This window comes from Nonomuraea sp. NPDC049504 (genome assembly GCF_040676845.1).
In the GTDB taxonomy this organism is placed as follows: Bacteria; Actinomycetota; Actinomycetes; order Streptosporangiales; family Streptosporangiaceae; genus Nonomuraea; species Nonomuraea salmonea.
Map to the genome: position 1 here is coordinate 601,581 of NZ_JBFAPT010000002.1, position 55,754 is coordinate 657,334.

Annotated in this window: 55 protein-coding genes and 1 riboswitch (1 of these 56 only partly in view); of the genes, 22 read left to right on the forward strand and 33 right to left on the reverse strand. The window is 70.4% G+C overall.

All coding sequences use genetic code 11. The features are described 5' to 3' along the window. Positions 1 to 749: hypothetical protein (locus AB0K28_RS05955; RefSeq protein WP_364365624.1), on the forward strand; the 749-nt coding region annotated here is incomplete at its 5' end. Positions 750 to 1,195: 446 nt separating this feature from the next. Here the strand turns inward: AB0K28_RS05955 and AB0K28_RS05960 are convergent. The 8 genes from AB0K28_RS05960 to AB0K28_RS05995 form a co-directional block, all read right to left on the reverse strand. Next, positions 1,196 to 1,588 (reverse strand): TraR/DksA C4-type zinc finger protein, encoded by a 393-nt coding sequence (locus AB0K28_RS05960; RefSeq protein ID WP_364365627.1) that lies wholly within the window; start codon positions 1,586 to 1,588, stop codon positions 1,196 to 1,198. A 77-nt stretch (positions 1,589 to 1,665) separates the two neighbouring features. Next, entirely contained in the window at positions 1,666 to 2,778 is a 1,113-nt protein-coding gene (locus tag AB0K28_RS05965; protein WP_364365630.1) for a winged helix DNA-binding domain-containing protein, read from the reverse strand. A 66-nt stretch (positions 2,779 to 2,844) separates the two neighbouring features. After that, positions 2,845 to 3,003, reverse strand: coding sequence for a hypothetical protein (locus AB0K28_RS05970; RefSeq protein ID WP_364365633.1), 159 nt, complete (start codon positions 3,001 to 3,003; stop codon positions 2,845 to 2,847). Between the two features lie 165 nt (positions 3,004 to 3,168). Further along, on the reverse strand, positions 3,169 to 4,146 hold the full coding sequence (locus AB0K28_RS05975; protein ID WP_364365636.1) for a DNA-processing protein DprA: 978 nt from the start codon (positions 4,144 to 4,146) through the stop codon (positions 3,169 to 3,171). A gap of 23 nt (positions 4,147 to 4,169) precedes the next feature. Beyond that, positions 4,170 to 4,331 (reverse strand): hypothetical protein, encoded by a 162-nt coding sequence (locus tag AB0K28_RS05980; RefSeq protein WP_364365639.1) that lies wholly within the window; start codon positions 4,329 to 4,331, stop codon positions 4,170 to 4,172. Between the two features lie 164 nt (positions 4,332 to 4,495). Further along, positions 4,496 to 4,729: a hypothetical protein gene (locus AB0K28_RS05985; protein ID WP_364365642.1), complete on the reverse strand. Its 234-nt coding sequence runs from the start codon at positions 4,727 to 4,729 to the stop codon at positions 4,496 to 4,498. A 176-nt stretch (positions 4,730 to 4,905) separates the two neighbouring features. Beyond that, the gene (locus AB0K28_RS05990; RefSeq protein ID WP_364365644.1) at positions 4,906 to 6,084 is read right to left on the reverse strand and encodes a helix-turn-helix transcriptional regulator; all 1,179 of its coding nucleotides are present in this window, start codon (positions 6,082 to 6,084) and stop codon (positions 4,906 to 4,908) included. Next, positions 6,071 to 6,721 carry an HAD family hydrolase gene (locus AB0K28_RS05995; protein ID WP_364365647.1) on the reverse strand — a complete coding sequence of 217 codons (651 nt, stop codon included), beginning with the start codon at positions 6,719 to 6,721 and terminating at the stop codon, positions 6,071 to 6,073. Before AB0K28_RS05995 ends, AB0K28_RS05990 begins: the two co-directional genes overlap by 14 nt. A gap of 109 nt (positions 6,722 to 6,830) precedes the next feature. Between AB0K28_RS05995 and AB0K28_RS06000 the strand changes: the two genes are divergently transcribed. Further along, positions 6,831 to 7,142 carry a hypothetical protein gene (locus AB0K28_RS06000; RefSeq protein ID WP_364365650.1) on the forward strand — a complete coding sequence of 104 codons (312 nt, stop codon included), beginning with the start codon at positions 6,831 to 6,833 and terminating at the stop codon, positions 7,140 to 7,142. Between the two features lie 174 nt (positions 7,143 to 7,316). Here AB0K28_RS06000 and AB0K28_RS06005 read toward each other — a convergent pair whose 3' ends face one another. Beyond that, positions 7,317 to 8,351 carry a helix-turn-helix domain-containing protein gene (locus AB0K28_RS06005; protein ID WP_364365653.1) on the reverse strand — a complete coding sequence of 345 codons (1,035 nt, stop codon included), beginning with the start codon at positions 8,349 to 8,351 and terminating at the stop codon, positions 7,317 to 7,319. Positions 8,352 to 8,421: 70 nt separating this feature from the next. Between AB0K28_RS06005 and AB0K28_RS06010 the strand changes: the two genes are divergently transcribed. Next, entirely contained in the window at positions 8,422 to 9,378 is a 957-nt protein-coding gene (locus AB0K28_RS06010; RefSeq protein WP_364365656.1) for an NADP-dependent oxidoreductase, read from the forward strand. Here the strand turns inward: AB0K28_RS06010 and AB0K28_RS06015 are convergent. Together AB0K28_RS06015 and AB0K28_RS06020 are read right to left on the reverse strand one after the other, a co-directional pair. Further along, positions 9,368 to 10,861 (reverse strand): serine/threonine-protein kinase, encoded by a 1,494-nt coding sequence (locus AB0K28_RS06015; protein ID WP_364365659.1) that lies wholly within the window; start codon positions 10,859 to 10,861, stop codon positions 9,368 to 9,370. The genes AB0K28_RS06010 and AB0K28_RS06015 overlap by 11 nt on opposite strands. After that, positions 10,851 to 12,140: a DUF4407 domain-containing protein gene (locus AB0K28_RS06020; protein WP_345397073.1), complete on the reverse strand. Its 1,290-nt coding sequence runs from the start codon at positions 12,138 to 12,140 to the stop codon at positions 10,851 to 10,853. The genes AB0K28_RS06015 and AB0K28_RS06020 overlap by 11 nt, the downstream gene beginning before the upstream one ends. A 177-nt stretch (positions 12,141 to 12,317) precedes the next feature. Here AB0K28_RS06020 and AB0K28_RS06025 point away from each other — a divergent pair, with 177 nt between their 5' ends. Genes AB0K28_RS06025 through AB0K28_RS06035 form a run of 3 tightly spaced genes read left to right on the forward strand, consistent with a single transcriptional unit; the run spans position 12,318 to position 16,722 of the window. Continuing rightward, positions 12,318 to 13,667: a hypothetical protein gene (locus AB0K28_RS06025; protein ID WP_364365662.1), complete on the forward strand. Its 1,350-nt coding sequence runs from the start codon at positions 12,318 to 12,320 to the stop codon at positions 13,665 to 13,667. 14 nt (positions 13,668 to 13,681) lie between these two features. Continuing rightward, entirely contained in the window at positions 13,682 to 14,638 is a 957-nt protein-coding gene (locus AB0K28_RS06030) for a hypothetical protein (protein WP_364365665.1), read from the forward strand. Further along, complete coding sequence (locus AB0K28_RS06035; protein WP_364365668.1) at positions 14,638 to 16,722, forward strand: hypothetical protein; 2,085 nt, start codon at positions 14,638 to 14,640, stop codon at positions 16,720 to 16,722. Before AB0K28_RS06030 ends, AB0K28_RS06035 begins: the two co-directional genes overlap by 1 nt. Before the next feature lie 4 nt (positions 16,723 to 16,726). On the opposite strand, the gene AB0K28_RS06040 is transcribed toward AB0K28_RS06035, so the two are convergent. Genes AB0K28_RS06040 through AB0K28_RS06060 form a run of 5 tightly spaced genes read right to left on the reverse strand, consistent with a single transcriptional unit; the run spans position 16,727 to position 22,092 of the window. Continuing rightward, positions 16,727 to 17,497 carry an ABC transporter ATP-binding protein gene (locus AB0K28_RS06040; RefSeq protein WP_364365671.1) on the reverse strand — a complete coding sequence of 257 codons (771 nt, stop codon included), beginning with the start codon at positions 17,495 to 17,497 and terminating at the stop codon, positions 16,727 to 16,729. Beyond that, positions 17,494 to 18,270: an ABC transporter permease gene (locus tag AB0K28_RS06045; RefSeq protein ID WP_364365674.1), complete on the reverse strand. Its 777-nt coding sequence runs from the start codon at positions 18,268 to 18,270 to the stop codon at positions 17,494 to 17,496. The genes AB0K28_RS06040 and AB0K28_RS06045 overlap by 4 nt, the downstream gene beginning before the upstream one ends. Positions 18,271 to 18,324: 54 nt before the next feature. Beyond that, a complete protein-coding gene (locus AB0K28_RS06050; RefSeq protein WP_345397091.1) occupies positions 18,325 to 19,512 on the reverse strand; it encodes an ROK family protein in 1,188 nt (395 codons plus the stop codon). A 27-nt stretch (positions 19,513 to 19,539) separates the two neighbouring features. Next, positions 19,540 to 20,538 carry an aliphatic sulfonate ABC transporter substrate-binding protein gene (locus tag AB0K28_RS06055; RefSeq protein WP_364365678.1) on the reverse strand — a complete coding sequence of 333 codons (999 nt, stop codon included), beginning with the start codon at positions 20,536 to 20,538 and terminating at the stop codon, positions 19,540 to 19,542. A 42-nt stretch (positions 20,539 to 20,580) separates the two neighbouring features. Continuing rightward, on the reverse strand, positions 20,581 to 22,092 hold the full coding sequence (locus tag AB0K28_RS06060) for a sulfatase-like hydrolase/transferase (RefSeq protein WP_364365681.1): 1,512 nt from the start codon (positions 22,090 to 22,092) through the stop codon (positions 20,581 to 20,583). A gap of 156 nt (positions 22,093 to 22,248) precedes the next feature. On the opposite strand from AB0K28_RS06060, the gene AB0K28_RS06065 reads away from it, so the two are divergent. From AB0K28_RS06065 to AB0K28_RS06080, 4 genes are all read left to right on the forward strand, one after another. Next, complete coding sequence (locus tag AB0K28_RS06065) at positions 22,249 to 24,597, forward strand: family 20 glycosylhydrolase (protein ID WP_364365684.1); 2,349 nt, start codon at positions 22,249 to 22,251, stop codon at positions 24,595 to 24,597. A gap of 199 nt (positions 24,598 to 24,796) precedes the next feature. Then, complete coding sequence (locus tag AB0K28_RS06070; protein WP_345397103.1) at positions 24,797 to 24,949, forward strand: hypothetical protein; 153 nt, start codon at positions 24,797 to 24,799, stop codon at positions 24,947 to 24,949. A 1-nt stretch (position 24,950) separates the two neighbouring features. Beyond that, positions 24,951 to 26,597 (forward strand): DNA recombination protein RmuC, encoded by a 1,647-nt coding sequence (rmuC, locus tag AB0K28_RS06075; RefSeq protein ID WP_364365687.1) that lies wholly within the window; start codon positions 24,951 to 24,953, stop codon positions 26,595 to 26,597. A gap of 176 nt (positions 26,598 to 26,773) precedes the next feature. Then, the gene (locus AB0K28_RS06080) at positions 26,774 to 27,031 is read left to right on the forward strand and encodes a hypothetical protein (RefSeq protein WP_345397109.1); all 258 of its coding nucleotides are present in this window, start codon (positions 26,774 to 26,776) and stop codon (positions 27,029 to 27,031) included. Between the two features lie 175 nt (positions 27,032 to 27,206). Here AB0K28_RS06080 and AB0K28_RS06085 read toward each other — a convergent pair whose 3' ends face one another. Beyond that, positions 27,207 to 27,575, reverse strand: coding sequence for a hypothetical protein (locus AB0K28_RS06085; protein ID WP_364365690.1), 369 nt, complete (start codon positions 27,573 to 27,575; stop codon positions 27,207 to 27,209). Between the two features lie 60 nt (positions 27,576 to 27,635). Between AB0K28_RS06085 and AB0K28_RS06090 the strand changes: the two genes are divergently transcribed. Beyond that, positions 27,636 to 28,364, forward strand: a complete 729-nt coding sequence (locus AB0K28_RS06090; RefSeq protein ID WP_345397115.1) for an aminoglycoside phosphotransferase family protein — start codon at positions 27,636 to 27,638, stop codon at positions 28,362 to 28,364. Between the two features lie 90 nt (positions 28,365 to 28,454). On the opposite strand, the gene AB0K28_RS06095 is transcribed toward AB0K28_RS06090, so the two are convergent. Next, a complete protein-coding gene (locus AB0K28_RS06095; RefSeq protein ID WP_364365693.1) occupies positions 28,455 to 29,087 on the reverse strand; it encodes a TetR/AcrR family transcriptional regulator in 633 nt (210 codons plus the stop codon). Positions 29,088 to 29,182: 95 nt separating this feature from the next. Here AB0K28_RS06095 and AB0K28_RS06100 point away from each other — a divergent pair, with 95 nt between their 5' ends. From AB0K28_RS06100 to AB0K28_RS06110, 3 genes are read left to right on the forward strand one after another with little or no spacing between them, the layout of a single operon-like run. After that, entirely contained in the window at positions 29,183 to 30,577 is a 1,395-nt protein-coding gene (locus AB0K28_RS06100; RefSeq protein WP_364365696.1) for an MFS transporter, read from the forward strand. Continuing rightward, a complete protein-coding gene (locus AB0K28_RS06105) occupies positions 30,574 to 31,818 on the forward strand; it encodes an FAD-dependent monooxygenase (RefSeq protein ID WP_364365699.1) in 1,245 nt (414 codons plus the stop codon). Before AB0K28_RS06100 ends, AB0K28_RS06105 begins: the two co-directional genes overlap by 4 nt. Positions 31,819 to 31,822: 4 nt before the next feature. Then, positions 31,823 to 32,488 (forward strand): AIM24 family protein, encoded by a 666-nt coding sequence (locus AB0K28_RS06110; protein ID WP_345409575.1) that lies wholly within the window; start codon positions 31,823 to 31,825, stop codon positions 32,486 to 32,488. Here the strand turns inward: AB0K28_RS06110 and AB0K28_RS06115 are convergent. The 3 genes from AB0K28_RS06115 to AB0K28_RS06125 all read right to left on the reverse strand — a co-directional run bounded on the left by AB0K28_RS06115 (position 32,485) and on the right by AB0K28_RS06125 (position 34,836). Then, positions 32,485 to 33,528: a cellulose binding domain-containing protein gene (locus AB0K28_RS06115; RefSeq protein ID WP_364365702.1), complete on the reverse strand. Its 1,044-nt coding sequence runs from the start codon at positions 33,526 to 33,528 to the stop codon at positions 32,485 to 32,487. The genes AB0K28_RS06110 and AB0K28_RS06115 overlap by 4 nt on opposite strands. Before the next feature lie 108 nt (positions 33,529 to 33,636). Beyond that, a complete protein-coding gene (locus AB0K28_RS06120) occupies positions 33,637 to 34,476 on the reverse strand; it encodes a universal stress protein (RefSeq protein WP_345397126.1) in 840 nt (279 codons plus the stop codon). Positions 34,477 to 34,485: 9 nt separating this feature from the next. Beyond that, the gene (locus AB0K28_RS06125; protein ID WP_345397128.1) at positions 34,486 to 34,836 is read right to left on the reverse strand and encodes a hypothetical protein; all 351 of its coding nucleotides are present in this window, start codon (positions 34,834 to 34,836) and stop codon (positions 34,486 to 34,488) included. Between the two features lie 90 nt (positions 34,837 to 34,926). Continuing rightward, positions 34,927 to 35,039, forward strand: a riboswitch (TPP riboswitch). Here AB0K28_RS06125 and thiC point away from each other — a divergent pair. Then, a complete protein-coding gene (thiC, locus tag AB0K28_RS06130; protein WP_364365706.1) occupies positions 35,032 to 36,576 on the forward strand; it encodes a phosphomethylpyrimidine synthase ThiC in 1,545 nt (514 codons plus the stop codon). Its footprint overlaps the riboswitch before it by 8 nt. A gap of 24 nt (positions 36,577 to 36,600) precedes the next feature. Here the strand turns inward: thiC and AB0K28_RS06135 are convergent, their stop codons facing one another. From AB0K28_RS06135 to AB0K28_RS06160, 6 genes are all read right to left on the reverse strand, one after another. After that, the gene (locus AB0K28_RS06135; RefSeq protein ID WP_364365709.1) at positions 36,601 to 37,452 is read right to left on the reverse strand and encodes an SDR family oxidoreductase; all 852 of its coding nucleotides are present in this window, start codon (positions 37,450 to 37,452) and stop codon (positions 36,601 to 36,603) included. A 40-nt stretch (positions 37,453 to 37,492) separates the two neighbouring features. Continuing rightward, positions 37,493 to 38,452 carry a glycine betaine ABC transporter substrate-binding protein gene (locus AB0K28_RS06140; protein ID WP_345397134.1) on the reverse strand — a complete coding sequence of 320 codons (960 nt, stop codon included), beginning with the start codon at positions 38,450 to 38,452 and terminating at the stop codon, positions 37,493 to 37,495. After that, on the reverse strand, positions 38,449 to 39,225 hold the full coding sequence (locus tag AB0K28_RS06145) for an ABC transporter permease (protein WP_345397137.1): 777 nt from the start codon (positions 39,223 to 39,225) through the stop codon (positions 38,449 to 38,451). Before AB0K28_RS06145 ends, AB0K28_RS06140 begins: the two co-directional genes overlap by 4 nt. Then, a complete protein-coding gene (locus AB0K28_RS06150) occupies positions 39,222 to 40,409 on the reverse strand; it encodes a betaine/proline/choline family ABC transporter ATP-binding protein (RefSeq protein WP_345397140.1) in 1,188 nt (395 codons plus the stop codon). Before AB0K28_RS06150 ends, AB0K28_RS06145 begins: the two co-directional genes overlap by 4 nt. Further along, positions 40,402 to 41,067, reverse strand: a complete 666-nt coding sequence (locus AB0K28_RS06155) for an ABC transporter permease (RefSeq protein ID WP_364365714.1) — start codon at positions 41,065 to 41,067, stop codon at positions 40,402 to 40,404. The genes AB0K28_RS06150 and AB0K28_RS06155 overlap by 8 nt, the downstream gene beginning before the upstream one ends. 256 nt (positions 41,068 to 41,323) lie before the next feature. Beyond that, positions 41,324 to 41,473: a hypothetical protein gene (locus AB0K28_RS06160; protein ID WP_345397146.1), complete on the reverse strand. Its 150-nt coding sequence runs from the start codon at positions 41,471 to 41,473 to the stop codon at positions 41,324 to 41,326. A 241-nt stretch (positions 41,474 to 41,714) separates the two neighbouring features. On the opposite strand from AB0K28_RS06160, the gene AB0K28_RS06165 reads away from it, so the two are divergent. From AB0K28_RS06165 to AB0K28_RS06190, 6 genes are all read left to right on the forward strand, one after another. After that, positions 41,715 to 43,124 carry a HAMP domain-containing sensor histidine kinase gene (locus AB0K28_RS06165; protein WP_364365717.1) on the forward strand — a complete coding sequence of 470 codons (1,410 nt, stop codon included), beginning with the start codon at positions 41,715 to 41,717 and terminating at the stop codon, positions 43,122 to 43,124. Beyond that, on the forward strand, positions 43,121 to 43,783 hold the full coding sequence (locus AB0K28_RS06170; protein ID WP_364365720.1) for a response regulator transcription factor: 663 nt from the start codon (positions 43,121 to 43,123) through the stop codon (positions 43,781 to 43,783). Before AB0K28_RS06165 ends, AB0K28_RS06170 begins: the two co-directional genes overlap by 4 nt. A 148-nt stretch (positions 43,784 to 43,931) precedes the next feature. Further along, positions 43,932 to 44,477, forward strand: coding sequence for a DUF4956 domain-containing protein (locus AB0K28_RS06175; RefSeq protein ID WP_345409576.1), 546 nt, complete (start codon positions 43,932 to 43,934; stop codon positions 44,475 to 44,477). Next, positions 44,477 to 45,448 (forward strand): polyphosphate polymerase domain-containing protein, encoded by a 972-nt coding sequence (locus AB0K28_RS06180; RefSeq protein WP_364365723.1) that lies wholly within the window; start codon positions 44,477 to 44,479, stop codon positions 45,446 to 45,448. Before AB0K28_RS06175 ends, AB0K28_RS06180 begins: the two co-directional genes overlap by 1 nt. A gap of 376 nt (positions 45,449 to 45,824) precedes the next feature. Then, entirely contained in the window at positions 45,825 to 46,760 is a 936-nt protein-coding gene (locus AB0K28_RS06185) for an alpha/beta fold hydrolase (protein WP_364365726.1), read from the forward strand. A gap of 470 nt (positions 46,761 to 47,230) precedes the next feature. Further along, positions 47,231 to 47,860, forward strand: coding sequence for a DUF6879 family protein (locus tag AB0K28_RS06190; RefSeq protein WP_345397155.1), 630 nt, complete (start codon positions 47,231 to 47,233; stop codon positions 47,858 to 47,860). Between the two features lie 10 nt (positions 47,861 to 47,870). On the opposite strand, the gene AB0K28_RS06195 is transcribed toward AB0K28_RS06190, so the two are convergent. From AB0K28_RS06195 to AB0K28_RS06215, 5 genes are all read right to left on the reverse strand, one after another. After that, a complete protein-coding gene (locus AB0K28_RS06195; RefSeq protein WP_364365730.1) occupies positions 47,871 to 49,094 on the reverse strand; it encodes an acyl-CoA dehydrogenase family protein in 1,224 nt (407 codons plus the stop codon). A gap of 33 nt (positions 49,095 to 49,127) precedes the next feature. Then, positions 49,128 to 50,000 (reverse strand): oligopeptide/dipeptide ABC transporter ATP-binding protein, encoded by an 873-nt coding sequence (locus tag AB0K28_RS06200; protein WP_364365733.1) that lies wholly within the window; start codon positions 49,998 to 50,000, stop codon positions 49,128 to 49,130. Positions 50,001 to 50,170: 170 nt separating this feature from the next. Next, on the reverse strand, positions 50,171 to 52,210 hold the full coding sequence (locus AB0K28_RS06205) for a dipeptide/oligopeptide/nickel ABC transporter permease/ATP-binding protein (protein WP_364365736.1): 2,040 nt from the start codon (positions 52,208 to 52,210) through the stop codon (positions 50,171 to 50,173). After that, positions 52,203 to 53,141 (reverse strand): ABC transporter permease, encoded by a 939-nt coding sequence (locus AB0K28_RS06210; protein WP_345397164.1) that lies wholly within the window; start codon positions 53,139 to 53,141, stop codon positions 52,203 to 52,205. The genes AB0K28_RS06205 and AB0K28_RS06210 overlap by 8 nt, the downstream gene beginning before the upstream one ends. Further along, positions 53,138 to 54,763, reverse strand: a complete 1,626-nt coding sequence (locus tag AB0K28_RS06215; RefSeq protein ID WP_364365740.1) for an ABC transporter substrate-binding protein — start codon at positions 54,761 to 54,763, stop codon at positions 53,138 to 53,140. Before AB0K28_RS06215 ends, AB0K28_RS06210 begins: the two co-directional genes overlap by 4 nt. A gap of 107 nt (positions 54,764 to 54,870) precedes the next feature. Between AB0K28_RS06215 and AB0K28_RS06220 the strand changes: the two genes are divergently transcribed. Next, entirely contained in the window at positions 54,871 to 55,569 is a 699-nt protein-coding gene (locus AB0K28_RS06220) for a TetR family transcriptional regulator (protein ID WP_345397170.1), read from the forward strand. A gap of 173 nt (positions 55,570 to 55,742) precedes the next feature. Here AB0K28_RS06220 and AB0K28_RS06225 read toward each other — a convergent pair whose 3' ends face one another. After that, positions 55,743 to 55,754, reverse strand: partial view of a DUF6807 family protein gene (locus tag AB0K28_RS06225; RefSeq protein WP_364365744.1) — the end only. It continues 1,917 nt past the right edge of the window; the window shows 12 of its 1,929 coding nt (coding positions 1,918-1,929); its start codon lies beyond the right edge, outside the window — the gene reads right to left on this strand; its stop codon occupies positions 55,743 to 55,745.

Below are 55,754 nucleotides of genomic sequence, written 5' to 3' on the forward strand. Positions count from 1 at the left end.
CCAACCCACACCAGCAAGCTCAGGCATTAGTTAGTTTGGCTGGCGTCTTGGCCAGGGTCGGGCAACTTGGCCGCGCCAAGCAGGTGGCACAAAAGGCCGAAACCCTCATCCGCACCTTCACCGACCCAGGTCACCAAGACGAGGCATTGAGCAGTCTAGGCATCTTTTTGGCTGAGGCTGGTCACTTCGACCAAGCTGAAACTCTCATCGGGACGATCACCAACCCACACCAGCAAGCTCAGGCATTAGTTAGTTTGGCTGGCGTCTTGGCCAGGGTCGGGCAACTTGGCCGCGCCAAGCAGGTGGCACAAAAGGCCGAAACCCTCATCCGCACCTTCACCGACCCAGGTCACCAAGACGAGGCATTGAGCAGTCTAGGCATCTTTCTTGCCGAGGCTGGTCTCTTCGATCAGACTGAAGCCCTCATCCGCACCATTACCAACCCACATCACCAAGCCAAGACGTTACACAATTTGATCAGTCTCCTAACCGAGACTGGGCACTTCGACCGAGCTGAAGCCCTCACCCACACCATCACCAACCCGCACTACTTAACTGCAGCGATTGCTGCGATCGTAGCTAACATGAGTGCGCAGCACTCTCATCGGTTGCTTGCATGGGCGCTGACCAAAACCAGGTCGAATGCCTTATTGGCAGAAATTGCGAGGATCGATCCGTCAGCAATACTACGAATAGCTGAGGTAGTAGGCTTTTTTCGTCCTATCATCGCAAGTCGTAGGGTAGCTTAGCCAGGGAAGGACACCGCGTCCCTCCGAAGCCCAACAGAATTACGTCGGCTAGTACATGTAGCTCGAAATCAAAATTATGCATAAGGGAAACACGCACTGCCGCGCATGTGCCCATGAGCGAGATATGCTTCGCCCTCGTGGGTGGCGCCACAGGAGCGGAGCGCTTCCTCCGATGAGAGATTGCCACTACCAAGCTCGTGGCCCAATCCTGCATCGGAAGCAAGGACTCGAGGAGCAACGGCGATCAAGGTAAGTGTCGAGTACAACACTTCCGGAGGCGATTTCCACGCTCACCGTCCGGCAGAGGCCCTCGATGCGCCCCACGCTACCCTTAACGTCCCTGGCCTGTCCGCGTACTGCGGCACCTGGTCTGCGGCCGGAGGTACGACCGGGGCCGAGCCGTACCGGATCACTCACTGCCGAGCACGGCGCCGACACCCGTAACCTTATCGGGAGCGTCGGCGGGAGGCGCAGTTCACGCAGGTCGTGATGGCCGGGAGGACCTTCAAGCGCTCGATGGGGATGCGTTGCCCGCACTTCGTGCAGGTTCCGTACGTGCCGGCGCGTAGGCGCTCGGAAGCGAGGTCAAGCTCGGTGAGGTGGGTCAGGGCCTGGTCGAGGAGGGCCTGGACATGGGCTCGTTCGAAGGCCGTGGACGTGCCCTCGGGGTCGTGCTCGTCGTCGGAGGCCGTCAGCGCCGACGAGGTGACGATCTCGTCCCGGTCGCGGCCCAGCAGGGCAATGCGGTCCGCGGTTCTGCGGCGGTCGGCGTCGAGTAGTTCGCGTATGGTCGCCTGCTCGGAGGGGGAAAGCGCGGCGTCCCGATGGTGCTCGGTCATGACGGCTCCTCACCTTCGCCACCAGATTAGTCGCCGCCCTCCCCAGCCGCTGGCCGCAGAGCTCGGCCGCTCCCGGGTCACGGCCAGCGCACGTCCGGGGTGCGTTCCAGGAATTGCGCGTACTGCTCGAACGCCCGCTCGACCTCCGCCCGGTCGCTTCCGTGGAGTGGTGTGAGTGGTTGCACGGTGATCCGTACCTGACTCTTCGTGAGGGTGCGTTTCCAGATGGCCACGACCCGGCCGGCACGTACCACGGTGGACTGGAAGATCCCGTTGTTGCCGGGGATGATGGCCGCTTTGTGCTCGTCGGCGACCATGAGTGAGCGGTCCTTGTAGCCCAGCAGGTATTCGTCGAACCCGGGCAGCACGAGCAGCTCGTCGTCGCCGGCCGGGGGAGGGGCGGTGTCGAGGAGCGCGGCGTCGAGGTACGTCTCCACCCCGCCGACGGTCACCCGGGCCAGCGCGTCGCCGGCCACGGCGATGCCGCGTTTGGCGTCGGCCGCGGTCAGGCCGGTCCAGCCCGCGAAGTCTTGCCTTGTGGTCGGTCCGCGGCCGCGGAAGTAGCGCAGGGCGATGGTGCCCAGCGCCTCGTCGCGCTCCGGCCGGTGCGGGTCGGGAACCCATTCGTCGAGCAGCACGAAGCTCTGCTCGTTGCCGATGTTGGGGGCGATGCACAGCAGGCCGCGCTGGCTGGCGTACCACAGCAGGTGGTAGCCGCGCTGGCCACCGGTGTCGATGCCCTTGTCGGCCAGCACGGCCAGGCACTCCGACCTGCTCAGCCGCCCGCCGCCGGCCAGGGCCGCGCCCAGCACCTCCATGGCCTTAACGGCGGTCTCCTCCGAGAGACCGAGTTGTTCGCGTCGCCTCGCCGCGCCGTTCAGCACTCGGACGCCCATCAGTTCGACCATCCAGCGGGCGTCGCGGGGCGGGACGAAATGGATGGTGCCGCGCATCGGCCACGTGCGCAGCGCCTCACGCCGCTCCAGAGCGGCGGTGACGTCGGCGACGGTGTGTCCGGGCAGCCGGACGCCGAACGACCACAGGCCGCTGGCCAGGTCTTGCGCCTGCATCGCCCCGAGCCAGGTCACCACCTCGGCCACGCTCGTCGCCCGCCGGGCATCGCCGGGCAACGCTCGGAGCAGCAGGCTGGACATCCGCAGGCCGAGCACCTGCTGGGGGGAGAGTTCCACCGGTCAACCGTATCCTTCGCCGCCGACAATTCGCCGAGGTGATCAACCGACCTGGGGAAGCCACTCCTAAAGTCCGGCAAGATGCCCGACTTCCGATTCGACGCGCTGCCTGTCGTCGGTGGTGAGCTCCAGACCGCGCAGGTCGGTGAGCCAGAGATCGGTGGGCTCGCCGAGAACGGTGGCCAGGTCGATGAGGTGACACAGGGCGATGGCCCGCTCGACCACCGAGGCGTTCGCGTGGTGCCTGCGTACCGCGGACTTGAGCGCGCGGACGGCCTGCGCACTCGTGGCAGATACGGACGTACCCCGCCTGCAAAGAGGGACATTCGCCGCAACTGCCGAACCCGGCGGAGGGTGGGCCGTCGCCGTAGGCCAGCCGCCCTGGCTCGATCACCACAGCGCCCCGGGCGACGGCTCCTCCAGTGTCAGATCTGCGAAGTTGAGGGTCAGTTGAGCGCGGGACTCGCTGACCGCTTGGATGCGATCCGGGCTGGACAGGCTCTTCACGACATCGTCAATGTCCTCCACCATGAGCGCCCCGCGCGTCTTGACGTACTCCCGTGCCCACGGTTGAGCCTCGGTGAGACTGCATAGCAGGAACACCCTCTTGCCATGCTCCAGCGCCAGCCGTGCCTGCATCTTCGCCCCGGATGTGCTCGCGGCTTCGATCACCACCGTGCCTTGCGCGATGCCCGACATGGTGACATTGCGGCGGGGAAAGGTAGAGGTCGCGCCGTTGGCTTCCGGCCAGAACTGGGAGACCACGGCCCCGTTCTCGGCGATCCGGTCGGCCAGGGCACGGTTCTCGGCCGGGTAGCAGCGCAGGATGCCAGTCCCCACGACCGCGATCGTCCTGCCGCCGGTATTGAGCGCCGCAGTATGTGCCGCGGTGTCAACACCTCGGGCGAGGCCGGACACGACGGTGACCTGACGTTCGGTGAGCAAGGTGGACATTCGGCGTGCTCGGCGTAGTCCATCATCGCTCGCCTGGCGGGTGCCGACGACGGCCACACTGCGCAGGTCCTCTTCGCGCAGTTCGCCCCGGACGAACAGGAACGGTGGAAGGTTGAAGATCAGCCGGAGGGTGGCGGGGTACTCCTTGTCCAGGACCGTGACGAGTCGAGCCCCGCTGTCGGCCGCTAGATCGGCCTGCGTGACGGCAGAGTCGACGTAACGATGGAGCTCCTGGATGCTGTTGGCGATTAGGGCTCTGGCCTTGGTCGCCTCAGGGGAGGACTCGATGATGTCGCCCGACCATAGGCGCGCCAAGCCGTTGGGACGTTGAGCCTCTCGTGCGATGAAGTACCAGCTAACGCCTTTGACCATGCATATCGCGAGCAGTCGTGACTGCTCGTCAGTGATGCGCATCCTGCTCTCCCAACAATGGCGGTTCATCGGGCCTGGCCGGCGAGCAGGCGGTGCCACCACTCGTGCGCCTCCGCACGGCGCCACCACTCAGCCGTCCAGGACGCGGGCGGCACGCCCTGGCGGGGAAGGGTTCGGCGGTGGATCTGGTAGACGCCGGCGCAGGAGACCAGCTCGTAGGCGGTCATCTGGCAGGAGCAGGTGTACGCGACGACTCGGCCGGGTCCGAGACCCTGCCCGATCCACCGCAGCGCCGTACACCCGGAGCGCGGTACGGCCGGATGTGGCGAAATCTCCGGGCAGTCCTCGTCCGTGAGGACATCAAACGGAGCGAGATCGACGGCGGACGCGGTCACCGCGTTGTCCGTACGATCCGGCGCTTCCGCTCGGCGATGCCTTCCTGCGCCGCGATGGCTTGGCACAACCCCACCAGGTCGTCGGCGTCGACCGTGCGGTGCGCGCCCGCGTCCTCGACGGCCCGGGGGAACGGTCGCTCGCGGGTCGCCCAGAACCGCCCGGCGTCGCTGCGCATGATCCGCCACCCGGCGAACACCGGACCAGCGGCTACAGCCCTGTCGTGTGTCATGGGTCAGGACCACCATCCTGATCAGGGACTCGTCGGTGATGTAGGGCATCGCTGGCGGGTCCGCTTTGTGCAGGCAGTGGTCTCGAGGCTCCTACCTGCATCACCGGCTTGGACAACCCCAATGCTGATGCGCAGGGTGATGGACAAGTGACACAGTGTGTGTCGCGCAGAGACGGTCAGGACAAGCCGAGCCATTCGGCGAAACCGCACAGTTCGTCACTGCTGGCGCGGTGGAGGCGCAGGAGCGTCTCGCCGTCCTCGCGTACCCAAGGGTGCTCACGCGTGTGCTGCGGTGCGATCCGGCGCGCGCTCCTCAACGCGTCGAAGGCGGCGTCTCTCATGCCGGCCCACAATCGGGCACGCGCCAGTTCGATGAAGAAGCCACTCCGGCGTTCGGCGGGCATGCTGGACGGTGGTGCCCAGGTGTCCCCGAGGTCCAGAGCAGGTCGCAGGTGGCTGTCGCCGAGGCTGACGGCGAGCGAGACCTCGTGAATGCGCACCGAGTCCGGCCCAAAGGCTGTCCCGTAATAGATGCTCTCGGGAACCATGCCGCCGAGCCGCCAGGCCTCGTCGCGATGGCTCAAGGCGTCTTCCACCTGACCGGCCCGCGCTGCGACGACGGCAGCGCGCATGTGCAGCGACCCCAGCACGCCCATGTACTGGAGGCTCGTGTCCTTGCATGTGCGAAGGCGGTCGATCTCGACTTCAAGGGCTCGTAGCCCCGCCTCATAGGTGTGCGTGGCGAAGAAGACTTCAGTCCGAACGTATGCCACCGACGCCGCCAGCAGCGGGTCCTCCACGAGCACAGTGGTCTGGCGCATCAGATCGATCAGCCGGGCCGACAGGTCCAGATAGCCGTACTTGTAGGCGACCGCGTCGGCCGCGCGGTACGAGGTGACCAGCAGCGGTGCGAGGCCAGACGCCGTCCGAAGTCCTCGGGTGAGTTCCGCGATCAAATCAGGAAGCGCGTAAGAGAGCCGGACGTACTGGGATTCCAAGCGACACCGGACCGCTTCGCGTACGGCCACTTGTAGCTCAGGCAGGGGACGCACTGGACCCTCGTCGGGAAAATCACAAGTCGTGATCACCTGACGCAGGAGGGGGATCGTGCCATGGACGCGACTGTCAGTGCGGCCGGTGCCGTGCAGAAGCCGGGAGGGGTCGACACCAAGGGCCGCGGCGATGGCATCGAGAACGTTGTCGCCCGGGTTCCGGCTTCCCTGTTCCAGCTTTCGGATCATGCTGAGCGAGATGTTCGCTGCCCGTGCGAGATCGCCCTGGGTCATGCGGCGCGCGCTGCGAATCGCCGCGATGCGCTCCCCCGCGCTTGAGCTGCTTCTCCTAGCCGAGGGCATCAGGGTTCCGTCCGGTGGTGTCCAGGAGAGCTGGCAGGTCTGCGAGACCGTTGATTCGCAGGTCGGCGGGCACGGCCGGGTCGTCGCCCCAGAGAAACCCCCACGGCCCTCGTCGAAGGAGGCAGGTGATGAGGCCCGCGGCCTTGGCTGAAATGACATCGTTCACCGGATGATCGCCGACGTAGAGCGTTTCCTCGGGGGCCGCGCCAGCGAGCTTGACGACGCGATCGAAGAAGGCGGCATCCGGCTTGGCCACGCCCCATTCCGCAGAGGTGGCGATGGCGTCAACGGGGAGGCGTAGTCCGCGCAGCAGATCGCCGACCTTCGCGCTCTGGTTCCCGGCGACGCAGACACGTAGGCCCATGTCCCGTAGGGCCTGAAGTCCATCCCGCACGTCCGGGTACAGGTCTGTGTCGTCCAGATATTCACCCCGGCCGGCGTTTTCGCGGTCGCAGTACGCCGCCTGGAGATCGATGCCGGGGCGGATCAGACGGAGGGCTTCGGCGTTGTCCATCCCCAGCGCGGTCACCGCGCCGACGAGCGCGGACATCGTGTGGCGGGGCACCCCGAGCCAATCTGCCCATGACCCCCAATATCGATCGTCACGGACCAGCGTCTCGCCGATGTCGAACACCACAGCCCTGACCACACTGGCAGCGTAAACCAATTGACTGACGTCACGATGACAGCGTGCGAAAGTGACCAGAGCGGTTGCGTGGTCATCGACGATAGGAGGGACGACGGCGATGGACAGGGCCAGGCGCACGTTGTACGCGGCCGGAGAACTCGACTACGCGGTACCGCCAGGGGAGACCCTGTGGGAGCTTCTCGAAGAAAAGGATATGACCCGATATGAGCTGGCCGCGCACATCGGCGTGCCGCTCGATCACATTGATCAGCTCATTCTCGGGCTGTTGCCTCTTACGTCGGAGGTCGCAGTAGCTCTGGAGCGAATCACCGGGACTCCTGCGAAGCTCTGGAACCGGCTTGAGGCGGACTATCAGTCGACCCGGGTCCGTCTCCAATCCGCCGGCACTCGGGTGGAGAACTCCGGATGACTCACTGAACGATGCCGCGGGACGGCAGGCTCAGGAAGGGTCTCGCCAATCGCCTGGCGGCAGAATCTTCGCTTGAATTCCTGCGTGTTCATTCAGCAGGCGACCTTTCCACCAAAATCGGCCGAGGATCGAAGAACCGCTGTCCATAAGGCCGTGGAGGGAAGGGCTTGGGGGTCAGGCGGTCGGGTTCGAGGCGCGGAAGGTGCGGCGGTAGGTCGAGGGGGCGACGCCTGTTTCTGCGGCCAGGTGGCGGCGCAGGGACGTGGCGGTGGCGAAGCCGACCTCGTGGGCGATTCGTTCCACGGGCAGGTCGGTGGATTCCAGCAGGTGGCGGGCTCGTCTCAGGCGTTGCTGGGTGAGCCAGCGGCCGGGGCTCATGCCGGTCTCCTGCTGGAAGCGGCGGGCGAAGGTGCGGGGGCTCATGGCGGCGTGGGTGGCCAGCTCCTCCAGGGACAGGGGCAGGTTCAGGCGTTGCAGGGCCCAGTCGCGGGTTGGGCCTGTGCCGGTTTCGCCCCCGGGTGGGAGCGGGCGTTCGATGTATTGGGCCTGACCGCCGTCCCGGTACGGGGGTACGACGCAGCGGCGGGCTACCTGGTTGGCGACGTCGCTGCCGTGGTCCTTGCGTACCAGGTGGAGGCAGATGTCGACGCCGCTCGCCGCTCCCGCCGAGGTCAGGACGTCGCCGTGGTCGACGAAGAGCACGCCGGCGTCCAGCTCCACCCGGGGGAACAGGGCCTGGAAGATGTCGGTGAGTGCCCAGTGGGTGGTGGCGCGGCGTCCGTCCAGGAGGCCGGCGGCGGCCAGCAGGAAGGCGCCGGTGCAGATGGAGACCAGGCGGGTGCCGGGGCGCACGCGGGACAGGGCGGCCAGGGCCGGCGGGTCGGGGGCGGCGGCGGAGGCCGGCGTGATGCCGTACGGAGGGATGATCACGGTGTCCGCCTCGGCCAGCACTTCGGGGCCGTGGCCGGGGGTGACGGTCAGGTCCGCGTCGGTGCGTACCGGGCCTCCGTCCACGCTTGCGGACAGCACCTCGTAGCGGCCGTCGGCGGAGCCCAGGACCCGGTGCGGGATGCCCAGTTCGAACGGGTAGACGCCGTCGAGGGCGAGGACGACGACCTTGTGGGCGCCGGGCCGTGGGGGCGGGTCGAGTTCGGCCGCCCGATCGGCAAGGCCCAGGGGAACGTGGCCGGCGGCAAGGTCGAGGGGCATGGCAGGAATGTATCGGAGGATGACGTTCTTGCCATCGCCCCGGCCCCGACCGCGGGGCCAGGATCGGGGCATGACTTCGACGGACACCCCTACGATGCTCGCCCTGCACCAGACGACCCTCGGCGGCCCCGACGTGCTGCGACTGACCGAGCTGCCGCGCCCCGAGCCCGGACTCGGGGAGATCCTCGTCGCCGTGCACGCGGCCGGGCTCAACCCCACCAACGTCAAGCACCGCGCCACGAGCATCTTCCTGCCACCCCCGCCGCTGACCCTGGGCTGGGACGTCTCCGGCACCGTGACGGCGACCGGCCCCGGCGTCACCCTCTTCGAGCCGGGTGACGAGGTGTTCGGCATGCTGCCCTACCCGTACGGAGCAGGCTCCCACGCCGAGTACGTGGCCGGCCCCGCCCGCGCCTTCGTCCCCAAGCCCGCCGGGATCGACCACGTCCAGGCGGCCGCTCTGCCGCTGGCCGCGCTCACCGCCTGGCAGGCCCTGGTAGAGACGGCGAAGCTGGAGAAGGGGCAGCGGGTGCTGATCCACGCCGCGGCCGGCGGTGTCGGGCACCTCGCCGTACAGATCGCCAAGGAACGCGGAGCCCACGTCACCGGTACGGCGAGCGCCCCCAAGCATGCCTTCCTGCGCGAGCTCGGCGCGGACGCCTGCATCGACCACCGCTCCGAGGACTTCGCTGAAACCGGCGAGCGCTACGACGTCGTCCTCGACACCCTCGGCGGGGAGACGGCCACCCGCTCCGTGAGCGTGCTCCGCCCCGGCGGCGTCCTCGTCTCCCTGGTGCCGGGCGCCGAGGACACCAGGGCGGCGGCCGAGAAGGCGCAGGTTCGCGCTGTCACGCTGATCGTCGAGCACGACCAGGCCGGGATGCGCGCCATCGCCGACCTGGCCGACCGGGGCAGGCTCCGCGCCCACATCTCTGCCACCTTCCCCCTCGCGGAGGGCGCGCGGGCCCACGCTCTGGGGGAGACGGGCCGCACCACGGGCAAGCTGGTGATCACCGTCAGTTCGTGAGTCTGCTCCGGACGGCGGCGCGGGTGGTGTCGGGGAGGCGGGAGAGCAGGTGGTCGCGGGTGGAGCGGGGGCAGTGCCTGAGGGCGTCCGCGATGGTGGCGGGCAGGAGCCGGTTCAGGGCGCGTACGGCCGGATCCTCCGGCATGGCGGCGACCACGAGGCCCGTCTGGCGGGGGTCGGCGGCGGCCATCGCGCCGATGGCGGCGGCGGAGTTCCTGTCGTGCATGCCGCCGAGCATACGCCCGCGGTGGCGGGGGTCCATGGCCAGCACCACGTCCGCGACCAGGGCGGGGTCGCGTACCTGATCCAAGAGCCGGCACGCGCGGCGGGGGAGCAGCATCTGCAGGATCTTGGCGCCCTTGGCGGCCTGCCGGCACATCTCCTCCACGGCGTCGGCCGTGAGGTCCTGCCACTGTTCGCCGAGCATCGCCGCGGCCTCGGCGGCGGGGAGCGCGAGCAGGTGTTCCCCCTGGTGCGCCATCGGCGGCCGGGCCTTCCGCACGACGGGACCCTCTCGATCGCGCCTGATAGCTCCGCCTTCGGGCGGTTTCCGAGGGCGAGGCGGTTTCTGCGGGTGAGGCGCTTGCTGAAGGCGGGGCGGTTTCTGAGGCTGAGGCGGTTGCTGAAGGCGGAGCGGTTCCTGAGGCTGAGGCGGTTCCTGAGAGCGGGGCGGTTTCCCCGGGCGGGGCGGTTGGAGGAGGCGGTTGAGGTCGTGGGCCAGTTCGGCGGCCTTCATCCGGGTGCCCGGCTTCTTGTCCAGCAGGCGGCTGATCGTCGGGCCGAGCCTGCCGGGCTCGCGCAGGGGGTCGGGCTCGGCGGTGAGTATCGCGAACTTGACCGCCTCGGCGTTGCTCCTGCGGAACGGCGGCCGGCCCTGCAGCGCCGTGTAGAGCGTGGCGCCGAGCGACCACAGATCGGCCGCCTCTCCGGCAGGGTCGCCGTGCAGCCGCTCGGGCGCCATGAAGTCGAGCGTTCCGACGAGCTGCCCGAGCCTGGTGAGCGAGGAGCTGCCCTCGATGGCGGCGATGCCGAAGTCCACCAGCACCACCTCGCCGGGGGCGGTGATGAGGATGTTGTCCGGCTTCACATCGCGGTGGTAGACCCCGACGGCGTGCGCCGCCGTCAGCGCGTCGAGCACCCGGGCCCCGATCCTGGCCGTTTCGAGCTCCGGCAGCGGCGCCCGGCCGATCAGCGTGCCGAGCGGGTCGCCGCGTACGTGGTCCATCACGATCCACGGCCCGTCCTGGGTGTCCAGGATGTCGTGCACCCTGACGATGCCGGGATGGATGACCCTGGCCAGTGCCTGCGCCTCCCGCCTGGCGCGCGCCGCCAGTTCGGGCGCCGGCCCCATGTCGGGGCGGATCTGTTTGAGCGCCACCGTACGGTCGAGCGCGCTGTCCCTGGCCCGCCAGACCCGTCCCATGCCGCCCCTGCCCAGGGGCGCCTCGATGACGAATCGGCCGGCGACGCGGTCACCAATCATCGTTCAGCCGCCCGGCGTGCTCGTAGCGCCCGCCGCCGGATCGGGTGTCGCGCAGGGTGCGCAGCGCGTCGTCCTCGAAACTGCGCGTCCCGTGGCTCTCCGTGGGGTACGAGCCGGAGTCGTCGCGTTCGGTCGGCTCGTAGGAGGAGGTGGCGGAGGAGTAACGCCGGGTCTCGGCAGGCTCGTCGCGGATGTCGTCCAGCGCGTCGCGCAGCCGCTTCGCGTCCAGCTTCTCTTCGATCTTGTCGTACGACCCGGGCCGCTGCATCAGCTTGACCAGCACCGGCAGGCACTCGATGACCAGGATGAACAGGAAGAGCAGCAGCCGCGCCATGGTGAGCGAGGCGTTGTCCTGGGAGACCCGGCCGAGCGCCTCCAGCCGGAGCAGCAGGCCGTCGGAGTCGAGGTTCTCATCGACGAACTGGCCGCGGAGCTCGGCCTGCTGGGCGTTCAGGCGATCCAGCTCGGCCCGCACCTTCGGCAGCTCCTCCTCCGCCGCCTGCAACCGCCTGGCCCGCCCGGTGGCCTGGGTGGTGCCGAGCTGCTCGCGGCGCTGCTCGATCTGCCGCTCGATGTCGCCGACCCGGGTGGCGGCGCGCCGGTAGGCTCGTTCGGCCGCCCGCGCCAGCGGCCCCGGGCCCTTCTTCGCGCATTTCGGCGGGCCCACGTAAAGCTGGCACTGCCATTCGTCGTAGAAGGTGTCGCGCTGTTTCACCGCTTCTTTGCGGGATTTCTCCAGCTCCTGGATCCGCTGGTCGGAGGCGGGGTCGAGGGCCGTCTCCCCGCGGGAAGCGATGACGGCTTCGAGCTCCGTCACCGTCGTCTCCAGGGTGGCGACGCGCCTGCCCGTCTCGCCGGTCTGCTGGGCGCGGGTGAAGGCGTCGAGGCGCTCCTGCTTGATGTCGAGGATGGTGGCGTCGATCTCCGGCTTGAAGATCTGCAGCACGAGCGGCGTGGAGATGACCGCGCCGAGGAGGAGCGCCAGGAGGACGCGGGGCAGCGCGAGCCAGAACCGCCGCCGGCCCCTGACCGGCAGCGAGGTGGCGAGCCAGCGGTCGAGGCCCAGGATGATCACGCCCCAGACCAGGCCGATGGCGATGGCGAGCGGCAGGAAGACCTTGAGCGCCGAGGACAGCGCGAACGTCATGGCCAGCGCGGCCAAGCAGGCGGTCGTGAGGATGGCCCCGCCGAGGCCGATGAACCTGGCGCGTTCGCCGTCGTATCTCTCCAGCACGTCCTGGCGGGCGCCGGACAGGATGATCAACCATCTACCGATCACACGCCGCTCCCTCGTGTCCCGCCGCTACCCTCTCGGCAGAGTACTTATTAGCATCAACAATCGGCAACGACGGGGTAACCAACCGCGTCTGACACTTTGACCGGGCACGGCCACATCCGAATAACCAGGAACGGGCGCAATATTGACAATTTCCCTCAAACTTCACATTTCCGCCCTATGAGCGCGTCCATTCACGACCTCATCGCGTCGTTCGCGGAGAAGCTCACCGTCGTGGAGATCGACATCGCCGGCATCAGGTTCTTCGAGGTCCGCGCGGACGAGGTCGGCACCCCGTACGTCGTCCGCAGGGCCGCCGCCAAGTGGTCCACCCTCACCGCCACCGGGGACGAGGTGGCGGACGCGGTGGGCGACGTCGCCCGCGAGCTGATCTCCCCGGAGGGCCGGGACGCGGTCGTCGTGCTGCCCGCCGCCGACGGCCCCGAGCAGGAGGCGAGCCTGCGCGCGATCACCGCGTGGTGCCCCGCCGCCCAGGTCATGCGGCCGCTCGGGGTCAAGGCGGCCGACCTGCTGCGCGACCTGGCCGCCCAGGCTCCGCTGCGGCAGTCGTACGACCTGGTCGTGGTCAGGGAACGGGCCGCGGACGGGCGGCTGGAGCTGGCCGGGCAGCCGCTCTTCGCCGCGGGCACGCTGCCGGGACAGGACGCCCACGTCGCCGTGACCTGCACCGGCCCCGGCGGCATGCTCCTGGCGGTCTCGGCATGGTCGGGCCCGCTCGAACCCTCGGGCCTGGTCTCGGTCGACCACGCGCCGCTGCCCCCTGGCCGGCACACCCTCAGGGCGGTGCTGGAGGCCCCGGGCCGGGTCGGCTTCCCCGGCGTCGCGGACCTGCGGCCGCACACCGGTTCCTGGGCGGAGGTGGTCGCCGGGCTGCCCGCGCGGCTGCGTCCCCCTTCCTCCCGCCCCGCCCACCTGATCTGCGCGATCGAGACCACCGGCGCCCAAGACGAGCTGGAGGCCCGCTGCCACTGGCCCGCCTACCTCATCGACCTGCTGGCCGACAGCCCCACCCAGTTCTCGGTCATCAGCTACGGCACCCACGTCTTCGGCGAGCGCCACCCCACCCACGTCCCGCCCCGCGTGGCCCTCTGGGCCGGCTCGGCGGCCCAGGCCAGGCTGGCGCTCGACTCGCTGCGTCCCACTCCGCCGACGTACCCGAACGCCGCCCAGGTGGAGGACGTCCTGGCCGAGCTGCGCGGCCTGCTGCCGCAGGACCGCGCCCGTACCGCGCTGCTCACGATCGGCGCGCGCCCGCCGCACCCCCGCAGGGTCGGCAGGGACCGCGTGCCGCCCTGCCCGCACCGGCACGACTGGCAGGCGCTGCTGCAGGAGCTGGAGCGGCGCCACGGCACCAGGTTCGCGGCGATCTGCGACGCCGCCTCGCCGGCCTGGGAGCGGCTCGGCTCGGCGGCGCTGTACCAGGTGGACGCGGTGGACGTCGAGGAGCTCGCCGCCCGCCTCGACCTGACGTCCGCCGGGGGCTCGCTCACCCTTCCCTTCGTCAGCTGAAATGAGGACCCCGCGTGACCGATGCAGAACCCGCGCCCGACATTGCGATGTGGGGCGCCTCGGGTAGCGGCAAGACCGCCTTCCTCGCGGCCCTGAGCATCGCGCTGAACAGGGCCGGGACGAGCTGGAGGCTGGTCGGCGAGAACCAGGCGTCGGGCGCCGAGCTGATCAGGCTCCGCAACAGGCTGCTGGACGATCGCATGTTCCCCGACTCGACCGAGTCCCTGACGTACTACAACTGGCTGCTGATCGGCGCGGCCGAGAGCCGACGGCAGTGGTGGCGGCCGTGGCGCACCCTGCCGGGCAGGGCGCCGCGGATCAGGCTCGACTTCCTGGATCCGCGCGGCGGCCTGTACGCCGAAGAGCAGGCGAGCGTCGACAAGGAGGCCCTGGTGGCCAGCCTGGTCAGGAGCCGCGGGCTGATCTACATGTTCGACCCCGACAGGGAGAGCCGGGTCGGCGACGCCTTCAAGCACCTCGACCAGGCCCTGAACGAGGTCGCCGGGCAGATGCTGGTGGGCGACGAGTTCGCCGACGGCAAGCTACCCCACTACATAGCGGTCTGCATCACGAAATATGACGATCCGCGGGTGCTGATGCTGGCCGACCGGTGGAAGCTCGCCGAGCCCGACGTCAACGACGATCTGCGCATCCCGCGCGTGGACGAGGACCGGGCCAGGGAGTTCTTCCACCGGCTCTGCCGGCACGGGCGCAGCCACAACGCGGAGATGATCGTCGATCTGATCGAGACCTACTTCCACAAGGACCGCGTGCGGTTCTTCGTGACCTCGTCGGTGGGGATGTACATCGACGAGCGCCGCCGCCGGTTCGACCCCGACGACTTCCTCAACGTCATCGACGATCCCCACAAGGGCCTCATGATCCGCGGCGCCGTCCGCCCCATCAACGTCATGGAGCCGGTGATCTGGCTCGGCGACATGTTGAGCTCACGTTCGATGAGGAGCGGGTGATGGCGGTACGGCCGACCGCCCACTGGGCGGTCCTCGGCAAGACGCCACAGAGCCTGGACGACTACGACGTCATCGGGTCCAGTACGGGAGCGCTGAGCAGGGCCGAGTTCTCCGACTGGCTCAAGTCGTTCGCCTCGGGCACCGTGGAGCCCAAGGCGCTGCCGCGGGTGGCGGCCAGCCCCTTCGACCGGGGCGGCGAGTCCTGGCTCGGCCTGTCGCTGCAGACGAAGCCGGAGTCCCAGGACGGCTTCCACCGGCCGTACACGATGACCTGGCACGTCTGCCTGCGCTGGGAACAGGTCGCGAAGATCCCGCTCTCCTACCGCGCGCTGTACGAGGCGCTGCAGCGCAAGGACTTCTCCGGCGAGAGCCCGTTCCGGCTCAGCCTGCACGACTACGACCCGCCCAGGCTCGCCGCCGCGGCCAACGCCACCGCGCGCCGGGCGGCGGCGCTCCTGCTCACCGGCCGGCCCGTCTGCGTGGTCCGCGCCGAGCTCCCGCTGGAGCAGCGGCTCGACTTCCTCGACTGCGTCGCGGCGCTCCTCCCGTACGGCATGCGCAGCCGGCTCGCCGTCTCCACCTGGACCAACAGCGCCTCCAGGCATCGCATCAGGCTCTCCTTCGCCGAGGTCGCGCCCGCCCACGGCGCCTGGGAGCTGCCATGGGAGCGAGATGTCGCGCACGATCTCCCCGCCGAGGCCCGCCACTACGTGCAGGAGCTCGCACAGTACGACGCCGACGGTCTCACCGGTCTGATCAGCCGCCTGGCCGGTCTCGACCGCCCGCTCGACCTCGACAACGTGGCCGACCGCGCCGAGGCCCTCATGCGCGTACGCGAGCACGCCGCGATCAGGCTGGCCTCCTCCGTGCGGCAGCTGCTCCCCGAGTCGCTGGCCGGTCTCGCCCGCGCCGACGAGGCGCGGCTGCACGAGCTCAACGGCCGGCTGTCGCAGGCTCTCGACCGCGTCACCGACGCCGACCGCCGGGCTTACCGCGTCATCGTCCAGCGGAACCTGACCCCGCTGCCCGACGGGCTGGCCGGCTCTCCCGCCGCGGAGACCTTCTTCCGCATCCTCCTGAGCCTCCTGTACGGCCCTGTCCTCCGCCCTCAGGACATCGACGACCTCCGCGGCGACTTCAGCCCGCTCGGAGCCCTTCCCGGCCCGCTCGCCAAGGCGCTCAAGGCGGTGTCCGCCGGCTGCGAGCCCCTGGCCAAACTGCGGATCGCCTTCCTCACAGGCGACGGCGGGATGGTTCGGCGGATCCTGTCGGGCCTGCCCGTCGAGGAGCTGCTGAACCTGATCGAGCGCTCCCGCGAGCGCCACGTACTGGACGGTGTCCTGCGTGAGCTGGAGGGCCGCGGCGGCGGGAAGGACGTCGCCGAGCAGCTCCACCGCCGCCGCTACCTGGTCAGGCCGATCTCCGACTGTTTCCAGGACGACAGCCTGGAGCGTCACCGCCGCATCCTGCGGCTCAGCCGGGGCCGCCTGCTCCTGCCCGGTGACGTCAAGGAGATCCTCGAAGCCCTGGACGGGGCTCCGCCGCAGGCGTTCCTGCTCGCGATCATGGCGGAGAGCGGCTGGGGCACGAGTGCGGCCCTGCTGTCCGGGCTGGCCGCGCACGCGCTGCGCGAGCTGCGGCTGGACGGCCCGATCAAACGGGACATCGAGGACGGCCTCACCAGGATGACCGCCCCCGCGCTCGTCCGCGCGCTGCGCAGCCCGCGCAGGCTCTTCGGCGGCCGGCTCCCGGAGACGGCGTCCTCCTCGATCGGCACGATCCAGTCGGTCCGGGAGGGGCTCCGCCGGCGCTTCCCCACCCCGCTCACCGAGCACGAGGTCAATGCGGCGCTCAACGGGCTCGGCCGCCCCCTCCGGCTGGAGGGACTGCTCGCGATCATGGCGGAGAGCGGCCCGGGAACGGCTCGGGAGCTGCTCTACTGGCTCGCCCAGCGTGCGGCCGACCAGCTCGGCACGGGCCTCACCGACAAGGCGGCCGCCGACATCGGCCAGGGCCTGGAGCGGATGACCGGCCCCCGCCGCGCCCTGCCCTTCGTCCGGCGCTCCCCTGGAGGCCAGGCCTGAGACGTCACGCAGCGGCCGGCTGGTGGTAGACCGCGTGCCAGACCTCGTTGCGGATGCGGCCGAACTCCGGGGACAGGCGCACCTCCTCCGTACGCGGGTACGGCAGGTCGACGTCCACGACCCGGTGGATGCGGCCGGGGCGGGCGGCCATCACCACGACGCGATTCGCCAGGTAGACGGCCTCGTCCACGTCATGCGTGATGAACATGACCGTGCGCCGTTCCCGGCTCCACGTGTCCAGGAGCTGGTCCTGCAGCTGCACGCGGGTGAGCGCGTCCAGTGCGCCGAACGGTTCGTCCATGAGCAGGACCTGCGGGCCGACCGCGTACGCGCGGGCGATCGCGCAGCGCTGTTTCATCCCGCCGGACAGCGTCTTGGGGAGGGCGTCGGCGAATTCGGTCAATCCGACCAGGTCGATCGCGTGCTGGGCGCGCCGGCGGCGCTCCTCCGGGGGGATCGGCTGGAGCTTCAGCCCGAACTCGACGTTCTTGCGCACGGTCAGCCACGGGAACAGCGCGTACTGCTGGAAGATCACGCCGCGGTCGGGGCCAGGGCCGGTCACCGGGGCGCCGTCCAGCAGGATCTGGCCCGTGCCCGGCTCCAGCAGGCCCGCGGCCATGCTCATCAGCGTGCTCTTGCCGCAGCCTGACGGGCCCACGACGGTGACGAACTCGCGGTCGGCGATGTCGAGGTCCACGCGATCGAGGGCGAGGAAGTCCCCGCTGGCGAGGGCGAACGTCTTCGAGACGTTCCTGAACGAGATCTTGGGAGTCATCGGCGCTCCTGCCATCCGGTGAGCCGGCGCTCGGCCAGCAGGAGGAGCCGGTCCATGACCAGGCCGAGCACTCCGATGCTGATCAGGCCGACGAAGATCGTGGGAAGGTCGTAGTAGAGCTGGGCCTGCTGCATGCGGTAGCCCAGCCCCTCCTGGGCGGCGATCAGCTCGGCCGCCACCAGGGTGCCCCAGGCGGCGCCGAGGCCGATGCGCATGCCGACGATGATGAACGGCGTCGAGGCGGGCACCACCACCTTGACGAAGATCGTCCGGTCGGACGCGCCCAGCACACGGGCGGCGTTGATGAGGGTCTTGTCCACGTCCAGCACGCCCTGGAAGGTGGAGACGACGCTGGACAGGAACGCGGCCAGGAAGATCACGAACACCTTGGGCGTCTCGCCGATGCCCATCAGCAGGATGGCCAGCGGGATGATCGCCAGGGGCGGGATCGTCCTGAAGAACTGGACGTACGGCTCGATCAGGGCGCGGGCGGTCGCGTACCAGCCCATGAGGAAGCCGATCGGGATCGCCAGGACCGTGCCCAGCGCGAACCCGATGAAGACGCGGCGCAGGCTGGCCAGGACGTCGCTGGTGAGGGTGCCGTCGGTGACGAGTTCGGCGCCGCGGCCGATCACCTCGACCGGGCCGGGCAGGCTCTGGACGCCGAGGCGGGACAGCGCGGTCCAGATGCCGAGCCCGGCGATCACGGCCGTCACGTTGAGCACGGCGGTGCGGCTGGGGCGTTGTCTGGGGGATGCGGGGGGCTTGGTCATGGTCGTCGCGGTCATGGGCGCGGGCCGTTCATGGTGGGGCGGGCCTCTCGGCGGCTAGGGGACGGCGGGGCGGAGGTGGGCGGGGATCGAGGGCTCCTCGTGCAGGAGGAGGGCGATCGCGCCCATCGCGGACGCGTTCACCCCGAGGTCGGCGGGCACCACGGCGATCTCGCGGGGCGAGCGCGGCAGCGCCTGCCGGGCGATGGCGTCGCGGATCGGGTCGAGGACGAGGCTGCCCAGCCCGGCCAGCTCGCCTCCGATCACGACCAGCGCGGGGTCGAGCTGGGTGACGGTGCCCGCCAGCACGCGCCCGAGGTCGGCGGCGGCCGAGGCCACGACGTCGCACACGACGGGTACGCGGTCCTGCGCCGCGGCGACCAGCGCGTCCAGGGCGGGCAGGGAGAGGCCGCGCGCGGCGCACGCCTCCAGCAGGCCCCGCCCGCCGGCGCGCCCTTCCAGGCAGCCGCGCGAGCCGCAGTGGCAGGGCGGTCCTTCCGGGTCGAGCGAGACGTGGCCGACCTCGCCGCCGGCGCCGTGCGCGCCGCGCAGCAGCCGTCCGCCGGTGATGAAGCCGCCGCCGATGCCGATCGACCAGCGTACGTACACCATGTCGCGCACCGACCTGCCGACGCCCCAGGTCGCCTCGGCGAGCGCCGCGAGGCGAGCGTTGTTGTCGACCGCGAGCCGTACGCCGAACTCGTCCTCCAGCCTGCGGGCGAGCGGCTCGTAGCGCGCGGGAACGGCCGCCACCTGCGGCGGCGGGTCGTCGACCACGCCGACGAGGCCGAGCCCGATCGCCTCCAGGGCGCCCAGGCTCAGGCCGCGCTCGGCGGCGCCTTCGCGGACCAGGCGGACCGCGGTCTCCGCCTCCTCCTCGGGGCCGGCGTCGCCGGGCAGGTCGGCGGAGGCGGTGGCGACCACCTGGTGCGCCGCGTTGGCCACGGCGAGGCGTACGCGGTTGCGTCCCAGGTCCAGGCCCAGCAGCAGACCCGCGTCGGGGTTGAGCGAGACCAGGGCCGCCGGCCTGCCGCGCCCGCGCGGCTCGGCCGCCGAGCCCTCGGTCTCGATCAGCACGCTCCGCTCCAGGAGGCCGGAGACGATCGCGAACATGGTCGTACGGGACAGGCCGGTGCGCTCGGTGAGCTGAGCGCGGCTCAGTGCGCCCGCGGCGCGCAACGTGGACAGGACGGCGTCCTCGTGCACGCGGCGCAGCCGCTGCAGGGCGTCAGTCGGACTCGACATGGCTACATGATGGTGGGACGAAGATGGTCATCCGGCCGCCGCCTGGTACAGATCGGCCGTCAGATAGGTGGCGGGGTCGGGGGACGAGGGCAGCTTGCCCATGGTGACGAACAGGTCGGCCAGGCCCTTGTACCAGCCGGCCACCGAGCCGTCCGCGACGAGCTGCTTCAGCTCGCTCGTCGGCACCACCTTCGTGACGGCGGAGGCGCCCTTGAACTGCTCGGCGGGCACCTTCAGGAACGTCGCCGTCAGCGTCTCGGCCTCGCCGAGGTGCGCGGCGACCCAGTCGTTGCCCTCCTGCAGCACCTTGAGCACCTTGGTGACCGTCTCGGGGTCCTCCGCGACCAGCTCGTTGCGGGCCACGAACGAGCTGGGGAAGCTCAGCTTGGGGTAGTAGTCCTCGCTCTTGGTCAGCTCGACCGTGTCGGGGACGTTCTTCTTGATGGTGTCGATCAGCGGGTACCAGATGGCCGCCGCGTCGATCTGCTTGCCGCTGAAGGCCGTGACGACCGTGCTCGGGTCCATGTTGACCTTCTGCACGTCCTTGCCGGACAGGCCGGCCTCCTTCAGCGCCAGCTCCAGGATCATGTCGCCGGACGTCCCCTCGGGCACCCCCACCTTCTTGCCCTTGAGGTCGGTGATGGAGGAGATGCCGGTGCCGGGATGGGTGATCACGCGGTCGGCCTGGCCCAGCATGTTGGGCGCGATGATCTTGGCCTTGCCGCTCGCGGGCAGCCATGTGGCGCCTGAGCCGATGTAACCGAAGTCGATGTCGCCCGCGCCCAGCGCCTGGATCTGCACCGGGCCGTTGGTGAACACCTTCAGCTCGGGCTCCAGCCCGTGCTTGGCCCACAGGTCCTGCTGGTCGGCGGCGGCGAGCACGGCCGCGCCGGCGAAGTCGGCGATGTAGCCGAAGCGCACCTTCGTCGCCCCGGCGCCGTCGCCGTCGGAGGTGCCGCACCCGGCGGCGAGCGGGAGGACGGCCAGCGCCACGAGGGCGGTGGCCAGGATGCGAGGACGCCTCATCGGCGGATCCTTTCTCGTTCTGAAGGGGGTGACGGGTGGCCTTCAGGTCACGTCGTCCGCGACGCCGTCCACGTCGGGAGCGCGTCCTTCGCCGATGTCGGCCATGTAGCTCATCCAGGTGTACGCGGGGTCGCCGCGGCGCAGCAGCTCGCGGTAGAGCCGTACGGTCAGGTCCCTGCGCACCTCCGCGTAGGCGGGCACGGCGTAGAGGTTGCGCAGCTCGTGCGGGTCGCCGTCCAGGTCGTACAGCTCGTGGACGCCTTCCGGGTTGAACACCAGCTTGTGGCGGCGGTCCCTGATCATGCGCTGGGAGTAGGGGAAGTGGTGGCCGTGGAACTCGGTGACCACCTCGTCGCGGCCCTCGTCGCGGCCCTCGTCGCGGCCCTCGGAGGGGGCGCCGGAGAGCAGCGGCAGCAGGCTCGTGCCGTCGCACGGCTCCTGGGGCGGCAGGCCCGCCAGCTCCAGGATCGTGGGGTTGAGGTCGATGAGGGTGGCGAAGGCGTCCACGGTACGCGGTGGTGCGCCCGGCACCCGGACGATGCCGGGGATGCGGTAGATGTCCTCGTACATCGCCGGGCCCTTGTCGTTGAGCCGGTGGGCGCCGGTGAACTCGCCGTGGTCGGCCGTGAAGATCACCGCCGTGTCGTCCCACAGGTCAAGCTCGCGCAGCGCGGACAGCAGCCGCCCGATCTGTACGTCGATCATGGTCACGTAGCCCCAGTAGGCGGCGATCAGCCGGCGCCAGGCGTCCGCGTCGAAGTGGTCGGCCGACCAGTACTCCGAGTAGCGGCGCTGCACCTCCGGTTTGCCGTCGAAGGTCTCGGCCATGGACTCCGGCAGCGGGACCTGCTCCGGGTCGTACAAGCCGTAGTACTCATCGGGGATCAGGTACGGCAGGTGGGGGCCGTACCAGTGGCAGGACAGCATGAACGGGCGGCCGTCGTCGTGGAAGTCGCGGGCGTACCGGTCCAGCAGCTCCAGTGTCCGGTCGGCGAGGAAGGTCTCGATCGTGGCCTCCGGCGGCTGCCTGAGGCGGCCGGCGATGAGGTGGCCGCGGCCGGTGCCGTTGGGGGCCTTGCCGAAGACGGGGCGCTCCACCGCGAAGGGCGGATGGCCCTGCTCCTTGAGCCACTGCTGGTAGGAAGGGTGGTGGAAGGGGTTCAGGGCGCCGGGGAGGTGCTCGCCGTCGATGCCGTAGTGCTCGGGGCCACGTTCCCTGCCGATGTGCCATTTGCCGACATGTCCCATGTTGTAGCCCGCCGCCTGAAGTGGCGCGGACAGCACGGGGTGGTGCTCGGCGACCTCGTCGCGGCCGCCGCCGTTGCGCTCGGGGTTGACGAGCAGGCCGTGCCTGAACGGGTGGAGGCCGGTGAACAGCGAGGCCCGCGCCGGCGTGCAGATGGCCGTCGGTGTGTAGAACCGGTCGAAGCGCGCGCCCTCCGCCGCCAGGCCGTCCAGCGCTGGGGTGCGTATCACCGGGTTGCCGTAGCAGCCGAGGGTGTCCACCCGATGCTGGTCGGTCATCAGGAACAGGACGTTGCGTGGACTGGTCACTCATACTCCGATCGCCATTAAGTCCAGAGCCTTTACGTTAAATGGCTCTTCGCTGCCTCGGCAAGGGGTGTGGGCGGGGTTTTTAGTCCCATCTATTGACCTAAATCGGCCGCCTCGATCACACTGAGCGCCTGACGCCCCTAGAGAAGGAGTTCGATGCGCCGCCCCCTCACGGCCTTCGTGGCTGCCGCGCTCACCACCGTGTTCCTGGCCCCGGCCCCCGCCGCCGGCGCCGCCGACCCGCCCGTCAACCTCGCCCTGACCGGCACGGCCACCGCCTCCAGCGTCGAACTGGACCGCGCCGACTTCGTGGCCGCTCACGTGAACGACGGCGACACCGCCACCCGCTGGTCCTCCACGTACGAGGACGGCAACTGGGTGCAGGTCCAGCTCGCCCGGCCGTCCAAGGTCGACCACGTGACCCTCCGCTGGCCGAACGCCTGCGCCCGCGACTTCGTCCTGCAGACCTCGGTCGACGGCGCCGCCTGGACCGACGTCGCCTCACTGCAACGCGGCACGTGCCCGCGTACCGACGTCATCGCCCTGAGCTCCGACGAGCCCGTCGGGTACGTGCGCATGCAGGGCCGCAAGCGCTGGGCCGCGTACGGCTACTCCATCGCGGAGTTCGAGATCTGGGACGGGCCGCCCGCCGCGCCCGAGCCGACGCTGGGGCTGATCCCGCGGCCGGTGTCCGTCACGGAGACCGGCGCGGCGCCGTTCACCCTGCACAAGAACACCCGCATCCTGGCCGAGGGCGACGGCGCCCAGGCGCCGGCCGGCCGGCTCGCCGGGCTCCTGCGCCGCTCCACCGGCCTGCCGCTGAAGACCGCCGCCCACGGCCGCGGCCCCGCGCCCATCGTCATCGAGGTCGGTCCTGGCAAGGGTCCTCAGGGCCACGAGGAGGAGGGCTACACGCTGTCGGTGACGGCCGCCGAGATCCGCCTCAAGGCCGCCACCTCGAACGGAGCGCTGAACGGTGTCCAGACGCTCCGCCAGCTCTTCCCCCAGTGGGTCGAGTCGGACGGCGTCGTCGATGCCGCGTGGACGGTACCGGCCGTGCAGATCACCGACTACCCCCGCTTCGCGCATCGCGGCATGATGCTCGACGTCGCCCGCAGCTTCTACCCGGTGGACGAGGTCAAGCGGTACATCGCCGCCGCCGCCCAGTTCAAGATCAACCGGCTGCACCTCCACCTGACCGATGACCAGGGCTGGCGCATCGTCATCGACGACCCCGCCACGAACCCGTCCGGCATCGACTACGGCCTGCTCACCCGGGTCGGCGGCGGCACCGCGATGACCGAGCGGGGCACCGAGCCCGGCGTCACCGGCTACTACACCAAGGCCGACTACGCGGAGATCGTCCGCTATGCCGGGGAGAACGGCATGACCGTGATCCCCGAGATCGACATGCCCGGCCACGTCAACTCGGCGCTGCACTCCGTACCGCAGCTCAACACGCCGGGCGCGCAGCCCAAGCCCGCACCGGGCGGGACCACCGTCCCGCACAACGGCACCGGCGCCGTCGGCTACTCCTCCTTCGACGCGGACAGCGCGGTCACCTACGAGTTCGTCGAGCACGTGCTGGCCGAACTCGCCGCCATGACGCCGGGGCCGTACCTGCACATCGGCGGCGACGAGGCGCACGTCACCGGCCACGACGACTACGTGCGCATGGTGGACGCCTTCACCGCTCACGTGAACGCTCTCGGCAAGACCGTCGTCGGCTGGAACGAGTACGCGGGCACCGCCCTGCCCCAGGACAACGCCGTGGTGCAGTTCTGGAACGGCTCAACCGCCGCCGTGGCCGCCGCCGTGAACGGTCGCGGCGCCAAGGTCGTGCTGTCGCCGGCGCCGCACGCGTACGTGCCGCAGAAGCAGGACCCGCGCCAGCCCGAGGGCGGCACCTGGGCGTGCGGCGGGGTCTGCGGCCTCGACCGTCACTACAACTGGGATCCGGGACGCTTCGTCCCCGGCATCCAGGAGAGCAGCGTGCTGGGGGTGGAGTCGGCGCTGTGGGGTGAGTTCATCCGCCGCGTCAGCCAGGCCGAGTACTACTCCTACCCCCGGCTCATCGCCACCGCCGAGGTCGGCTGGACGCCGCAGGACCAGCGCGACTACGACGACTTCAAGAACCGGCTGTCGAAGGTGGGCGGCCGGCTGACCGTCCAGGGCACCAACTTCTTCCCCACCGCCGACGTGCCCTGGCGCCTGGAGGCCCTGGGCGTCGCCCACCCCGCCGGCGCCACCTGGACCGTCACCGCCCCCGGCCAGTCCACAACCGGCCTCTCCACGGTCATCACGTGGAACGACGGCACCGAGGAGCACCCGACCCCGACCACGGACCAGGAGGGCAGCATCCCGGACATGCGCCTCAACGGCGTTTTCACGGTGACGTCCACGAGATCGTTCAGCGAACCGGGAACGTACGCCGGCACCCTGACAGTCCGCGCCCCTGACCGCTCCGAAGCGACCAGCACCTTGACGGTCACCGTGCGCGACTGATTCTCGCGACGCCAGCCGGCGAACACCGGACTGGCGGCGGCCACCGGCCCTTCGTTCGGCAAGCCGCTCGCAATGCTGGCCACGAAAAAGGCGATAAATGGGCTTATCGGCTTGAATTCAGCGGGCAGCAAGGCGCTCGGATCACAGTTCTCTCGTCAACCCCATTGGGCTCAGAAGTCCGACCACGAGAGGACGTGATGTGACCAAGCACCACCTCGGCGCGGCTCCCCACCCGCAGCCCACACACCAGCAGCCGTTCAGCGAGCCCGGCCGGCAGTCTGCCGGGCCCGCGCTCAAGAAGGGCGAGTTCTTCGAGACCAGCGGGTGCCAGGACTGGAAGCGGGTGGCCTGAGATGACCTTGTTCCATGTCGTACTGGCGATCGTGCTCATGCTGGTCACCGCCACGATCACCTATCTGATCGCCCGTAGCCGCGTGGCGGACGAGCGCCTCGCGTTGAGGCTCGCCGAGGAGCAGCGCACCCAGGCGGCCGAGCAGTCGGCCGCGCTGCGCGCCGAACGGGACAAGCTCCAGAGACAACTGGCCGACTTCAACCAGGCGTACACCGCCGCGCTGACCGAGCGCAGGACGCTGGACGAGCGACTCGGCCGGCTCGCCGCCGAGCTGGACGCGACTCGGAACAACCTCCAGCGCAAGGCGGCCGATGCGGAGCGTCTGCGAGCGGAACTCCAGGCGGAGCAGGCGCGAGGAGCGGAAGCGGGCACTCGGCTCCGCGGCGGCGAACTCGCGATCACCGAGCTGCGGGCGAAGGAAGCGGTTCTGCGCTCGGAGGTCCACGACCTGAAGACGCAGCTCGCCGAGTTGGCCATGCAGAAGCAGGCGCTGCTGGAGCAGGCTGCGACGGTGCAGGCGGTCCGCGCGGAGCTCGACCAGACTCGCCTGGACAACAACCGGCTCCTGGAGGAGACGCTGCGCGCGGCGACCAAGGAGATGCTGAAGCAGTCTCAGGCCGAGCTGGTCACCAAGGCCGAGGCGACCCTCAGCGCGGCCAGCAGGCCGGTCCATGAACAGCTGGCCGAGATGGACCGGCAACTCAAGGAGTTCTCCACGAGCCGGGTCGCCGCCGAAGCCTCGCTCAACCGGCAACTGCTCACCCTGACCGAGGAAGGACAGCGGACCAGGAAGGAAACCCGGGCGCTCGTCGAGGCGCTCAAGAAGCCGCAGGTGCGCGGGTCCTGGGGCGAGATGCATCTCAAGAGGGCCGTGGAACAGGCGGGTCTGGTCGAGCGGTGCGACTTCGACACCCAGGTCCACTTCGCCGACAGCGAGGGCGCACTCCGGCCTGACATGCTGATCCACCTGTCAGGGGGCAAGCACGTCGTCGTGGACTCCAAGGTGCCGATGGCCGCGTTCATGTCGGCGATCGAGGCCGTGGACGACGCTGAGGCGGACAAGCACTGGGCCGATCACGCCCGGCAGTTGCGGCAGCACGTGGATGCGCTCGGAGGCAAGGAGTATTTCCGGAAGGTCCTTTCGCCGGAGTTCGTCGTGCTCTTCGTGCCCAGCGACGCCTTCCTCCAGCCGGCGCTGGAGAAGGAGCCGACGCTGCTCGAGTACGCGAGCGCCAAGAACGTCCTGATCGCGACGCCGACCTCACTCATCGCCCTGCTCCGCACCGTGGCGTTCGCGTGGACGCAGGCGGCGCTCCAGGACAATCTCAAGCAGGTCTACGAGCTGGGCCGCGAATTGTACGAGCGGCTCTCGACCATGGGTGATCACCTCAACGGCTTGGGCAAATCCCTGGACCGGTCGGTCAAGGCGTACAACGACACGGTCGGATCCATGGAAAGGAGGGTCATGGTGACCGCGCGGAAATTCCACACACTCAAGGTCGTGGAAGGCCGGCTGGTCGAGCTCAAGGCAGTCGAACAGAGCACGCGCCCGCTCGGCACCCCCGAGCTCGGGGAATCGGCCGGTGCGGTGGCGGGCGTCCGGGCCATCCCGCCGGCGCCGGACGCAGCGGACGGGCTCGTAAGTTGAGCGTCCCGCCGTGGCGCCGCTCGCGAAACTGTGCCACGTTCCTGTGAGCCGGCGCCGGGACATGGCGGGTGTCTTATATGCGAATTGACAATGCACGACAAATGGCGCGGTCCGCCCTGTAAAGTTCGCGTGGATCGATACCAACCGACGAGCAGACCACGCGGAGGCTTGAGGGTATGGCGAAGTGCAACGGTTGCGGTGGTGAGGTGTCGGAGGGCAGGCTATGCGCCTTGTGCGCCGCGAAGATGGTCGCCTATCACGACGGAGATTACGACGACGAAAATGACCCCGCGGTAAAGCTCTACCGCGAAACCGCTGCCAAAATGAACTCGAATTCATCCTCCAGCGGGTGCGCCCTCGTCGTGCTCGCCCTCACCTCCGCCTCCGCCGCCCTCGCGGCCGCAGGGATCGGCATCGAGCACTTCATCGGCTGATCGGCCAGGATCCCCATGCGTAAGGTCGCCGCCATCGTCCCTGCGGACGAGGCCTGGTACTGGACTCCCGGGTAGCAGGTGGCTGAGGCCGAGGCCGATGCGGACATCCGGGAGGGCCGGACTCGTTCCTTCGACACCATGGACGATCTCTTCGCCGAGACGGACGCGCTTCGGGTCAGGAGGCGGTGAAGCCGGTTTTTGCGGTGTGGCAGAAGTCGCGGAAGCGCCGTAGCCAGGCGGTCGAGGCGGAGTAGTTCAGGCTGAGGTCGTCGCGGTGGAACTCGTTCGTGTCGGGTTCCGTGGTGGTGGAGCCGTCCAGCATGACGCGGGCTTCGTCAGGGAGGCTCGCCAGGTACGTGTCCAGGAACGTGGCGATCTGGTGGGCCTGGTCGGCGGTCAGGTCCATGGCGCTGTTGTATCCCAGGAGTCCGGCCGTTTCCTCGTCGAGCACGCCGGCGCTTTCCAGCAGTTCCAGGGTCGGGCGCCAGTTCCACGCGTTGACTCTCAGCGAGGTGCCGTCGGGGGTTTCGAGGGTCCAGGACACCGGCTCAGCCTACGGAAAACCCGGCGACGTGTCGTCGATCTCGTGGTGATAATGGCTCGCGTGAACGGGATCGAGGTCATCGTCGCTCATCGGGAGCGGGCGACCTTGCGCGTCGGGGACGTGTTCCTGAAGATCGATGCCGATCAGGAGCGGGCCGAGGCCGAGGTCGCGGCGATGGCTTGGGCGCCCGTTCCCACTCCGGAGATTCTCTGGCGAAAGCCGCCGGTGCTCGCGCTCGCCGCGCTTCCTGGAAAGGCGCTCGGCCGGCTCAGTGAGCCGTCCACGGCGTCGTCGGCGGCTTGGGTCGCGGCGGGGGCCGCCGTGCGGAAGCTGCACGGGGCGCCGCTGCCGCCGTGGGGTGGGCGGAGCCTCGACGACGTCGTGCGGGAGCTCGACGCCGAGTGCGCGTGGCTGGTCGCGAACGGGGTGGTCGGTGCCGACGTGGTCGCGCGGAACCGCCGCGTCGCCGAGGCCGCGTTGCGGCCGTGGACGCCCGTGTTCGTCCACGGTGATCTGCAGCTCTCCCACGTGTTCGTCGAGGGTGACGAGGTCACGGGCGTGATCGACTGGTCCGAGGCGGGGCAGGGCGATGCGATGTTCGACCTCGCCATCCTGACGCTCAACCATGAGGACCGGCTCGCCGACGTGATCGCCGGTTATGGGGTGGACGTCGATGTCGACGCGATCCGCGGGTGGTGGTCGGTGCGCAGCCTGCAGGCGGTGCACTGGCTGATCGAGCACGGCTTCGACCCCGCCCCAGAGCTCGCGGTGCTGCATTCCCGCAAATGAGGGCAAACCCGTGCGTCTGCGGCGAGCACTCTCCCGCAGGTGAGGGCGGGCCCGTGCCTCTGCGGCGCGGACGGTCCCGCAGGTGAGCCCTCAGGTGGGGCGGTAGGCGCGGAGGAAGGCGCGGACGCCTTCCTCGATCAGGGGGCGGACGCGGGTGTCCTCCGCCGCGTTCGCCGAGCCCAGCCGGCTCAGCGCGACTCCGAAGGTCAGCGCGATGAAGTGGTCGGCGGCGAGCCGGGCGTCGGGAACGGACAGGAGGCCGGCGCGACCCAGAGCCGCGAGGCGTTCGCCCAGCGCATCGTCGGGGGCGTAGGAGATGGGCTGGTCGGCGCGGTCGGGCAGGTGACCGGACTCGGTCACGACGAGGCGTTGCAGGGTGGCGTACTCGGCCGAGTCGAGCATGTCGGTCGCTATCCGCATCGCGAACGCCACCAACGCGTCCTCCAGCTCGTCCGGCCGGGTGAGGCCGGTGAGGGTGGCGTCGAGAGTGTGCTGGACGGCGGTCACCAGTGACTGGCCGATGGCCTCGACGACGGCCCGCAACAGGGTCTGCTTGTCGCCGAAGTAGTCGTAGACCGTGCGCGTGGACACGCCGGCCTTGGCGGCGATGGCCCCGATGCTGGAACGGTCGAAGCCGTCGGTGAGGAACAGCTCCCTGGCCGCCGCGAGGATGGCGGCCCGCTTGTGCGGGGAGCCCTCACGCAGGGTCTTCGTGGTCTGCATGGTGCCGATCGTAGCCGAACTACACTGGCCGTTGTAGCAATGACTACACTGCACGTTGTAGTGTAGTGCCGCACATCCACGGGGGAAGGACGTTCATGACGCAGACCTTGGCACCGCCCATCCGCATCGGAAGACCCGCGATGGCCGCGCTCGGCACGCTGGCCGTCGCCACCAGCGTGCTGGAGTCGGTGATGGCGCCGGCGCTCCCGCTCCTCCAGCGCGAGCTGGACGTCAGCCCCGCCGTCGCGGCCCTGCTGCCCATCACCACGCTCATCGCCGGCGCGCTCGTCACCCCGGTCGCCGGCAAGCTGGGCGACCGCTACGGCGCGAAGCTGGTGCTGATGCGGCTGATGGCGGTGGTCGCCGCGGGCGGGCTGGTCTCCGCGCTGGCGCCCAACCTGCCGGTGTTGCTGGTGGGGCAGGTGTTGCAGGGCGCGATGATGGGCGTGCTGCCGCTGTCGTTCATCCTGGTCCGCAAATACCTGCCGCCGGGGGACGCGCAGGTGGCGATCGGGCTGGTCACGGGGCTGTTCATCGGCGGCGGCATGGTCGGGACGCTCATCGCAGGGCCGCTGGCGGAGGGGTTGTCCCGGCATGCGATGTTCGGGCTGCCGACGCTGGTGATCGTCGCGGCCACGGTGACCGTGGCCAGGGTGATGCCGCGTGACCCGGCTGGACGGCCCGGCGCGGGCGTCGACTGGCCCGGCCTCGCCCTGCTGAGCGGCACCATGCTCTCCCTGATGGCCGGTCTGGCGATCCTGCCCGAGATCGGCGCCCGGCCGGTCGTCATCGTCGCGGTGGTCATCGTCACGATCGGGTTCGGGACGGCGTTCGTGCTGGTCGAGCGCAGGGCGGCGGCGCCGATGGTGGACCTCGCGATGCTGACCGCGCCCGGCATGTGGACCTCCTGCGTGATGACGCTGGTCGTCTGCGTGGGGTCGGCGTCCGCGACGTACCTCGTCCCGCAGCTCTTCGGGGTGTCGGGCGACGGTTACGGCTTCGGCGTCAGCGCCACCGCGACCGGCCTGCTCCTGCTGCCCAGCCTCATCACCTCGGCGGCGAGCGGCCCGATCGCCGGGTTCGCCGTGCGGCGGTACGGCTCGCGTCCCGTGGCCGTCGCCGGGATCGCCGTCATGGCGGCCACGCTGCTCGTCCTCGCCGCCGCGCACGCCGAGCTCTGGCAGCTCGTCGTCGGCAAGGCGGTGATCGCGCTGGCCGCGGGCCTCTGCGTCACGGCCATGCTCACCGGTACGACCGGCGCCGTCGCCCAGGCGGACACCGGCATCGCCACCGGCCTCGTCCTGGTGGCCAGAGTCGTCGGATCGGCGCTCGGCATCCAGGCGAGCGCCGTGCTGCTCACCGCGGGCGCCGACCCGGTCTCCGGCGTGCCGGGGGAGTCGGGCTTCGTGCTCGGGTTCGTCCTGGCCGGCGTCGTGACCGCCACGTCCCTCCTCGTTCACACGTTCAGGCGAAAGGAAGTCCAGGCATGACATCGAAGCGTGAAGTACTGATCTCCGGCGGCGGCATCGCGGGCCCGGCGCTCGCGTACTGGCTCGGCCGCTACGGCTTCGCCGTCACCCTCGTCGAGAAGGCCGGCGGGCTGCGCGGCGGCGGCTACCCGATCGACGTGCGCGGCACCGCGCTTGAGGTGGTGCGCCGCATGGGGATCCTGCCGCGGCTGCGCGCGGCGCACGTGGACATGCACAAGTTCACGTTCCTCGACGTCTCGGGCGACGAGGTGGCGGTGGTCGATCCGCGGCTCATCGACGGCAGCGTGGCGGGCCAGGACCTGGAGGTACGCCGCGGCGACCTCGCCGAGGCGCTGCACGCGGCCGTCGGCGACGACGTGGAGTTCGTGTTCGGCGACTCCATCGCGACCATGACCGAGACCGGGCAGGGCATGGACGTCACGTTCGCGAGCGGCAGGCGGCGGACGTACGAGGTGGTGATCGGCGCGGACGGGCTGCACTCGCGCACCAGGGAGTCCGTGTTCGGCCCGGAGGATCGCTTCCACCACTACCTCGGCCACTGCTTCGCCGGCTTCACCATGCCGAACATCCTCGGGCTCGCCCACGAGGGGGTGCTGTGGAGCACGCCGGGCCGGGCCGCCGTGCTCTACGCGGCGGGCGACGGCGACGAGGTGCACGGGTTCCTCAACTTCGCGCGTGAGGACCCGCCGTTCGGCGCCTTCCGCGACCCCGCCGCGCAGCGCGACCTGGTGGCCGCGACCTTCGCGGACGCGGGCTGGCGGGTGCCCGACCTGGTGGCGGCCATGCGGGAGGCGGACGACCTGTTCTTCGACACGGTCAGCCAGATCCGCATGCCGGCCTGGTCGAGCGGGCGGGTGGCGCTGGTGGGCGACGCGGCGTACGCGCCGTCGTTCCTGACCGGGCAGGGCACCAGCCTCGCGCTGGTCGGGGCGTACATGCTGGCCCGTTCGCTGGCCGTGCACCCGGGGCACGAGGAGGCGTTCGCCGCGTACGAGCGGGACACCCGCGAGTTCGTCACCCTCAACCAGGCGCACGTGGACGGCGGCGGCAGCGTGATGTTCCCCGCGACGCAGGAGGCGATGGACCGGCGCGACGCGATGCTGCGCGACCTCACCGCCGACCCCGTCCCGATGGAGCGGCCGGCCCACTCGGCGCTCACCCTGCCCGGCGTCGCGGGGGAACCGGCGGACGGCGGCGGGCGTTGGTCCTTCCATACGGTGCCCGCAGGCGAAAGGTCATGAGGACGTGCGCAGTTCGGTGTTCGGCAATCTCGGCTCCCAGCAGCTGCCGCCGGGGTTCGCCCTGGAGAACGGCAAGATGCTGCGCGTCCAGCTCCCCGACGACGTGCTGGCCAAGCAGGGGTCGATGGTCGCCTTCCAGGGGGAGATGGACTTCGACTACGAGGGCGGCGGGCTCGGGAAGCTGTTCAAGAAGGCCGTCACGGGCGAGGGCGCCGCGCTGATGCGCGTACGCGGCCAGGGCCTGCTCTACCTCGCCGACAACGCCGACGACATCCACCTGTTCTACCTGGAGAACGAGGGCATCACGGTCAACGGCCGTAATCTGCTGGCCTTCCAGCCGCAGCTGTCCTGGGACATCAAGCGGGTCCAGGGCGCGGGCATGGCGGCCGGCGGGCTGTTCAACACGACGATCACCGGCACGGGGTGGGTGGCGGTGACCACCCACGGCACGCCGGTGCTGCTCGACGCGGCGCGCATGCCGACGTTCGCGGACGGGCAGTCGGCGGTGTGCTGGAGCACCTCCCTGCAGGTCGGGGTCAACCGGACGATGAAGGTGGGCGCGCTGATCGGCCGGGGGAGCGGTGAGGCGATGCAGCTCGCGTTCAGGGGTCAGGGGTTCGTGCTGGTGCAGGCCAGCGAGGGCGCCCCGGTGATCAAGGCGCAGTCCTAGATCGCGCAGGTGGGCGTCGGGGCGGTGCCGGCCCCGGTGGACGAGCCGAGGAAGCCGAACGTGGTGGACGCCCCCGGCGCCAGCGAGCCGTTCCATGCCGCGTTCCGCACGGTCACGGACGAGCCGTTCGCGCTCAGTGTGCCGCCCCAGAGCTGGGTGACGCGCTGACCGTCGGCGTACGTCCAGCTCACCGTCCAGCCGCTCATCGGCGCGGCGCCGGTGTTGGTGACGGTCACCTCGCCCTGGAAGCCGCCCTGCCACTGCCCGGTCGTCTTGTACGCGGCCGCGCAGTCACCGGCCGGCACGGTGGGTGTGACGGTGGGCGTGACGGTGGGGGTCGGGGTGCCCGCGAGCGCCTCGACCAGGGCCGGGTACCACTTGTCGGACATCTTCTGGTCACCGGCCGCGTTCGGGTGCACGCCGTCGTAGGTGTCGGTGGCGGTGTTGAAGCCCGTCCACTGGTCGACCACGGTGATCGGCGACTGGCCGGTGGAGGTCGCGGCGGCCCAGGCGGGGATGGCGTCGTTGAGGGCCACGGTGCGCCGGCCGCAGTCAGGGCAGGTGGCCGGGTTCATCGGGATGATCTCAGCGACCAGGATCCGCATGTTCGGGTTGCTCGCCCGCATCTGGTTCACCAGCGTGGTGAACGCGCCGAGGATCGTCGCGGGCGCGATGTTGCTCCACACGTCGTTGGTGCCCAGGTGCATGAGCACGACGTCGGGCCGGGTGGCCGCGAGCCAGCCGGGCAGCATGTTCTGGTTCGCGATGTTGGTGGCGAGATAGCCGCCGTGGCCTTCGTTGTCGCCGTCGTGCGCCACCCCGCAGCCCTGCGGCGGCAGCGTGCCGACGAAGTCGATGTTCGTGTGGCCGGTGCTCTGCAGCCGGTTCCACAGCATCGCCCGCCAGCAGCCGGGGGAGCCGGTGATCGAGTCGCCGAGCGGCATGATGCGTACGGCCGCCGCCTCGGCCGGCGTCGTCGCGAACAGCACGGCCGCGATCACGGTCACCATCCCCGCCAGCACGGCGCCGATTGCGCGCATCGTCCGATCTCCCGTCGTCAGCCTGCGCAGATCGTAAGGAGCGGCAGGCGGAACGGGGAAGCTGAAGGTCAGGACCGCGGGCATGAGCTGCGGGGACGCATGTAACTTTCAGGCGGCGGCGCGTACCACCGCCAGCGGGCAGGGCGCATGGTGCAGCATGGCCTGGCTGATGGATCCGATGAGCATGCCGGCGAGCTGTCCGCGCCCGCGCGAGCCCACCACCAGCAGCTCGGCCCCGGCCGCCGCCTCCTTCAGCACGTCCACGGGATGCCCGTGCACGATCTCGGCGACGGCCTCGACGCGGGGATGCCGGGCGCGGTACGGCGACAGCGCCTCGTGCAGCGCCCGCAGGTGGCCCTGCTCGCTCTCGGGGTCGGCCGGCCCGAAGCCGCCCGGCTGGGGCCAGGCCCACGCCTGGACCACCCGCAGCCGCGCCCCGCGCAGCTCGGCCTCGGCGAAGGCGAACTCCAGGGCCTGCTCGGCGCACTCGGACAGGTCGGTGCCCGCCACCACCTCGCCGGGCGTGGCGGGGCGGTCGCGGACGAGGACGACGTTCGTCTCGGCGTGCGCGACGACCCCGTACGCGACCGAGCCGACCAGCAGCCCGCGCACGCCGCCGATGCCGCTGCTGCCGACGACCAGCAGCTCGGCGTCGGCGGCGGCCTTGAGCAGGGCCGCGCGGGGATCGCCGGGGAGCAGGACGGTCTCCACACGCACCTGGGGCCGCTCGCGCAGCGCGCGGTCCTTGGCGGAGGTGAGCACGGTGCGCGCTTCCTCGCGCATCCACCGCGCCACCTCGGCGTAACGGACGGGCTGGTCCTCCTCGCACACCCACTTGGGCACGACGTGCGCGACGGTCAGCGGAACCTGGCGCAGCACGGCCTCGGTGGCGGCCCAGCCGGCCGCCTCCAGGCCGGCACGGGAGCCGTCCACACCTACGATGATCAACTCGGCTCCTCAGGACGCGGTGTAGCACTCCACCTCGGCGCGGCGGAACGACAGTCCCACGGCCTCGGAGTCGCGGACGCACGCGCGCTCCGCCTTGCTGAGCTTGAGCGTGCCGCAGACGGTCACGCCGGAGTAGGTACGGCAGTCGAGCGACGGATCGGTACGGCCGACGCGATAGAGCTCTCTGACGTTCTTGCGGCACTTGGCCTTACCGGTATCGGAGTAGCGGCACTGGGCCAGCAGGGTGTCGAACTGCTCCTGACTGACCTCGTGCTGTTGCATGCCGTCCCCGGCGGCGGCGGTGGCGCCGGATGCGGCCATCACGACGAGTAGTCCTGCGACAGCGGCGATTCTCATCATGTTTCCCCTGATGGGGTCCGTACCGCTGAGAAGCCCCGCCAAACCTTTTCGCCCTGGTTTGGGATCCAGCCCCGCGTGGGTACGATCACCGCCGTCCAACGCGGGAGCCCGGTGGAGACCGGGCTGAGAGGACGGCTGCCAGCCGCCGACCGCCAGAACCTGCTCCGGGTAATGCCGGCGAAGGGAGTTTGCGCGATGACTGACGCGCGCTTTTCCAAGATCTACAGCGGCGAGCTGCGGGTGCCGATGCGGCAGGTGAACCTGTCGAACGGCACGGCGGTGACGCTGTACGACACCTCGGGCCCGTACACCGACCCCTCCTACGAGCCCGACCTGCGGCGGGGCCTGCCGCGCCGCCGGGCCGAGTGGATCGAGGAGCGGCGGGCCGCCGGGCACCCGGTCACCCAGGTCGGCTGCGCGCGGCGCGGGCTGGTGACCAAGGAGATGGAGTTCGTCGCGGTCCGCGAGGGCGTCACGCCGGAGTTCGTACGGGACGAGGTCGCGGCCGGCCGGGCCATCATCCCCGCGAACGTCAACCACCCCGAGACCGAGCCCATGATCATCGGCCGCAACTTCCTCGTGAAGATCAACGCCAACATCGGCAACTCCGCGGTCACCTCCTCCATCGAGGAGGAGGTCGAGAAGATGACCTGGGCCACCCGCTGGGGCGCCGACACGATCATGGACCTGTCCACCGGCGACGACATCCACGAGACCCGCGAGTGGATCCTGCGCAACTCCCCGGTCCCGGTCGGCACCGTGCCGATCTACCAGGCGCTGGAGAAGGTCAAGGGCCGGCCGGAGGAGCTGTCGTGGGAGGTCTTCCGCGACACCCTGATCGAGCAGTGCGAGCAGGGCGTGGACTACGTGACCGTGCACGCGGGCGTGCGGCTCGCGCACGTGCCGCTCACCGTGCGCCGCAAGACCGGCATCGTCTCGCGCGGCGGCTCGATCATGGCCGCCTGGTGCCTCGCGCACCACCGCGAGAGCTTCCTGTACGAGAACTTCGCCGAGATGTGCGAGATCCTGGCCCGCTACGACGTGTCGTTCTCGCTCGGCGACGGCCTGCGGCCCGGTTCGATCGCCGACGCCAACGACGAGGCCCAGTTCGCCGAGCTGCGCACGCTGGGCGAGCTGACCGTGATCGCGCGCGAGCACGACGTGCAGGTCATGATCGAGGGCCCTGGACACGTGCCCATGCACAAGATCAAGGAGAACGTCGACCTGCAGCGCGAGCTGTGCGACGACGCCCCCTTCTACACCCTCGGCCCGCTCGTCACCGACGTCGCGCCCGGCTACGACCACATCACCTCGGGCATCGGGGCCGCCATGATCGGCTGGTTCGGCACCGCCATGCTCTGCTACGTCACCCCCAAGGAGCACCTCGGCCTGCCGGACAAGGACGACGTGAAGACCGGCGTGATCACGTACAAGATCGCCGCGCACGCCGCTGACCTGGCCAAGGGGCACCCGAAGGCGCAGGAGTGGGACGACGCGCTGTCCGACGCGCGCTTCGAGTTCCGCTGGGAGGACCAGTTCGACCTCTCGCTCGACCCCGACACGGCCCGCGCCTTCCACGACGAGACGCTGCCCGCCGCGCCCGCCAAGACCGCGCACTTCTGCTCGATGTGCGGCCCCAAGTTCTGCTCGATGCGGATCAGCCACGACATCAGGCGGGCCGGTTTCGAGGAGAAGGCCGCCGAGTTCCGTCGCCTCGGCGGCACGATCTACGTGGAGTGACGCCACCAAGTGCCCAGGCCGCGGCTAGCCGGGGAGCGTCTCGCCGCCGATCGGGGCCAGCACCTCGCCCGTGTAGTACGAGGACAGCCGGTCGGAGGCGAAGAACACGTACGAGGGGGCGATCTCGTCCGGATGGGCGGGTCGCCCCATCGGCACCTGCTGGCCGAACTTCTTCACCTTCTCCTCCGGCATCGTGGCCGGGATGAGCGGCGTCCACACCGGGCCAGGCGCCACCGCGTTGACCCGGATGCCCCGCTCGACCAGGTTCTGGGCCATGGAGTAGGTGAAGGCGTTGATCGCGCCCTTCGTGGCGGCGTAGTCGATGAGCGACTTGTTGCCGCGCAGGCCGTTGATCGACGAGGTGTTGATGATGGCCGCGCCCTCGCGCAGGTGCGGGAGCGCGGCCTTCATGACGCGGAAGTAGCTGTGGATGTTGACGGCGAACGTGTGCTCCCACTGCTCGTCGTCCAGCTCCTCGAGGCCGCTCACCGGCTGCTGGTAGGCCACGTTGTTGACCAGCACGTCCAGGCCGCCCAGCTCGGAGACGGCCTGCTCGACGACCGACGCGCAGTGCGCACGGTCGGCCAGGTCGCCGGGCAGCGTCACGCAGCGCCGCCCGGTCTCCTCGACCAGCTTGCGGGTGTGCGCGGCGTCCTCGTGCTCGCTCAGGTACGCGATCGCGACGTCCGCGCCCTCCTTGGCGAACGCCACGGCGACCGCCCGGCCGATGCCCGAGTCGCCGCCCGTGATCAGGGCCTTCTTGCCGGCGAGCAGGTCGCGGCCGACGTAGTCGCGCATCTCGTCGCGCGGCTCAGGGGCCATCTCGCCGGTGCTGCCCGGGTACGGCTGGTTCTGCGGTGGTGGTGTGTGCGACATGCCTTGCGGGCTGCCCGTGGTCAGGTGGGGCTAACGCCCGTCATCGGACGAACCCCTCCGACCTGAGCCAGTCGCGGGCCACCAGCGCGGGCATGCCGCCGTCCACGTCCACCTGCGCGTTCAGGTCCCGCATGACGTCGTCGGTCAGCTTCGCGCTGATCGGCGCGAAGATCTTCGCGATCTCCGGATGCGCGTCGGCGAGCTGCCTGCGCATCGTCACCGCCGCGTTGTACTGCGGGAAGAAGTGCCGGTCGTCCTCCAGCAGCACCAGGTCCAGCGCCTTGACCCGGCCGTCGGTGGTGGTCATCATGCCGAGCGTGCACTGGCCGCTGGCCACCGAGTTGTAGAGCACGCCGACCGACACCCTGCGCACGTTCGCCCTCGGCACCTCCTCGCCGTACGTCAGGCCGTAGCCCTTGAGCATGCCGAGGAAGCCGTCGTCGCGGCCGAACGTCTCGTGGTCCACGCAGAACGTGCGCTGCGCCACCGGCACCTCGGGGATGTCGGAGATCTTCGACAGGCCCCACTTCTCGGCCGACGCCCGCGTGACGCCGATAGCGTAGCTGTTGTTCAGCGGGGCGGGCGGCAGCCACACGATGCCGTTCTCGCGCAGGTCGAGGTCGCGTACGGCCTCGTACTGCGCCTCCGCGCCCTGGACGGGCTTCTGCTGCCCCAGGTAGGTGATCCAGCCGGTGCCGGTGTACTCCCACATCAGGTCGGTGCCGCCGCGGATGAGCGAGGCGCGGGCGTTCACGCTGCCCTGGACGTTCGTCCTGTCCTCCACGTCCGCGCCCGCCGCGGTGAGGGCGAGCACGGCGATCTTGCCGAGCACGAGCTGCTCGGTGAACTCCTTGGACGTCACCCGTACGCGCTGCCCTTCGAGCCCGGGCACCGGGCGGATGCCGCCCGGCTCCACCGGCGGCACGAACGACGACGCCGGCCGCAGCCCGCAGGCCACGACGCAGACCATGACCGCAACGGCCGCCAGGAACGCCCTCATGAGAGCCCCTTCGGCGACAGCAGCCGCTGCGCCAGGCCCGCCGCCCAGTCGATGAGCAGCGCCAGCACCGCGATCAGCACGCAGCCGGTGACCAGGATCAGGCTGCGCTGCGTGCTCACCCCCGCGGTGATCAGGTCGCCCAGGCCGCCCGAGCCGATGAACGCCGCGATGCCCGCCGTGCCCACGTTCAGCACCAGCGTCGTACGGATGCCCGAAAGGATCACCGGCACCGCCATCGGCAGCTCGACCTTGAACAGCACCCCTGACGCCGACATGCCGATGCCGCGCCCCGCGTCCACCAGGCGCGGGTCCACCTGCTCCAGGCCCACCATCGTGTTGCGCAGCGTCGGCAGCAGGCTGTAGGCGAACAGCGCCGCCACCGCCGTCCAGAACCCGATCTGGAACACCACCGCGAGCAGCACCACCAGGCCCACCGCCGGGGTGGCCTGGCCCAGGTTCACCAGCGACAGCACCACCGGCGTGGCCCTGCGCAGCCCGCGCCTGGTCAGCAGCACGCCCAGCGGCAGCGCCACCAGCAGCACCAGCACGGTCGAGAAGAACACCAGCTGGATGTGCTCCCACGTGCGGCGCATCAGGAACGTCAGGTTGAGCGAGCCGCGCTCGATGCTGTCCAGCGGCGCGACCTGCGTATAAATGATCATCGCGGCGGCTATGGCGAGGTAGCACAGCGGAGGCAGGATCGCGTGCCACGACCGCCCGATGCGCGGCTCAGGAGTGGTCGCCTCCCTGTCGGCGGCGCTTCCGACCGTCATCGGGCACCGCTCCTGCGGTGGCGGCGCTCGCGTTCGCGCGCCTTGATCGTCTGGATCGCGCTCTGCACCGTGCTCAGCGACAGCGCCCCCGCGTACGAGCGCCGTCTGCCCTCCACCGGCACCACGTCGGTGTCGGCGTTGAGCAGCGCCTCCAGGGCGTCCTGCAAGGTCATGCGGTGGTGGATGGTGCCGGTGACCGGGTCGCCCGCCGTACCGACCGGGCCGGTGCGGCCTTCGAGGTCGGCCTGGCTCACCCAGCGCAGCGGGCGGCGCATCCCGTCGGTGATCAGCGCGTAGCCGCGGCCGTCGAGCTCGATCTCGCGCAGCAGCTCCGCGCAGTCGCGGTCCTCCGAGAAGTACGGCACCTGGTCCAGCTCGATGTCGCCCACCTTCGTCAGCCGCAGCAGGCGCATCGACGAGCCGGCGCCCAGGAACTGCTCGACGTAGTCGCTGGCCGGATTCGTGAGGATCTCGGCGGGGCGGGCGTACTGCACGATGTGGCCGGGCCGCTGCATGATCGCGATGTGGTCGCCGATCTTGAGCGCCTCGTCCACGTCGTGCGTGACGAAGACGATGGTCTTGGCCAGGTCGTCCTGGAGGCGGAGCAGCTCGTCCTGGAGGCGTTCGCGGGTGATGGGGTCGAGCGCGCCGAACGGCTCGTCCATCAGCAGCACCGGCGGGTCGGCGGCCAGCGCCCTGGCCACGCCCACGCGCTGCTGCTGGCCGCCCGACAGGCGGCGCGGATAGCTGTCGCGGAACGTCTCGGGCTCCAGCCCCACCAGCGTGAGCAGCTCGTCCACGCGCTCGGCGATGCGCGCGCGGTCCCAGCCGAGCATCTTCGGCACCTGGGCGATGTTCGCCGCCACCGTCATGTGGGGGAACAGGCCGGCCTGCTGGATCACGTACCCGATGTGGCGGCGCAGCCGGTCGGGGTCGATCTCGCGGGAGTTCTGGCCGTTGATGATGATGTCGCCCGAGGTGGGCTCGATCAGCCGGTTGATCATGCGCATCGTGGTCGTCTTGCCGCAGCCCGACGGGCCCAGCAGGACCACGATCTCGCCCGCCTGGATGTCGAGGTCCAGCTCCTGGACGGCGGGCTCGCCGCCGCCGGGGAACGACTTGGTCACCTTGCGCAGCTCGATCGGCACTCCGCCGGTCGTCGCGGGCCGCCGCAGGTCAGCCACGGGCACCTCCGGTCGCGGGCCGCCGGCTCGGCGTGGTCAGCCGGCCGATGAGCACGAAGACGCCGTCGAAGATCAGCGCCAGGATCGCCACGCCGATCGTGCCCGTCAGCGTGGCGTTGACCGCGTTCGCGCCGCCGAGCCTGGCCAGGCCGGAGAAGATCTGCTCGCCGAGCCCCGGGCCCGACACGAACGCGGCGACCGCGCCGATGCCCATCGCGAGCTGCGTGGCCACCCGGATGCCGGTCAGGATCACCGGCCAGGCCAGCGGCAGCTCCACCCTGGCCAGCGACCTGCGGCGGCTCATCCCGATGCCGCGGGCGGCGTCGACCAGCAGGGGGTCCACGCCCTGCAGGCCGACGACGGTGTTACGGACGATGGGCAGCAGCGCGTACAGGACGATCGCCGTCACGGCGGGGGCCACGCCCAGGCCGAGCGGCGGGATCAGCAGGCCCAACATGGCCAGCGACGGCACCGTGAACAGCACCCCCGCCGCCGCTATCGCGAAGGCCGACGGTCTGGCGCGGCGGTAGGTGGCCACGCCGATGAGCACGCCGAGCACGGCCGCCACCAGGACACACTGGGCGACCATGCTGGCGTGCTGCAACGTCTCGAAGACGATGAGATCCCATCGGTCTTCGACGTACTCCCACAAGCTCATCCCCTACCCCGTAACCGGGAAGTCCTGCCTCAAACGCCCCATCTGTCACTTTGTTCCCAACAATGGGGCGGGGAGGGTTGCGTCTTGACCCGGCGCTTTCCCGCTTTAGATGAGAGGTTTCTCATCTGGGCCTCAGCGTGGTCTCCTCGAAGGGCGGCAGGGTCGGGGGCATGAGACATCGGGGCACGGTGATCCTCCTCGTTCTGGGGGCCGCGGCGGTGGGGTTCATGTCGGTGGGGCTGGTGCGGGCCGCCGATCAGGGGGCCGACCTGGGCGGGCCCATCGTCGTCACGCCCGAGCCCTCGGGGTCGCTGACCTCGTCGACGCGGGCCTCCACACCGTCGCCGTCGCCTTCCTCCTCGTCCTCGCCGTCGGGCTCCTCGCCGTCCACGGCCTCCCCGTCCACCGCCTCTCCGTCCGCTCAGCCTCCATCCGCTCAGCCTCCGTCCGCGAGAGACGGCACGCCCGATGCGGAGCCGCGGGCGAGCGAGCGGGCCGCCGCCGAGCGCAGGTCCAGAGCCGAGCCGGTCGCGCCACCTCCACCGCGGCGCGGAGGCGGCGGTTTCGCCGATGACGACGACGGGGGCGATGATGACGACGGTGACGACGCCGGTGATGATGCCGGTGACGACTGACGAGGAGGCCACATGCGGGTGAGCGCCCGTGCCCGGATCGTGGGCTGGATGCTCACCGTCGTCGGTCTCGCACTCTCCGTCGCGATCTTCGCCACCTGGACCATCCTGCTCGCCCGGCTCGACGACCGCATGACCCACGAGCTCGGCAACGAGGTCGACAAGCTGCGCCGCTACGCCGCCACCGCCCTCGACCAGCAGACCGGGCGCAAGGTCACCGACGTGGGCGACCTGCTGACCGGCTACCTCGCGGTCAACGCGCCCGACCGCTGGGAGACGTTCTTCAGCATCGTCGACGGCCGCGCCGACCGCGCCACCTCCGTGCCGCCGCCGGTCCCGCTCGACGGCGACGCGGAGCTGGTCGCCGACATGGCCGAGGCCACGCGCGTCGAGCGCGACGAGGTCGAGACCAGCCGGGGAACGGTCCAATACGCGGTCATCCCGGTCACCGTGTCGGGCGACGCCCGCCAGGGGCACTTCGTCGTGGCCATCTTCTACGACATGCACCGCGACGAGATCGTCGATGCCGTACGCGTGCTCGGGCTGTCCGCGCTCGCGGCGATGGCGCTGGCCGGGGCGGCCGGCTGGCTCGTGGCCGGGCAGGTGCTCGCGCCGCTCCGGCTGGTCAGGCAGACCGCCGAGCAGATCAGCGACTCCACCGACCTGACCCGCAGGCTCGACGTGCCCGGCGACGACGACGTGGCGGCGGTCGCGGCGACGTTCAACCACATGCTCGACCGGCTGGAGCAGGCGTTCGTGGTCCAGCGGCACTTCATGGACGACGCCGGCCACGAGCTGCGCACCCCCATCACCGTCATCCGCGGCCACCTCGAGCTGATGGGCGACGACCCCGCCGACCGCGCCGAGACCCTCGCCCTCGTCACCGACGAGCTCGACCGCATGAACCGCATCGTCGACGACCTGCTCACCCTCGCCAAGGCCGAGCAGCCCGGCTTCCTCGCGCTCGACAACGTCGAGCTGGCCGACCTCACGGTCAGCGTGGTCGCCAAGGCCCGCGCGCTCGGCGCCCGCACGTGGCGGGTCGACGAGGTGGCCGAGGCCAAGCTGCCCGCCGACCGGCAGCGGCTCACCCAGGCGCTCATGCAGCTCGTCGCCAACGCCGTGCGCCACACCGCCGACGGCGACCTCATCGCCGTCGGCTCCGCCGTCCGCGACGGCCGCGTCGAGCTGTGGGTACGCGACAGCGGGCCCGGCGTCCCGACCGCCGAGCGCGAGCGCATCTTCGGCCGGTTCGTCCGCGGGGCCGGCCGCACCGGCGCGCACGACGGGGCCGGGCTGGGCCTCGCCATCGTGCGCTCCATCGCTCAGGCCCACGGCGGCCACGTCCGGGTGACCGACGCCCCCGGCGGTGGCGCCTGCTTTGTCATGTCCCTGCCGATGTGGGAGTTGTGGAGGCTCGGGTGAACCGCATCTTGATCGCCGAGGACGAAGCCAGGATCGCCGCCTTCGTGGAGAAGGGGCTGCGGGCCAACGGCTTCGTGACGGCCGTGGTGGGCGACGGGGTGGCGGCGTACGATCTGGCCGCTGCCGGCGGGTTCGACCTGCTCATCCTCGACATCGGGCTGCCGCGCAGCGACGGGTTCACCGTGCTGCGGCGCCTGCGCGAGGCCATGGTCACCATCCCCGTGATCATCCTGACCGCGCGCGACAGCGTCAGCGACACCGTGGCCGGGCTGGAGGGCGGGGCCGACGACTACATCGCCAAGCCCTTCGCCTTCGAGGAGCTGCTGGCCCGGGTGCGGCTGCGGCTGCGCGCCGACCGTACGCCTGAGGTGACCGTGCTGCGGGTGTCGGACTTGTCGCTCGATCTGCGGACGCGGCGGGTGTATGTGGGGGATCGGGCGGTCGACCTGTCCACCCGCGAGTTCGCGCTGGCCGAGATCTTCTGCCGCCACCCCGACCAGGTCCTCACCCGCGAGCAGTTGCTGAGCCACGTGTGGGGCTTCGACTTCGACCCCGGCTCCAATGTCGTGGACGTCTACGTCCGCTACCTCCGCCGCAAGATCGGCCCCGAACGCATCGAAACGGTCCGCGGCACCGGCTACCGCATGCGAGTCGCCTGACCGCAGCGTAGCTGGATGAGAGTCGCCTGACCGCAGCACGGCTGGATGAGAGTCGCCTCATCATCGCCTCACTTCCACCTCACCCCCGCCTACCAAGCTGTTCACCAGGAAGCCAACGAAAGGAGCAGCCTTGGCAGCCGGACTGGCGATGGACCTCGTGGCGATCCTCGTACTCGCCTATGGGCTCTACTACCGCCGACACCACCGCCGCGACCTGTTGTTCGCCTACATCGCCCTCAATGTGGGCATCTTCGCCGTCGTGTCCCTGCTGCTGGTCCAGCGGGTCGACATCGCCGTCGGGTTCGGCCTGTTCGGGGTGCTGTCCATCATCCGCCTGCGGTCGAGCGAGATCACCCAGCAGGAGATCGCCTACTACTTCATCGCGATCGTGCTGGGCCTGGTCAACGGCATCGCCGGAGCGTCATGGCCGTTGACCGCCCTCCTGCTGAACGCCGTCCTCCTCGCCGTCATCTACGTCGGCGACCACCCCCAGGTCCTCGGCCGCACCCGCCATCAGGTCGTCACCCTCGACGTCGTCCACACCGACCCCGACCTGCTCCGTGCCGACCTGGAGAGCCGACTGCGGGCGAAGGTGCTGCAGTGGGAGGTGACGCAGGTGGACTACGTACGCGACGTGACGGTGGTCGACGTCCGCTTCACCTCCGCCCCGTCCGTCCGCGTAGGAGCCCGCTGATGCCGACCATCCACCGAGCACCCCTCACCGTCTGCGGTCCCACCCCCAACGTGCCGTCCACCGGGTGCCGCATACCTGCGGCCCGTGGCCTGTCGCCCGGAGATCAGGGCCTGCCGTTCGCGAGCCTCGCAACCCCGTCCGAGCGCGGCCGGTCCGCCGACGACACGCAGGTCCACGTACGGCGGGGGGAGGGGTTCGTCGGGCGGCCCTACGCCGACGCGTTGCTCGCCGGGGTCGCGGCCCGGTTGCCGGGCATGGAGCTGGACGACGTCCCCCAGCTCATGAGCCGGGTCGATCGCAAATACATCGTGACGGCCGCCACCATGTCCCACCTGGCCGCCGAGCTGGGCGACCGGTTCCAGGTGCTGCGCATCGACGGCCGCCGCCAGTTCCGCTACACCTCCACCTACTACGACACCCCCGACCTGCTCACCTATCACCACCACCGGCAGGACCGCCGGCGCCGGTTCAAGCTCCGCACCAGGACCTACCTCGACGGTGGCGGCCAGTGGCTGGAGCTCAAGCTGAGCGGCGCAAGGGGCAGCACCGACAAACACCGCATCCCGTACGACGGCGCTCCCGGGCAGCCGCTCACCGAGGAGGCGCTCGACTTCGCCCGCGACACGCTACTCAGAGAGCTGCACCTCGTCGCACCCGAGCCGCTGCAACCGGTGCTGGCCACCGACTACAGACGGGTCACCCTCATCGACCAGGCGGGTGGCGCCCGCCTCACCTGCGACACCGGCCTGGTGTGCCGTGACGGCCACCGCCGCGCCCCCGCTCGCGGCGACATGGTCCTGCTGGAGTCGAAGTCGGCGGACGGCCGCGCGCTGGCCGACAAGGTGCTGCGCGGCCTCGGGGTGCGCCCGGTCAGCGTGAGCAAATACTGCCTGGCCGTGGCCGCCCTCCGCGCCCAACCCGCCAACCGCTGGCACCCCATCCTCCACCGCTACTTGCTCCCCGCCGCATGACGGTGGCGGCGGGTGGGTGCGTAAGCCGCCAGAGGGGTTATGGCGGTGGGGGCGGGGGCGGACCACGTGCCAAGGGGATGCGGCGGTCGGGGGCAGCCACGTGTCGAGCGGTGTTGAGGCGGTCGGGTGATGCGTTATTCGCCGGCGGGTCTGGGTGATGGCCGCCGGGAGGCGGTGGGTGGTCCGTGGGGCGGGTTTCTCGGGGTGGTCGGGGTTTGTCCCCCTTGCGAGCTACGCGCAGTTGTCCACCGTGTGGTGACGACCGGCACGGGGTCTGGTCCATAGCGTTTGGGGTGTCGGGGGCGAGCCGACTAAGCGGCCGCCGGCACCGTCGGCCGGTCAGGTCGGCGGACTGAGACTCGCTTGGGAGGATGACATGATCCGGACGTTCAAGGCAGCCGCTGTGATCACCCTGTGCACCGCCGTCGGCATGGGGGTCGCCGCGGGGCCGGCCGCCGCTGCCGAGGAGTGGGACCCGTTCGCGAACGCCAACGTGGCGAGCTGGGATCCGTTCTCCGGGGGCAAGCGCGTCGCGGACCCGTTCGTCGGCACCAAGAAGATCAAGGTCGCGGGCAAGTCGGTGAACGTGTCGTGCTCGGGGCGGCCGGCCAAGGGGCGCAAGCCGGTCATCGTGCTGCTGGCGGGCATGGGTGACGGGCTGGACAAGCTGGCCAAGCTGCAGAAGACGCTGAGCAAGAAGAACCGGGTCTGCTCGTACGACCGGCTCGGCGAGGGCGCGAGCGACAAGCCGTCCGGGAAGCAGACCTTCGCCGGCACGGGCAAGATCCTGACCGGGGTGCTCGACCGGGTCGCGGGCCGGCAGCCGGTCGTGCTGGCCGGACACTCGCTGGGCGGGCTCATCGCCGCTCGCTACGCCCCCGAGCACCGCGACCGGGTCAAGGGCCTGGTGCTGCTGGACGCCACCCCCTCCACCATGCTGCGCGACGTCAAGAAGGCGATCCCGGCGTCGGCCAAGGGCCCGGCGGCCGAGCTGCGGGCGCAGAACCTCGCGGTCTTCCAGGGGCAGAACCCCGAGATGCTGGTCGTCCCCGACGGCAAGGTGGGCTACGCCGGGAACATCCCGGTCGAGGTGATCAAGCACGGTAAGCCGTACCTCGCGGCGCTCCCGACGTACGGGCCGAAGCTGGAGCGGGCGTGGACCGCCGGCCAGCGCAAGTGGCTGGCCCTGTCCCGGCAGAGCCGCCTGACCGTGGCCAAGAAGAGCGAGCACTACATCTACGTCGACCAGCCCGAGGTCGCCGTCAAGGCCATCCAGACCGTCGCCGCCAAGGCCGCCCGCCACGGCCGCTGACCTGGCCTGAGGTGTGGCGCCTGGGGGGATCGAAGCACGGCCGCTGCCGGGGGTGGGCACCTGCCCGGCAGCGGCCGGCGAGTTTCCATGCCCGGCCAAATCCCAGGTCCGGACTTTTGGGGAAATGCGGCTTTCCGGTGGATTAGTGGTAATAGCAGGCGGTCGGCTGGGCTTGGGAAGTGTGCCTGAAGAAGGGCCGCCGGGATCGCCGGGGTGCGCCAGAAGAAGGGCTGCGGGGATCGCCGGGGTGCGCCTGGAGAAGGGCTGCGGGGGTTGTCGGGGTGCGCCTGGAGGCAGGGGCGGGACTTGCCCGGGGGTGGGTGGGGAAGCTCGACAAGGGGGCTTCGTGGTGATAGGCAGGGACTTGACCTGCGGATATGAGCGAATGCCTGCGAGAGTGGTGACCGGGTCCTGGCGTGATGTCTGGTTGTTCGGTGGGCAGGCTGCTTGCGTAACAAGGGATATTTCTCATGCTTGAGCGCATTCATGAGATACCGGGCGTCTTGCTGAGTGCGGATGAATATCTCGACGACTTCTGGCCTAATTTCCGGAAAATTGATGATGTGTTCTGGAAGCTGGAGCGCATTCAGAGCTTCAGGGAGGCCGGGGAGCCGAGCTGGGTCGCGATGATGGAGGGCGACTGGGATCGTTCGCTCAAGCTCATCGACGACAAGCCCATCGGGGTGTTCGACAGCCGGGGCGGGTTGATGCGGGAGTGCGAGCGCCCGGCCGAGAACTTCCTGCGCCGCCGCATCAGGATCGTGGAGCAGCCGGTCACGCCGTACCTGCAGTGGGAGATGCACGTGCTGGCGCTGCGGGTGGCGACCGTCGAGCAGGTGCGGGTGCTCGACGCGGGCGAGGTGGCCGAGCTGGAGGGCGGGCGGCGGCTGCCGGAGCTGGTGGTGCTGGGGACCGTGGTGATGTACGAGGTGACGTACGACGAGGCTGGGACGCACAGCGGGGCGCGGCGGATCGACGACCGGGAAGTGATCGAGGCCTGCCACGGCGAGCTGGACAAGCTGTTCGCGGCGGGTGAGGACTTCCGGGCCTATTACGACCGGGAGATCGTGCCGTTGCCGGCGCCCCGGGTGAGCGTCTGAAGGAGCGGCCCTACAACGGCAGGTCTCCGGTGGCGGCCGAGGTGGAGCCGGTGGCCTGGTAGGCGGCGATGGTGCGCTCGGCGATGCGCATCTGGTGGATCTCGTCGGCCCCGTCGGCGAAGCGGGCCCACCGGGCGTGCTGGAACATGTGGGCAAGCGGCGTGTCCGTGGAGTAGCCGAGCGCGCCGTGCACCTGGATCGCGCGGTCGATGATCCGGTTGAGGCTGTTGGCGACGAAGTGCTTGGCCATGGAGACCTCCGTACGGAAGTCCTCGCCCTTGTCGATCTTCGAAGCGGCGTGCAGGACCATGAGCTTGCACTGATACAGCTCCATCGCCGAGTCGGCGATCATCCACTGGATGCCCTGCTTCTCGGCCAGCAGCGAGCCGTGGCTGTAGCGGTTGAGTGCGCGGTCCACCATCATGTCGAGGGCCGTCTCGGCCTGCGAGATCCAGCGCATGCAGTGGGCCAGCCGGGCCGGCCCGAGCCGGTACTGCCCCAGCCGGTGCCCGTTGCCCCGCCCGCCGAGGATGGCGCTGGACGGCACGCGCAGGTCCTTGATGACGATCTCGCTGTGGCCGGTGGAGCCGTGCATGGTCTCCACCTCGCGGACGTCGTTCCAGCCCGGGTTGGGCAGGTCGATGAGGAACGCGGTGTTGGCGCCCCGCGACCCCTCCGGGACGTCCTTCTCGGTACGGGCGATGAGGATCGCGAAGTTGGCCCGCCGCGCGTTCGAGATGAACCACTTGTGGCCGTTAATGATCCATTCGTCCCCGTCCTGCACGGCCTCCGTACGGATCAGCGTCGGGTCGGAACCGGCCACCTCCGGCTCGGTCATGGCGAAGCAGGACATCTGCCTGCCTTCCAGGAGCGGCCGGAGGTACTTCTCCTTCTGCTCGTCGTTCGCCCAGTGCAGGAGCGTGTGCATGTTGCCCTCGTCGGGGGCCTGGCAGTTGAGCACCCACGGGCCGATGCGGGTCTTGGCCGCCTCCGACTGCACCATGGCCAGCTCGACGTGCCCGAGCCCCATGCCGCCCCACTCCTTCGGCATGTGCGGCAGCCACAGCCCCTGCTCCTGGGCGAGCGAGCGCAGGTGGAAGATCGTGCGCAGGTACGCGTCGCGGTCCCCCTCCTGCACCTCGTCCATGGCGGGGATGACCGTGCCCTGGATGAACGCGCGGACCCGCTTGCGGATCTCCTCGTGCTCGGGGGCGAGGGTGAAGTCGATGGCCATGCGGTCGTACCTCTCAGTGTTCTCGGTGGGTGATCAGTCGGGGAAGTGGCAGGCCAGCCAGTGGTCCTCGCCGATCCGCCGGATCTGGGGCTCCTCCTGCGCGCACCGCGCCGCCGCGCGCGGGCAGCGGGTACGGAAGCGGCACCCCGTCGGCGGGCTGACCGGCGACGGCGGCTCGCCGCTGATCAACGTGTCGGCGGGCGGCAGGTCGAGGCCGCCGCCCGGGATGGAGGCGATCAGGGCTTTCGTGTACGGGTGCGCCGGGCGGCCGATCAGGTCGGCGCTGGGCGCCAGCTCGCACACCTTGCCCAGGTACATCACCAGGATCCGGTCGCTGACGTTCTTCACCACGGCCAGGTCGTGGGCGATGAAGACGAGCGTGAGCCGGAAACGCTCCTTGAGATCCTCCAGGAGTCCCAGGATCTGCGCCTGCACGGAGACGTCGAGCGCCGACACCGGCTCGTCGCAGATCACCACCTCGGGGTCGAGGACGAGCGCCCTGGCGATCGAGACGCGCTGGCACTGCCCGCCGGAGAACTCGTGCGGCCTGCGGACCGCCGCCGTCTCCGGGTCCAGGCCGACGGCTTCCAGCACCTCGTCCACGCGGTCGCCCGGCAGGTTCCAGACGCGGGGGCCCTCGCCGACGATGTCGCGGACGCGGCGGCGCGGGTTGAGCGAGGAGATCGGGTCCTGGAAGATCATCTGGAGGCGCCTGCGGGTCCTGCGCAGGGCCTCGCCGCGCAGCTCGGTCAGCTCCACCCCGTCGAGCCGTACGGAGCCCGAGCGCGGCGGCGGGAGCTGGACGAGCGCGCGGGCGGCGCTGGACTTGCCGCAGCCCGACTCGCCCACGATGCCCAGGGTCTCGCCGCGCGCCAGGTCGAAGCTCACCCCGGAGACCGCGCGCACAGTGCGACCTCGGCCGGCGGGAAACTCCACCACCAAATCCTCCACCCGCAACAACACGTCGTCACGGGCTCGAAGGTGCGCGTTTCCGCTACCGGCCATCGGGGGCTCGCCTCTTTTCGGGAGGAAGGGGGAGCAACACGTCGTTACGGGGGCGGAGGTGCGCGTTTCCGCTACCGGCCACTTTGCTCACCTCTTTCTGCGGAGGAGGGGGAGCCGACCCTCGTAGGGGGAGGGGCGGCTGCGGCCCGCTCACCGTTTTCGGAGGGGGAAGGGGCGGCGGCCCCTTCCCCGGTCGCGGTGGTCGTTGCGGGGTTCTGGGTGGGGCGGGGGTGCCAGCAGGCGTAGGTGTGGGGGTGGTCGGTGAGGAGTGGGGGTGCGTCCTCGGCGCAGCGGGGGGTTGCGTACGGGCAGCGGGCGCGGAAGGCGCAGCCCTGTGGCAGGTCGACCAGATCGGGTGGGCGGCCGGGGATGACGCGGAGGCGGTGGTGGACGGGGTCCGTCAGGCGGGGCGCGGCCTGGAGGAGGGCTTCGGTGTACGGCATGCGGGGCCGCGCGAACACCTCGGCGGCGGGCCCGCGCTCGACGACCCGCCCCGCGTACATGACGATGACCTCGTCGGCCCACTGGGCGACGACGGACAGGTCGTGGCTGACCAGCACCACCGCCATGTCCCGCTCCTCGCGCAGCCGGTGCAGCAGCCGCAGCACCTGGTCCTGGATGGTGACGTCGAGCGCGGTGGTGGGCTCGTCGGCGAACAGCACGTCGGGCCGGCACGACAGCGCCATCGCGATCGTGACCCGCTGCCGCATCCCGCCCGAGAGCTGATGCGGGTAGCGGCGCAGCATGCGGGCGGGGTCGGGGATACCGACGGAGGCGAGCAGGCGGACGGCCTCGTCGCGGGCCTCGCGCCGGCTCATCCGCAGGTGCACCCGGAGCGGCTCGGTGACCTGGGTGCCGATCGTGCGGACGGGGTTGAGCGCGGTCATGGGGTCCTGGAACACGGTGCCGAGCCGCAACCCGAGCACGGAGCGCATCTCGGCGGGCCCGTACGCGGTGAGGTCGTCGCCGGACAGCAGGACGTGGCCGCCGCGTACGGCGGTGCCCGGCAGCAGGCCGAGGATGGACCGGATCAGCATGGACTTGCCCGACCCCGATTCGCCGACGATGGCGAGGGTCCTGCCACGGTCGAGGGCGAAGGAGACGCCGTCCACGGCCTTGACGAGGCCGCGCGGGGTGACGAGGTGGGTGCGCAGCCCCTCGACCTGGAGCAGCGCGTCACCCACGGGAGCGATGGGGGCGGGGGCGGCGATCTCGGGAGCCTGGCGCACCGGCTCCAGGCCGCTCTCGCGGACGTCCGTCAGCGACCGCAACCGGTCCCCGACCAGGTTGAACGAGAGCACGGTCAGGAACATCACCACCGAGGGAGCCAGCACCACGTGCGGCGCGGTCTCCATCAGCGTGCGGCCCTCGTTGATGAGCCCGCCCCAGGTGGGCGTGGGCGCCTGGACGGACAGGCCGAGGAAGGCGAGGCTGCCTTCGGCGACGACGACCACGGCCATGCCGATGAACGCGTACGAGGCGGCGGGCACGGCCACGTTCGGCACGATCTCCCGCCACAGGATGCGCCGGTCGCGGGTGCCGAGGACGCGCGCGGCCAGCACGAACTCCCGCTCCGCGAACGTCAGCGTGGCCCCCCTGATGAGCCGCACCCACGAGGGGATGCCCAGCACGCCGAGCACGATGAGCACGTTCCGCAGGCTCGCCCCGGCGAAGGCGACCACGGCCAGCGCGAACACCAGGGCGGGGAACGCCTGCGCCACGTCGTTGACGGCCATGATGACCGCGTCGGCGGCCTTGCGGCGGTAGCCGGCCAGGATGCCGAGCGGCGCGCCGATGCCGAGGCCGAGCAGAACGGCGCCGACGCCCACGCCGAGCGAGACGCGGGCGCCGTACACGACCCTGCTGAGCACGTCGCGGCCGAGCCCGTCGGTGCCGAACGGGTGCGCCGCGCTGGGCCCCGACTGCGGCGGCCCGGCCAGCGTCTCGTCGTAGCGGGCGAGCGGCAGCAGGTCGGCGAGCACGGCGGCGAGCAGCACGAGCCCGATCCAGCAGGCCGCCAGCCAGAAGGCGGGCCCGAGCCGCCCACCGAGCCCCCGACCGAGCCCCCGACCGAGCCCCCGACCGAGCCCCCGACCGAGCCGCCTACGCACGCCGGATCCTGGGGTCGACGGCGGCGTACACCAGGTCCACCGCGAAGTTGACGACCACGTAGCCGACCGAGATCAGCACGACGCCTCCCTGAACCGTCAGGTAGTCGCGGGAAAAGATGGAGTCGACGATGAGCCGCCCGACGCCGGGCAGACCGAACAGGGTCTCGATGATCACCGTGCCGCCGATGAGCGCGCCCAGGTTGAGCCCGACGGCGGTGATGAGGGTGATCGCGGAGGGGCGCAGCGCGTGCCGCCACAGGATGCGCCGCGGCGACAGGCCGCGGGCCCGTGCGAGCGTGATGTAGTCCTCCTGGAGGGTGGCGATCAGGTCCGTACGCAGCAGCCGCGCGTACACGGCCAGCTGCCCGCAGCCGAGCGTCACCGCGGGCAGGATCACGGAGGTGAGGTTCCACCCGAGGTCGAGCGAGATCGGCGTCCACCCGGTCGCCGGCAGCACCTGCCAGGTGACCGCGAAGAGCAGGATCAGCAGCACCCCGAGCACGAACACGGGCGTGGACAGCAGCGCGAAGCTGAGCGCGGTGAGCGCCTGGTCGAGGGCGCGGCCGGCGCGGCGGGCGGCGGCCACGCCGACGGGGATGGCGAGGCCGAGCGCGATGAGCTGCGCGGCGACGAGCAGCTCCAGCGTGACGGGCAGCCGCTCGGCCAGCTCGGCGGCGACGGGCATCCTGGTGATGTACGAGGTGCCGAAGTCGCCGGTGGCGAGCCCGCCCAGCCAGTCGGCGTAGCGCACCAGCAGCGGCTGGTCGAGCCCGAGCTCCTGGCGGAGCTGGGCGCGGGCCTCCTCGGTCGCCGACAGGCCCAGGATCTGCGTGACCGGGTCGCCGGGCAGCAGGTTGAGCAGCACGAACGACAGGAAGGTCACCACGACCAGCACCACCGCGAGCCGGACCAGCCGGTGGAGGACGATCACCGCTCGCTGACCCAGAGCTGGCCGAACGGGTGGTACGGGATGGGCGAGCCGGTCAGCGGCAGGCCCTTCTCACCGTCGGGCAGCAGGTGCTCGCCGATGCCGCGCACCTTGTTCCGCGCCACGATGGCGCCGGTGTGGAGGTGGTCGATGAACACGTACGGCACCAGCTCGCGCAGGCGTTCCTGGACGGTGGCGTACGCCTGCTTGCGCACGGCCTCGTCGGCGACGGCCCTGCCCCGGTCGAAGGCGGCGCTCAGCTCGTCGTCCTTGAGCCTGGTCATGTTGAGCGAGACCTGGCCGACGGGCTTGGCGTAGCCCTGGTGCATCCAGATGTACTCGCCGTCGGGGTCCTGCGAGGAGAACTGGGTCCAGACGGTGGCCGCGAAGTTGCCGGTGATGGCCCGGTTGATCAGGTCGGCCTGGTCGGCCTGCTTGATCGTGACGTCGATGCCGGCCTTGCGCCACATGTCCTGGGCCAGCTCGACGCCCTGCATGGTGTTGGGGTCGGGGGTGGAGATCAGCTCGAAGCGGATCGGGCCCTTCTCCGCCTCGACCTCCTTGACCAGGGCGGCGGCCTTGGCGGGGTCGTAGCCGGGGTAGCCGCCCTCGGTGTACCACTTGGAGTCCTTCGACCAGGGGCCGTCGGCGGGCTGGGTCAGGCCGCCGCGCAGGGTGGAGATGACGGTCTCGCGGTCGGTGGCGTGGGCCAGTGCCCTGCGCACCCGTACGTCGTCGAGCGGCGCGACGGCGGTGTTGAGCAGGAACATGTACTCGGCCACCGCCATGCCCTCCGCCCGGTGCACGGTGTAGGTGTCCTTCATGGCGCCGAACTTGGTGAGGTCCTCGTCGCGTGAGGTGCCCATGGCGTCCACGCCGCCCGCTTCGAGGGTCTGGGCGCGGGTCTGCGTGTCGGGCAGGACGCGGAACTCGATCTCGTCGAGGTACGGCAGGCCCTGCCGCCAGTAGCGGGGGTTGCGGGTGACGACCATGCGGTTGTCGGGGACGTACTCCTTGAAGATGAACGGCCCGGTGCCCACCGGTTTGAGGCTGGCCGCCTTGGGGTCGCTGAGCGAGGCGGGCGGGACCATCATGCCGGTCTGGGTGGACAGGTAGTAGGGGAAGGCCACCCAGGGCTGGTTCAGCACGACCTTGACGGTCATGGGGTCGGCCAGCTCGAACGACGTGATCGGCACGAACACCGCGGCCGTCAGCGGGGACGCCTTCTGCGCCTCCAGGTTGGCCTTGACGATGTCACCGGTCAGCGACATGCCGTCGGAGAACGAGATGCCCGATCTCACCTTGATCGTCCACTCGTCGTACGTCTTGTTCGGCGTGACCGACTCGGCCAGGTACGGCTTCCAGTCGCCGTCCTCGGCCACGCTCACCAGCGGCTCGATGATGGTGCCGACCATGCTGTAGCTCTGCGCCGCGAACTGGTCGGTGACCGGGTTGAACCCGTTGGCGTCGGCGCTGAGTGCGTAGACCAGGCGTCCGCCCTGGGTCGGCCCGGTCGCGGCGGGCTCCCCTCCGGGTGGTCCTTCTGCGACCGGTCGTTGCCCGCTGCAGGCCATGAGCAGCGTCGCGGCCAGCAGCAGTGCGGCCGGCGTCCTCCAGCGTCTCATCCACGCCTCCTCCCGGCTGATCCCCCGAGAGCAATTTCACCGATAGTACTATCGGTGAAATTCCGCACAAGACCCGCGAGACAATCGTTACTGGAGGGAGGGGATCGATGACGAGCACGCCGCTCACCAGGAGCGAGGCCAAAGACCTGACCAGGCGCAAGCTCATCCGCGCCGCCTTGACCATCCTCGACGAGGAGGGCGAGGCGGGCCTGACCACGGTCAAGGTCGCCAAGGCCGCCGGCATCGCGCAGTCCAGCTTCTACGTGCACTTCAAGGACATGCAGGAGTTGCTCAGGGTGCTGGCGGAAGAGGGTGGCGAGCGGTTGCGCGCCTCCATGCGCGAGGCCCGCCGCAGGGCCCGCGAGGCTCCCGGCGATCTCGAACGTCACCGCGAGACGTTCCGCATCCCGCTCGAGGCCATCTGCCGCCATCCCGAGCTGCTGCGCATCCAGCTACGGGCCCGCCACGACCCCTCGTCATCGCTGCGCGACTTCGCCCGCGAGACGGCGGCCGCCTACCGCGACCATCACGCCGCCGACCTGGCCGCGCTCGGCTACACCGCCGACGACGAACGCGACAGGCGGCGGCTTGAGATGATCGCCGAGGGCATCAACGCGGCCACCAACGCCCTGGCCATGGGCCATCTGGAGGGCCGCTACCCCGACCTCGACGAGGCCGCCGACATCCTGACGGCCCTGTCCCGCGGCGCCCTCCGCCTCCTTCGCCACACCTCCGGCAAAACCCCGTCAGGCGGGGCGGGGGAGCCGGATGAGGCGGGGGCCGCCCAAGGCGGCGGCCCTCGCTGAGGCGGCAGGGCAGCCGAGCCGGCCGGCCTCGGCCGCTGAGGCGGGCCCACCCGCTCCCCGACATCACCCCCGACGACCTCCCCAAGCAGCCGAGCCGGCCGGCCTCGGCCGCTGAGGCGGGGGTGCCGGGTGGTGGGCTCCGGCGAGGTGCCGCCGGAGCCCTGAGGTGGTCGTCAGAAGGTGAC

Bases quoted from the DNA above. Each gene is read 5' to 3' on its own strand.
- AB0K28_RS06125 (WP_345397128.1), bottom strand. From the start codon at position 34,836: ATGATGAGAATCGCCGCTGTCGCAGGACTACTCGTCGTGATGGCCGCA.
- AB0K28_RS06050 (WP_345397091.1), bottom strand. From the start codon at position 19,512: ATGTCGAGTCCGACTGACGCCCTGCAGCGGCTGCGCCGCGTGCACGAG.
- AB0K28_RS06185 (WP_364365726.1), top strand. From the start codon at position 45,825: ATGATCCGGACGTTCAAGGCAGCCGCTGTGATCACCCTGTGCACCGCC.
- AB0K28_RS05980 (WP_364365639.1), bottom strand. From the start codon at position 4,331: ATGACCGCCTACGAGCTGGTCTCCTGCGCCGGCGTCTACCAGATCCAC.
- AB0K28_RS05960 (WP_364365627.1), bottom strand. From the start codon at position 1,588: ATGACCGAGCACCATCGGGACGCCGCGCTTTCCCCCTCCGAGCAGGCG.
- AB0K28_RS06155 (WP_364365714.1), bottom strand. From the start codon at position 41,067: ATGAGCTTGTGGGAGTACGTCGAAGACCGATGGGATCTCATCGTCTTC.
- AB0K28_RS06105 (WP_364365699.1), top strand. From the start codon at position 30,574: ATGACATCGAAGCGTGAAGTACTGATCTCCGGCGGCGGCATCGCGGGC.
- AB0K28_RS06000 (WP_364365650.1), top strand. From the start codon at position 6,831: ATGGACAGGGCCAGGCGCACGTTGTACGCGGCCGGAGAACTCGACTAC.
- AB0K28_RS06080 (WP_345397109.1), top strand. From the start codon at position 26,774: ATGGCGAAGTGCAACGGTTGCGGTGGTGAGGTGTCGGAGGGCAGGCTA.
- AB0K28_RS05985 (WP_364365642.1), bottom strand. From the start codon at position 4,729: ATGACACACGACAGGGCTGTAGCCGCTGGTCCGGTGTTCGCCGGGTGG.
- thiC (WP_364365706.1), top strand. From the start codon at position 35,032: ATGACTGACGCGCGCTTTTCCAAGATCTACAGCGGCGAGCTGCGGGTG.
- AB0K28_RS05990 (WP_364365644.1), bottom strand. From the start codon at position 6,084: ATGCCCTCGGCTAGGAGAAGCAGCTCAAGCGCGGGGGAGCGCATCGCG.
- AB0K28_RS06045 (WP_364365674.1), bottom strand. From the start codon at position 18,270: ATGACCAAGCCCCCCGCATCCCCCAGACAACGCCCCAGCCGCACCGCC.
- AB0K28_RS05975 (WP_364365636.1), bottom strand. From the start codon at position 4,146: ATGCGCATCACTGACGAGCAGTCACGACTGCTCGCGATATGCATGGTC.
- AB0K28_RS06140 (WP_345397134.1), bottom strand. From the start codon at position 38,452: ATGAGGGCGTTCCTGGCGGCCGTTGCGGTCATGGTCTGCGTCGTGGCC.
- AB0K28_RS06035 (WP_364365668.1), top strand. From the start codon at position 14,638: ATGGCGGTACGGCCGACCGCCCACTGGGCGGTCCTCGGCAAGACGCCA.
- AB0K28_RS06175 (WP_345409576.1), top strand. From the start codon at position 43,932: ATGGACCTCGTGGCGATCCTCGTACTCGCCTATGGGCTCTACTACCGC.
- AB0K28_RS06100 (WP_364365696.1), top strand. From the start codon at position 29,183: ATGACGCAGACCTTGGCACCGCCCATCCGCATCGGAAGACCCGCGATG.
- AB0K28_RS06115 (WP_364365702.1), bottom strand. From the start codon at position 33,528: ATGCGCGCAATCGGCGCCGTGCTGGCGGGGATGGTGACCGTGATCGCG.
- AB0K28_RS06165 (WP_364365717.1), top strand. From the start codon at position 41,715: ATGCGGGTGAGCGCCCGTGCCCGGATCGTGGGCTGGATGCTCACCGTC.
- AB0K28_RS06010 (WP_364365656.1), top strand. From the start codon at position 8,422: ATGACTTCGACGGACACCCCTACGATGCTCGCCCTGCACCAGACGACC.
- AB0K28_RS06040 (WP_364365671.1), bottom strand. From the start codon at position 17,497: ATGACTCCCAAGATCTCGTTCAGGAACGTCTCGAAGACGTTCGCCCTC.
- AB0K28_RS06195 (WP_364365730.1), bottom strand. From the start codon at position 49,094: ATGGCCATCGACTTCACCCTCGCCCCCGAGCACGAGGAGATCCGCAAG.
- rmuC (WP_364365687.1), top strand. From the start codon at position 24,951: ATGACCTTGTTCCATGTCGTACTGGCGATCGTGCTCATGCTGGTCACC.
- AB0K28_RS06025 (WP_364365662.1), top strand. From the start codon at position 12,318: ATGAGCGCGTCCATTCACGACCTCATCGCGTCGTTCGCGGAGAAGCTC.
- AB0K28_RS06145 (WP_345397137.1), bottom strand. From the start codon at position 39,225: ATGACGGTCGGAAGCGCCGCCGACAGGGAGGCGACCACTCCTGAGCCG.
- AB0K28_RS06215 (WP_364365740.1), bottom strand. From the start codon at position 54,763: ATGAGACGCTGGAGGACGCCGGCCGCACTGCTGCTGGCCGCGACGCTG.
- AB0K28_RS06220 (WP_345397170.1), top strand. From the start codon at position 54,871: ATGACGAGCACGCCGCTCACCAGGAGCGAGGCCAAAGACCTGACCAGG.
- AB0K28_RS06095 (WP_364365693.1), bottom strand. From the start codon at position 29,087: ATGCAGACCACGAAGACCCTGCGTGAGGGCTCCCCGCACAAGCGGGCC.
- AB0K28_RS06180 (WP_364365723.1), top strand. From the start codon at position 44,477: ATGCCGACCATCCACCGAGCACCCCTCACCGTCTGCGGTCCCACCCCC.
- AB0K28_RS06005 (WP_364365653.1), bottom strand. From the start codon at position 8,351: ATGCCCCTCGACCTTGCCGCCGGCCACGTTCCCCTGGGCCTTGCCGAT.
- AB0K28_RS06065 (WP_364365684.1), top strand. From the start codon at position 22,249: ATGCGCCGCCCCCTCACGGCCTTCGTGGCTGCCGCGCTCACCACCGTG.
- AB0K28_RS06055 (WP_364365678.1), bottom strand. From the start codon at position 20,538: ATGAGGCGTCCTCGCATCCTGGCCACCGCCCTCGTGGCGCTGGCCGTC.
- AB0K28_RS06015 (WP_364365659.1), bottom strand. From the start codon at position 10,861: ATGATTGGTGACCGCGTCGCCGGCCGATTCGTCATCGAGGCGCCCCTG.
- AB0K28_RS06135 (WP_364365709.1), bottom strand. From the start codon at position 37,452: ATGTCGCACACACCACCACCGCAGAACCAGCCGTACCCGGGCAGCACC.
- AB0K28_RS06190 (WP_345397155.1), top strand. From the start codon at position 47,231: ATGCTTGAGCGCATTCATGAGATACCGGGCGTCTTGCTGAGTGCGGAT.